Raw genomic sequence first — 57,671 nt, forward strand, 5'->3', positions numbered from 1 at the left:
AGAACCACCTACGCCGGTGCCCGGTGCAAACGCGCCCCATTTACGGGTGGGCAATGCGGTCTGGCTGCTGTTGTAGCGTACGGTGACCGCCACTTCGGCGGGCGTTGCAAACACTTTGTTGCGCACCGCATAGGCGTATTCATCCGCCGGTTTTGGATAGGCGAACTCGTCGTAATCACGATCGCCGCCACGCTCCAGCGCGCGCACGTCCAGACCGGCCAGCGCCAGCTCGATGCTCATCAGCGAGCCTGCCCAGCCGAGGCCGCAGACCACGACGTCGACTTCTTTTTTAGTAACCTGTGCCATGATAATCCTGTTTCAAATACCTGATGTGGAAGCGCGTTATGCGCGTTCACCTTTGATGCTGACCGGGCCCAGCGGATAAGGCACGTTGTGCTGTTTCACCCATTCGGTGAAGCTGGCACGCGCGCCCGGGAATCCGATGGCGATCCAGGCTTTCATGCCTTTATTACCGCCGTACATCGGGTCGGCCAGGTAGCCATGCTTGGTATCTGAAAGCAGCTGGCTGAAGAAATGGGAAGGTTTAAGATCGGCTTCGCCCAGCGCGGCAAAATCGATCTCGTTTTTGTTGACCTGGGTCAGCACCGCATCTTTCTCTTCCAGCGTCAGTGCATGAAACGCTTTCTGATGCGTGTTCTGCGACCACTGATTAATCAGCCGGATACCGGTCTGATACATCTGCTGTGGGCGGAACGGAATCTGATAACCCATGGTGGCCGGCGCCTGGGTATTAAAAGGCCCCTGCAGGTAGATTTCGCTGCCAAACGCCTCGCTGTGCAGTTGCTGATCGATAAAGATTGGCACGTTGGTTTCCAGCGCGCCCGGCGCTTTGCCTTTGCCGCCCGCCGGAATCAGGCGGTCGGTAGCGGCCAGAATGAACTGCCACTCATCGGCGCTGAAAAAGATCGGTTTGTAATCGGTTAACTCGGGTGCAGCCATCTCTGCAGCCTGTGCCGCAGTCATGCCTTTCAGGACCAGCTCACTTAATGGCAAAGCCAGCAGTGAACCGAGCAAAAATTTACGCCTGGTGGTGGGTTTTTCTAAAAGCATATCCGCACGACTCTCATCTGCTAAATACCCGTTTAATTTGTTATGTCGCTGAAAGGCTGAATAGAGTCAGGAAACTCCATGCAGAGATAAATGCAAACAGCACTGACGACGGCAAAACAGACAAGGGCGGGTAAAATTATGGTTCGGTGACTAACGGAACTTATCGGTTAATAACCTGGCAATATTAGGGATATAAATATTTCTGAATGTAAAAATTGAATTAAAAAGATGTCGAAGTGAAAGTTTATCATGGTGTTGCAGAAGGGTTATCGAGAGGTAAAAGATTTACATCGCTGAAATCGGGGATAAAACCGCATAAACATCGGGTATTTGGCTGATTCGACGCAGAATGGAGGGTGTTATTTTCACTCTGTCATCATCACGTCTGCTAACCGATAAAAAAAAATCATACTTCCATACAAGAAAAGCGTTTCTGATCGTTAACACTATAGTGGCTTTATCAGCCGCACAATCAGACAGTGCGCAATTTGTGATCGCATGAGTAAAAGCGTATTAATTTTGTGCATTTTAAAGTAACGACGAAATAATTACTGACAGACACTATCTTATTTTGTCTCTTTGCCCAAATCGCTGCGCAAATATTTGTGCAAAGCTCATAACAAACCGGCATTTTGAGATTATCAGGCGCCCGATAGAGTAGAGCAATCAACGGCTCAGGATAATGCTCAATGCGCAAAACACTCTTGTCACTGGTTACTGCTCTGGCACTGGTTCACCCGGCACATGCCGCCACGCCTGCTGACACTCTGGTGGTCGCTGTGCCACTCGATGGCATCATCAGTTTCGATCCGGCGGAAAGTTTTGAAACCGTCAGTAATAGCAGCCTGCGCAATATCTACCAGACGCTGCTGGAGCCGGATCACCAGAACCCGCAGAAGCTCTCGCCACTGGCTGCCACACGCTGGCAGGCCGGGAAAACGCCCCACAGCCTGGTGTTTGACCTCAACCCGCAGGCTCATTTCGCCAGCGGTCATCCGCTCACCGCGCAGGATGTTGTTTTCTCCTTAACCCGCGCCGTCAGACTCAATAAAGCGCCCTCTTTTATCCTGGGCGAGTTTGGCTGGACGCCGGAAAATATCGATCAGCAATTCACGGTGATCAATGACCACCAGTTTGAGCTGCGCTGGCCCGCGGAGATCGGCAGCGATCTGGCGCTGCGCCTGCTTACCGCGCCGGTCGCCTCCATCGTCGACAGTAAACTGGCGCAGGAACACGCCAGCAGCAACGATTACGGCAATGCCTGGCTGAAGAACCACTCCGCTGGCAGTGCGGCTTATGCCATAAAACAGTTCGTGCCGCTGCAGGCGCTGGTGCTGGAGGCCAACCCCCACAGCACGCAGAAGCCGCATCTGAAGCGCGTATTACTGAAAGGTGTGGCCGATCCCGGATCCCGGCGTCTGCTGCTCCAGCAGGGTGATGTGGATGTCGCCTGTCAGCTCGGCCCGGATCAAATTGCCGCACTGAGAAATACTGCCAATGTGCGGGTCGATGCTTTTCCGTCCAGCCTGATCTATTACCTTGGCTTTAACACCCAAAGTCCGCAGCAACCGGCGCTGGGGAATCCGGCTCTATGGCAGGCGGCTCGCTGGCTGGTTGACTATGACAGCCTGGCAAACCAGTTGCTGAAAGGTCAGTACCGCATCCATCAGAGCTTCCTGCCGGACGGCTTTGACGGTGCGCTGAACAGCACGCCGTTCCATTACGATCTGAAAAAGGCGCAGGCGATACTGCAAAAAGGCGGCATTAAACCCGGCACGCATATCGCGCTGACAGTAGTGAACCAGCCGCCTTATATTGATGTGGCGCAGGCGCTGCAGGCGAGTTTTGCCAAAGCGGATGTGAATCTCGATATCCAGCCGGTGGCGGAATCAGAGCTGTGGAGCAAAATGCGCAGTCGCGACTTTCAGGCAATCTTCACCTACTGGGGCGCGGACTACATCGACCCTAACAGTAATGCCAGCACCTTTGCCTCTAACGTGCCAGGCGGCGGTAAAACCCTGGCTTGGCGCGTCGGCTGGTCCATTCCGGAACTCAGTGCCCAGACCCGCGCCGCCGCCGGAGAGAGCGACGCCGTGAAACGCCGCAACCTCTATACCGGATTGCAAACCCGCATCCAACAGGATTCGCCGTTTGTTGTGCTGCTACAGGGTGCGGTCCAGGTGGCGGTACGCAGCAACCTTAATCACCTGCAGCAGGGCATCGGTGTCAGCCTGCTGAATTTTGAAGAGGTGCAGAAGTAAGTCCTGGTTTGAGGCCGTTGCTTCACGCAGCAACGGCTTTTTTGGTGAATAGTTCTCCTCCTGTGCCGCTCTGGCTTGCTATCCTTCAGGCATAACCTTCAGCCTGAGAGTGGAAAATCATGACTTCCCCGCTACTGATTGCCCGTACGCCAGACGTTGAACTTCATCTGTTACCGCAAATGGCCAACCGCCATGGCCTGATCACCGGCGCGACCGGTACCGGTAAAACCGTCACGCTGCAGAAGCTGGCCGAATCGTTCTCTGCCAGTGGCGTGCCGGTCTTTATGGCCGACGTCAAAGGCGACCTGACCGGCGTGGCAATGGCGGGCCAGTCCAGCGAAAAGCTGCAGGAGAGGCTGGCGAAAATCGGCGTCACCGACTGGCAGCCGCAAAGCAGTCCGGTGGTGCTATGGGATATCTTCGGCGAGAAAGGTCATCCGGTGCGTGCCACTGTCTCCGATCTCGGGCCACTGCTGCTGGCGCGTCTGCTGAACCTCAATGAAGTACAGAGCGGCGTGCTGCAGATTATTTTCCGCATCGCCGATGACCAGGGTTTGCTGCTGCTGGACTTCAAAGATCTGCGCGCCATGACTCAGTACATTGGTGACAACGCCAAAAGTTTCCAGACGCATTACGGCAACATCAACAGCGCCTCGGTCGGCGCGATCCAGCGTGGATTACTGACGCTGGAGCAACAGGGCGCGGAACACTTCTTTGGTGAACCGATGCTGGATATCGCCGACTGGATGCGCGTCGACAGCAATGGCAAAGGGGTGATCAACATCCTTTCCGCCGAGAAGCTTTATCAAATGCCAAAACTCTATGCCACCAGCCTGCTGTGGCTGCTGTCGGAGCTTTATGAGCATCTGCCGGAAGCGGGCGATCTCGATAAGCCAAAGCTGGTGTTCTTCTTTGATGAGGCGCATCTGCTGTTTACCGATGCACCCGCGGTGCTGCTGGAGAAAATCGAACAGGTGATGCGGCTCATCCGCTCCAAAGGCGTCGGCGTCTGGTTTGTCACTCAGAACCCAGGAGATATTCCCGATCGGGTGCTGGGGCAGCTCGGCAACCGCGTGCAGCATGCCCTGCGCGCTTTCACCCCCAAAGATCAGAAAGCAGTAAAAACCGCCGCCGATACCCTGCGTGCCAACCCGTCATTTAACAGTGTTGAGGCGATTCAGGCACTGGGTACCGGCGAAGCGCTGATCTCTTTCCTGGATGCCAAAGGCAGCCCGTCGGTAGTGGAACGCGCCATGGTGATTGCGCCCGGCTCGCGTATGGGTCCGGTTACCGGCGATGAACGCAACGGCTTAATCAACCATTCGCCGCTATATGGCAAATATGATACTGAAATCGATCGCGAATCGGCGTTTGAAAAGCTGCAAAAAGGCGTCCAGGCCGCCAGCGATGAAGCCGGTGCACCACCCGCCAAAGGCGACGAGGTTGCGGCAGACGATGGCATTATCGGTGGTCTGAAAGAGATCCTGTTTGGCCGAACCGGTCCGCGCGGCGGTAAGCACGACGGTGTGGTGCAAACCATGGCGAAAAGCGCCACCCGCCAGATCACCAGTCAGATCATTCGTGGGGTACTCGGCAGCCTGCTGGGTGGCCGTCGCCGATGAACCCGGCTCTCTGCTAAGATCAGGTTATGGATAAACAATACGAACTGAAACGGACGAAACGTCTGGCACTGTTGCTGTTACTGCTCGCCGCAGCCACTTTTATCGTCACCCTTTTTCTGCCCCCAGGCTTTTGGGTCAGCGGCGTCAAAGCGATTGCGGAGGCCGCAATGGTCGGCGCACTGGCGGACTGGTTTGCGGTGGTGGCGCTGTTCCGGCGCGTGCCGGTGCCCTTTATCTCACGCCATACCGCCATCATCCCGCGCAACAAAGATCGTATCGGCGAGAACCTCGGGCGCTTTGTGCAGGAGAAGTTTCTTGATACCGATTCACTGCTGAATCTCATTCGCCGTCACGATCCTTCAAACCTGCTGGCGCAGTGGCTGAATGCGCCGGGCAACGCGGACCGCATCGGCCGCCATCTGCTGCAGGTGATGCGTGGTTTCCTCGATCTGACCGATGACGCGCGGATCCAGACCTTTATGCGCCGCGCCGTGCATCGTGCGATTGACAAGGTCGACCTCAGCCAGACCAGCGCCATGGTGCTGGAGAGCCTGACCAAAAATAACCGTCATCAGGCGCTGCTGGACGCGGCTATCGAGCAGTTACTGAAGTTATTGCATAAGCCCAGTACCCGCGAGTTTATTGCCATGCAGCTGGTGCGCTGGCTCAAACGCGAGCATCCGATCAAAGCCAAAATGCTGCCGACCGAATGGCTGGGCGAACACAGCGCCGAGCTGGTGTCGAACGCGGTCGATTCACTGCTGGATGATGTAGCGCTGGATCAGGGCCATGAGCTGCGCCTCGGCTTCAACCGGGCAGTCGACAAGCTGATCGTAAAATTGCAGAACGACCCGGAGATGGCCGAGCGTGCCGAGGAGATCAAAGGCTGGCTGAAAGAGGATGCCTCATTCAACCGCTACATCGGCGAGCTGTGGAATGACATGCGCAACTGGCTCAAAGCCGATCTCAGCAGTGAGGATTCGCGGGTGCAGGAAAAAGTGCGTGGTGCAGCCTTGTGGCTGGGTGAAACCCTGGCAGCCGACCCGGCGCTGCGTGACTCGATGAATCAGCATCTGGAACAGGCGGCGCGCAGCGTGGCGCCGGAGTTTGCCAGCTTCCTGACGCGTCACATCAGCGACACCGTCAAGAGCTGGGATGCACGCGACATGTCGCAGCAGATCGAACTCAATATCGGCAAAGACCTGCAGTTCATCCGCATCAACGGCACGCTGGTGGGCGGCACCATCGGGTTGATTCTCTATCTGCTGTCGCAGCTACCCCAGTTAATCCCGCTGCTGAGCCGCTAACCGCCTGGTTTAGCCGGATGCAGGTGGATAGAGGCCAAACCCGGTGATAATGGCATTAACAAAGCTACGAATCTTCACCGTCTGACGGCGGCCCGCCGGGATCAGGACATGCATGGGGCGTGCTGGCCCGGCATAATCGGGCAGCACCTGGACCAGCCTGCCCAGCCTGATCTCTTCAGACAGAATGGTGGCCGGTCCCAGGGTAATGCCGTAGCCCTCCAGCGCTGCGTGCAGGAGCGCTTTCCAGTCATTCGATCGCATTCTTCCCTGCGGATGCACTTCTTCGACTTTCCCGGCCTGAGTAAACACCCAGCGGCAGGGTTTTGAAGGCGACCATATCCCATAAACGAGACAGGCGTGGTTCTCCAGATCTGCTGGCGTGGCAGGAAAACCGTGCCGCGCCAGATAGGCGGGTGACGCGCAGGCTATCAGCTCATAGGGCTTTAACGGATGGGCGATAATCGAACTATCGGGCAGCGCACCAATCCGGATCACCACCTCATATCCCTCTTCAAACGGATCAACCAGCCGATCGCTGAGTTCAAGATCAACCTGCGTATCAGGAAACCGATCAAGATAGCGGGTGACAAACGGTGCCAGGCTAAAAGAACCAAAGGTGACCGGCGCGCTGACCTTTAGCGTACCGGACGGACGCTGCTGCATATCCAGCGCAATTGCATCTGCTTCCTGCACTTCAGCCAGCACGATTTTGCAGCGTTCATAATAGTTGCGGCCCACATCCGTCAGGCTTTGTCGTCGCGTGGTGCGATGCAGAAGAAGTGTGCCAAGGTGCTTCTCCAGCGTGGCGATATGCTTCGCCACCATTTGCGGTGAGATGAGCAATTTCCCGGCAGCAGCGGCAAACGAACCTGATTCTGCGACGGTAACAAACACGTTCATGCTGGTGAGCCGATCCATGATTCCCTCCTGTTGGTTGTTTATATTGCGTCCGTTTGTCGATTTATTCACCTCCTGTTTTTAATTAAGGTCAGGACGTGAAACTCATCGAGGAACAACCCATGAAAATAGGCATTATTGGCGCAGGTTTTGTTGGCCGGGCGATTGCAAAACTGGCGATTAAAGCGGGACATGAGGTGATGCTCAGCAACTCGCGCGATCCACGAACGCTGTTCAGTCTGAAACCGATGATTGGCTGCGAAACCGGTACTGCCACCGAGGCTGCAAACTTCGGCGAAGTGGTCGTGATCGCTGTGCCGCTCACGGCAACTGAGCACCTCCCGGCAGCGGAGTTACGGGGAAAAATCGTGCTTGATGCGGTCAATTACTATCCCGACCGCGATGGCGACATCGAAGAGCTACTTAGTGGTGGCATCAGCACCAGTGAACGGCTTGCCCGCCAGTTTCCCGGCAGCCGGATCACCAAGGCATTTAATGCCATCCGCATGACCGATCTGGAAACCCAGGGCCTGCCCCCGGGCGATGCGAACCGTCAGGCGCTACCGCTGGCGGGAGATGACAGCGAAGGAAAGGCTATCGTCACGGCGCTTTATGATGCCTTTGGGTTTGATGCGGTGGATGCGGGCGCGTTAGCGGAAGGCTGGCGTTTCGAGCGTGCGACACCCGCCTATTGTGTCGCACTCAGCAGAGAACAACTTATCAGGACACTTTTGGAGACCACCCGGCGCTAAGCATAAACAGCCTGTGGGTATAGAGAAAAGCGGCTGAAACCGTCATTCGCAGACGGCTAATAAACGTATGCTCCCTGAGCTGGCACGGTTAGCCAACTAAAAAGGCCGCTTTCGCGTAATGCCGATCAGTTAAGACAGAAATGATCGGTTGAACGATCCAGTGGCTGAGTGAAAATCCTTAAAGAAGCATTATCCGCGGGCGGTAAAAAAGAAACCGCAGCGTTACCCGCTGCGGCGTTCTTAAAAGCTTAACTGACAAGCATTACGCCTCATCAGCAGGGTTTTTTGTGGTCTGCGCCAGGTGATAAACGGTGGTTAAGCCGGATCCAGCGCAGCCTGTGCGATCGCCATAAAGTGTTTTACCCTCTCGCGATCCACATCGTTCCACCAGACACCATCCACCTTAAGTGCACTGGCCACAATTACGGCCTGCGTGCGGCCCAGAATCTGGCAGACGTTAGCGGGTGTGACGCCCGACCCCACCAGCAGTGGTAAGGTGGTGGCGGCGCGGATCTCGTCGATTTCCTCCAGTGTGGCGCTGTCACCGGTGCGCTGTCCGGTGGCGATAACTGCATCTGCTTCAAAGAAATCAACATCGCGTGTCAGTTCCTGAATGGAGCGATCGGCCACTATCGCATGGCTGCCGTGTTTAACGTGACTGTCGGCAAACACCCGAATATGTTCGGCGCGCAGCTGGCTGCGGTAGCGCAGCGCTTTCGCGGCAGCCCCTTCAATAAAACCTTCGTTGGCGATATAAGCATTGGCCCACTGATTGACGCGGATAAAATCCGCCCCGCCCGCCAGCGCGGTGGCAAAAGCAGGTAATGCAGCGTTCGCCAGCACGTTAATACCCAGCGGCACGCCGAAACGTTCGCGTACTTTTTCCGTAATCACCGCCATCAGCGCCGGCGTTTCCGGGCCGATATCCTCAGGTTTGGAAAAAGGAATATCGCCATGATTTTCCACAATCAGGCCGTGAACGCCGCCCAGAATATAGTTTTCCGCATCACGTAATGCTCGATCAATTATCGCGCTGACGGGTTTACCGCGATATTTAGGCGAACCCGGAAAAGGGTCACAGTGAATAACACCAATAACAGCTTTAGGACGGGAAAATATCGCTTGTATTGCATCAATTTTTTCTGCTGATATAGCAACCATCGCTTCTTAATCCTGTTCAGGAAAACACTATGCGTGTTTATGTGGCTGGTAATATTACTGTCGATGAAACCTGGTCTGTTACCGATATTCCAGCTAAGGGCGCCTCTGTTCACGGTTATCAACGTTCGCAGGATATCGGCGGCAAAGGCGCGAACCAGGCGATCGTATTATCCCGCTGCGGCATCGAGACCTGTTTACTTGCCGCGATCGGTCATGACAGCAATGGAAAATGGATCCGTCAGCAGCTCATGAACGAGCCCGTGACGTTATTGCCCACGCAGTCCATTACCGCGTTGAGCGACACCTCACTTATTCTGCACAGCGCCGATGGCGATAACGCCATTATTACCAGTAAGACGGCGGCCGAGGCGCTGGATATTGATACGCTTCGCCACCATCTTGCCAGCGCGCGTCCGGGCGATCTGCTGGTGCAGCAGGGCAATTTCTCCCCTGAGAAAACCCATGCGCTGTTCAGTCTGGCTAAGTCCCAGGGACTGATTACCGTCTTTAACCCCTCGCCAGTGCACGCCGGTTTTGCCGCATGCTGGTCGCTGGTGGATATCGCCGTGGTCAATCAGCACGAAGCGCAACAGTTACAGCCCGATGCAGTAAACACAGTGGTGACTACGCTCGGAAGTGCAGGTGTCTGGCTCACTCAGGGCGACCAGCGAATATTCTGCCCGGCGCACCCCGCCGATGCAGTAGATACCACCGGCGCAGGCGATACTTTTCTGGCCGTGATGCTGGCTTCCGCGATCCTGCGCGAGGGTGACATTGATGCATTAGCACTCGCGCATGCCAGTCAGGCTGCTGCGCTGACCGTCAGCCGTTATGGCACACGTCAGGCCTTTCCCACTGCAGAAGAGCTCGCCGCACTGCTCCAGTCAGGCGGCGAGTCAGCGATTACTTAAACATCGCGCGGTAGCTGTCCACGTTAGCTTTGGTTACCACTGTGGCCGGCACCAGAATGGTTTTTGCCACCGTTTTGCCCGACGTAAGCGCGTTCAGCGCTTTTACTGCCTCTTCACCCATCTTTTTCGGATCCTGCTGCAGCACGGCCGTGACATAACCGCCATCAATGCCGCTGATGGCTTTTGAGGTCAGATCCCAGCCAAAGACTTTGATTTCCTTCTGGCGCCCCTGATTTTCAACGGCAGCAATCGCACCCAGCAGAGCGGGTTCACCGGTCGCGTAGATAGCCGTTAAATCCGGGTTACCGGTAATCAGGTTTTCTGCTGCTGTCATCGCAGTATCCTGCACGTTCTGACCATCAACCACATCCGCCACGGTGATACCCGGATTGCTCTTGATGGTTTCTTCAAACCCTTTCTGACGCTGGTTCTGTACGGCCGAATTCAGTGCGCCCACAATGCCCAGCCGCGCTTTGCCGCCCATATCTTTCGCCACGTAGTCGACAAAATATTTACCAATAATTTTGCCGCCTTCCAGGTTATCCACGCCCACCTGTGCTGCCTGCGGCCCCGCTGGTAATACCGCATCAATGGCAATCACCGGTATTTTAGCTGCCGCTGCTTCTTTTATGGCTGGCATAATGCCGTTGACGTCAATTGCATCCACCATAATGCCCTTCACGCCCTGCTGAATATAATTTTCTATCGCATCGTTCTGCGACACGGGATTATCGTTGGCATTGAAGATCACTAAATTTTTACCACTTGCTTTCGCTGCTTCCTGGGCGCCCTTGTTCATCTGATTAAAAAACAGGGCCTGCTGATTAATCTGAACCAGCGCATATGTGGAAGCGGCTTGCGCCAATGAAAATAACGAACCCGCAGACAGTAAGCCGGTTGCCAGTGCAACAGCGCGCAGTTTTCTGGTGTTAAATGCCATCATCTTAAAATTCCTCGTCGGGAATGAGAGATAACCAGTCGATCTCCGCATCGAAATGCAGAGGGATTATTGTTGGCGGGCAAATATCGTCTGAATGGCTGCTTCAGCCAGGACCTGAATAATCGACTTTCTGCACACCGTCCATTATGGTGCACGTATGAAAGAGAGTAATCGGGCTTGGGAGTGACTCCCGGGTAATGCGGTAAACTGCCTCTAACATTCGCTTCTGCTTAAATTTTGTCAAGCGATTATTTTATCGTCAGCGGTCAGGGAAAAAACTGTATTCGCTGCGCGCAACTGTGTTACTGATAGCCGATTCCGGGCAAGATGGCAGATGATATGAGTAAAAAACGGGTGCTGTTATCCGATGTTGCAGCGCTGGCCGGACTGTCAAAAGCGACCGTTTCCCGCTATATGAATCAAAGCATTATCCTGCCGCAGGAGACGATCGACCGCATTGAAGCGGCGATTCGCCAGCTGGATTATCGCGGTAATAGCCTGGCTCGTCGCCTGAGCAAGGGCGGCAGTGAAACCCTGGGGCTGGTGCTACCCGATATTACCAACCCCTTCTTTGCCGAACTGGCGGATGCCGCCGAAGAAGCCGCCTCTGCCCATGGCTACAGCCTGGTGCTCTGCATTACCCGAAACCACCCTGGCAAAGAGAGTCAGTTTATCCGCTGGCTGGATACCTGCCAGGTGGACGGCCTGCTGTTTACCACCAACCATCCTGATAACGGCCTGTTACGTAAAGAAATTAACCGCCACCAGCGCATCGTGCTGCTGGATGAAGATATTCCGGGTAGCGTGGTGCCTAAGGTCTTTGCCGACAACGTTCAGGGAGGCCGGATTGCTACCGAAAACCTGATCGCCGCAGGTCACCGGCACATTGCCTTTGTCGGCGGTCCGGATGAACTGATGAGTGTGCGTGAACGCTATCAGGGCTTTTGCACCGCCATGGAGCAGGCTGGCCTGCATGTCCTGCCTGAATGGGTGATGTATGGCGAATACCAGCGCGAGTTCGGTAAACAGGCGCTGGAACGGCTGTTTAGCTGCGCTGAGCGCCCTACCGCCGTCTTTGCTGCCAGTGATTTTCTCGTGCTGGGATTGATGGATGGCCTGCGCGCGCGCGGACTCAAAGCACCCGAAGCGCTGTCGCTGGTGGGCTTTGATGACGCGACCTATGCCGACTTCACCCAACCCCGTATTTCAACCATCCGCCAGCCGGCACGGGAGCTGGGCCGCATGGCGGTAGAGATTATGTTGCGTATTCTGAATGATGACCTGTCGATCCCCGCCGAAACCCGCCTGCCGGTAGAGTGGGTGGCGCGTGACTCGATCCAAATTTGTTAACAACGTCCCAGAATGGCGCAAAAGCGCACAGCTTTGGCGCAAATAATGAGCTTTTTAATTTCTCAGGTTTATAGTAAGTAAACCGGTTTACCTAAAATAAAATGTTAAATGCATTTTATTACAGTTAGTTAGACCGCGAGTGTAGCGCCTGTTCACAGGCTGGCACGGAAGCTGCAATGTCGTACCTGGCAAACAAATATCGTTGTAGCGTGTTGTTCTGTGTGTTGAGACAAAGGTTTTATCCTGCAGGTAAACCGGTTTACAAGGGTGTAAACCGTGCCGGATAACCCTTTTTACATGCAGATTGACAGTCCTGTTAGCGGTGATGGGAGTAATCACATGCAGCAAGCACAAACTGCCCAGACACGGGTAGAGATGGTGAATATTACCAAGACCTACGGCGCGATACGGTCGCTTCGCGGCGTAAACCTGCAACTGGCTAAAGGTGAAGTGCTGGGGCTGGTGGGCGACAACGGCGCGGGCAAATCGACCCTGACAAAGGTGCTGTCAGGGGCTGTCGTGCCAACCAGTGGTACGATTCGTATTGATGGTGAGGACCAGCATTTCAGTAACCCGGCGGATTCTCGCCGCTGCCATATCGAGATGGTTTATCAGGACCTGTCGCTGTGCGATACCGTCGATGTGGCAGGCAACCTGTTCATGGGACGTGAGCCGATGAAGTCCATTCTCGGCATTCCGTTTCTGGATGAAGAGAAAATGCACGCTGATGCACGGGAGATGCTGAAAGGGCTGGGGATTTCTATCCCGGATACCCGGCTGCTGGTGCGCAATTTATCCGGCGGGCAGCGCCAGGCGATTGCCATTGCGCGCGCGGCCGCTTTCGATCCCAAAGTGCTGATCATGGATGAACCTACCGCCGCGCTGGCCGTCGCCGAAGTGGAGGCGGTACTGGAGTTGATCCGCCGGGTGTCAGCACGTGGCGTGAGCGTCATCCTGATCACGCATCGCCTGCAGGATCTGTTCCTGGTCTGCGATCGCATCATGGTGATGTACGAGGGCACCAACGTGGCGGAGCGCCGGGTGGCCGATACGGACCTGACTGAGATCGTCAATTTGATCGTGGGTGAAAAATTTGTCGCCCGCTCGGCCGCAGCGCACTGAGCGAGGTAACAGGATGACTATTATGAATCTGAGCAGTTCCCGTATGGCACAGCACTCGCTGCCGCGTCGCCTTCTGCATAACCACTCTGGCGTAGTCAGCATCGCGCTGTTTTTCGTATTCTGCTGCGTGGTGTTTTCCCTGATCACCGGCAACTTTCTCAGTAGCGCTAACTGGCTGAATATCATCCGTCAGAGTGCGCCATTGCTGATCGTCGCCACGGCAATGACGCTGGTGATCACCACGGGTGGGATCGATCTTTCCGTGGGGTCAACACTGGCCCTTGTCGGCGCCTTGTCCGCTATCGCCCTGAATAACTGGGGCCTGCCCTGGCCGGTGGTCTTGCTGGGCGGCCTGCTGCTGGGTGCGCTGGTCGGTGCTATCAACGGCTTTTTTATCGCCTATGAAGGCATTCCTGCCTTTATCGTCACGCTGGCGACGCTGGCGGTGGTGCGCGGCGTGGCGCTGCTGATCACTCAGGGTTACTCCATTCCCATCCCCGCTGATAGCCTGTTCGCCTTTATGGGACGCGCATGGGTGCTGGGTGTGCCGATGCCTGCGCTGATTGGCATCGTGGTGCTGGTGGTCGGCCATATCGTGCTGAACCATATGCGTTTTGGTCGCTATGTCACGGCAATTGGCGCAAATGCAGAAGGTGCGCGCCGTAGCGGGATTAATACCAAAGCCGTCACCATGAAAGTTTACATCATCAGTGGTATGGCGGCGGCGCTGGCGGGCATGATCATCACTGCTCGCCTGGGCAGCGGCTCTTCTAACCAGGGCGAAGGCTTTGAGCTGCAGGTCATCGCTGCGGTGGTGCTGGGCAGTACCAGCCTGTTCGGCGGCTTCGGCACCGTTGTTGGCACGCTGTTAGGCGCGCTGTCGATTGCCATCATCCAGAACGGCCTGATTTTGTCGCATATCTCCCCGTTTTATACGCAGATCGCCACCGGTACGATTATTCTGCTGGCCATCTGGCTGAACACCCGCATTCTCAACCCGACGCGGTCGGCGGCGAAAGGATAGCGCATGAAACATTCTATTTTTCGCCATCCCGATCCGCTGCCACTGGGTATCAGTAGCGGCTATGTGATGACCGTGCTCGGCCCATTGCCGGTGAGTGAAATGGGCGTAACGCTGATGCACGAACATATCCTGCTGGATGCCTCAGGCAAATGGGTGCCGCCCTGCTGCTGCGGCGATCGTCATCTGGCGGAAATGCCGGTCAGCATTGAAAACCTGGGCGAACTGTCACTCAACCCGCTTATCAGCCGCGACAACTGTCAGCTGTTTGATGTGGATTTGGCGATTGAAGAGCTGATGAAGTTCCGGGCGCTGGGCGGCGATACGGTGGTGGATCCCACGAATATCGGCATTGGCCGCGATCCCAAAGCCCTGCAGCGGATCGCGCGCCTGACCGGGCTGAATATCATCATGAGCACCGGGCTGTATCTGGAACCGTCACATCCTGACTGGATGAAAACGATCAGCATTGAAGCACTGACCGACAAGCTGATTTACGACCTGGGCGGCAGAGAAGATAAACCCGACGTGCTGGCAGGTCTTATTGGTGAGATCGGCGTTTCCAGCCGCTTTACCCCCAATGAAGAGAAATCCCTGCGGGCTGCAGGCCGCGCCAGCGCTGCGACAAATGTGCCGATTGAGGTGCATCTGCCCGGCTGGGAGCGTCTGGGTCATCGTGTACTGGATATTCTTGAAGAAGAAGGGGCTGACCTGCGCCATGTCGTGCTGTGCCATATGAACCCCAGCTTTGCGGATAAGCGTTACCAGCGCGAGCTTGCACAGCGCGGAGCCTTCCTGGAGTACGACATGATCGGCATGAGTTATTACTACGCCGATGAATCTGCACAGTCGCCGTCCGATGAGGAGAATGCCCGCGCCATTCGCGAGCTGATTGATGACGGCTTTATTGAACAGGTGTTGTTGTCGCAGGACGTGTTCCTGAAAACCATGCTGACCCGCTACGGCGGTCATGGCTATGGCTACATCCTTAAACATTTTGTTCCGCGCCTGAAACGCCATGGCGTCAGCGGCGAACAACTTGAAACCTTACTGATTGCTAACCCACAGCGCGTTTTTGGTGGGTAAGGGAGAACCGTAATGCAGAAGAAAATTTTACTGGTCGGTGAGTCCTGGACCAGCACGTCCGTTCACGTCAAAGGCTTCGATCAGTTTGCCACTGCTACCTGGCATAATGGCGCAACCGACTTTATGGCAGCGCTGGCCGACAGTGATTATGCCATCACCTACATGCCCGCTCATGCTGCCGCCACCGAGTTTCCACTCACGCCTGATGGGCTTTCGCAGTGGGACGCGATCATTCTGTCCGACATCGGTGCGAATACGTTGCTGCTGCACCCGGATACCTGGCTAAAGAGCCAGCGCACAGCGAACCGCCTGACACTGATCCACGACTATGTGGCCGCAGGCGGCGCACTGATGATGATTGGCGGCTACTTTAGTTTTCAGGGTATCAATGGCGGTGCGCGCTATCGCAACACGGCCGTGGAGAAAGTCTTGCCGGTACGCTGCCTGGCCTGGGATGACCGCATTGAAACGCCTGAAGGGGCTTATCCCAGCGTCACGGAATCTCACCCGCTGTTTAGTGATATCCCCAACGAATGGCCATGGTTACTGGGTTATAACGAGGTGGAAATGCACCCTGAAGGCAAACTGCTGGCGACCATTGCCGGCACGGAACATCCGCTGCTGGCGGTGCGCGAATATCAGCAGGGCCGTTCACTGGTCTGGACCAGTGATATGTCGGCGCACTGGCTGCCGCAGGAATTTGCACAGTGGCCGGGTTATCGCCAGCTGTGGATCAACTGTCTGGACTGGTTAACGGTGCGTGGCGAATGAGCCAGAGCCTGATACTGGCGCAGCAACTGCTGCGTTTTGACACCATTAATCCCCCGGGCAATGAAGCAGCCTGCATGCAGTTCCTGGCAGACTGGCTGACGCAGCGTGGCTTCGACGTCACCCTGTCGACCTTCGGTGAAAACCGCCTGAACCTGATTGCCAGCCTGCCTGGCAGCCTGCCTGGACCGAAGTTAGCGTTTACCGGCCATCTGGATACGGTTCCTCTCGGCAACGCCGACTGGCAGTACGATCCGTTTGGGGAAGTTGTGGGCGACAGGCTATATGGGCGGGGATCGAGTGACATGAAGGCCGCCGTCGCGGCTTTTGCCGTCGCCTGCGTGACGCACCAGCAGGCAATTCAGCAAGGGTCGGGTGTTGTCCTGTTGATCACAGGCGGGGAAGAGACGGGGTGCGACGGCGCGCAAGCACTGATTGATACCACCGACCTGCCCGAGGTTGGCGCATTGATTGTCGGCGAGCCTACCAGCAACTATCCGGTTATCGGCCACAAAGGCGCACTCTGGCTACGCTGTGAAACCCGGGGCAAAACAGCGCACGGCGCGATGCCTGAGCTGGGTATTAATGCCATTTATCTGGCGGCGGAGGCACTGGGCAAGATTCAGCACTTCTCACCCGGCGCACCTCATCCGCTGATGAAGCAGCCAACCATTAACGTCGGACGCATTGCCGGCGGTCTGAACATTAATTCCGTGCCCGATCGTACGCAGTTTGACGTGGATATCCGTAGCGCGCCCAATCTGCATCACGCAGCAATTCGTCAGCAATTGACAACATTACTGGGAGAGAGCGTCACGGTGACGACACTGGTGGATCTGCCAGCGGTGTTGAGCGAAGAGAATCAGGCCTGGATTCAGTCGGTTTATCAGCACTGTCAGGCATTACATGACGCCCCGCTGACACCGCGCATTGTGCCCTACTTTACCGATGCATCATTACTGCTGCCCGCGCTGGGCACGCCGCCCTGTATTATCCTGGGTCCCGGCGAGCCCTCAATGGCACATCAGACCGATGAGTATTGCCTGCTGACTCGGTTAGCAGAAGCGGAAACGCTGTATGGTGCAGTGATAAACGACTGGATGCGTTGATGCATTAATGAAGGGATTTATGACACTGCGGGATGACTGAAATGGCACAGGGTGCGTGCCATGAAAAAGGCCGCCCTGAGAGGCGGCCTTTTTGCGGCTGACTGTTAGCGCCGCTTAATCAACATAAACATACTGATCGCGAAGAACGCAAAGCTCGGCAGAATCGCGCCCAGAATCGGCGGCAAGCCGTAAACCAGGCTTAGCGGGCCGAAAATCTGATCCAGCACGTAGAACAGGAAGCCAAAGCTGATACCGGTGACGACACGCACACCCATCGACACGCTGCGCAGCGGACCAAAGATAAATGACAGCGCCATCAGCATCATCACCGCGACGGACAGCGGCTGGAAGATTTTGCTCCACATATTCAGCTCATATCTTCCCGCTTCCTGACCACTCTGCTTCAGATATTTACTGTAGCTATGGAGACCGCGAATCGATAATGCGTCTGGATCCAGCGCGACGACACCCAGCTTATCTGGCGTCAGATTGGTTTTCCATTCGCCAGTCAGGCTCTGTGAACCGGTAATCTGCTTTGGATCGGTGAGGTTCGACTCATCGACCTGGGAGAGCAACCAGCGTTTTTTGTCTTTGTCCCATGTGGCCGTCGCCGCGTAACGTACACTCTGCAGACGACGCTGGTCATTGAAGTTGTAGATACTGACGCCATCAATTTCGTTGTCGCCTTTAATGCGTTCAATATAGATGAAGCTATTGCCATCTTTCGCCCACAGACCATTCTGCGTCGAGACCAGTGCGCCACCGTAAAGCTGCTGCGCCCGGTAGTTACGTGCCATCTGCTCGCCAGACGGCGCGACAAACTCGCCAATCGCCATGGTCAGCAGCACCAGCGGAATCGCTGTTTTCATGACTGACAGCGCCACCTGCATACGGGTAAAGCCCGCCGCCTGCATCACCACCAGCTCACTGCGCTGCGCCAGCGCGCCCAGTCCCAGCAGAGCACCCAGCAGCGCCGCCATCGGGAAGAAAATCTCAATATCTTTAGGCACGCTGAGAAGCGTGTAATAACCGGCGCTCAGCGCGCTGTAGCTGCCCTGGCCGGTTTTACGCAGCTGATCGACGAACTTGATGATGCCGGAAAGCGACACCAGCATGAACAGCGTCAGCATGATGGTATTGAAGATGGTTTTACCAATATAGCGGTCAAGTACGCGAAACATCAGACCGACCCTCCGCGGGTAAAGCGGGCGCGAATCCGACGCATCGGCACCGTATCCCACAGGTTAAGGAGCACCGCCAGCACCAGATAGCTGATATTCACCACCCACATCCAGAGCGCCGGATCGAGCCGCCCTTTCGCCCCGCTCGACTTCAGCGAGCTCTGCAGCAGGAAGAAAATCAGATAGAGCAGCATCGCAGGCAGCATTGACAGCACGCGCCCCTGACGTGGATTCACCACACTGAGCGGCACGACCATCAGCGCCATCACCAGCACCGCGAACACCAGCGTCAGACGCCAGTGCAGCTCAGCCTGGAAATCAGGTGTTTTATTCGCGACCAGGTCGCTCAGGCTCGCCTGCTCTGAATCGTTAGGGTCAAGCGTTGCCGCTTTATAGCCCACAATCGCCTGATAGTTGGTGAAGTCGGTAATACGGAAATCACGCAGCAGTGCGGTGCCCTCAAAGCGGGTGCCTTTATCCAGCGTCACCACCTGCGAGCCATCTTTACGCTGTTCCATGTGGCCGCTGTCAGCCAGCACCACCGAAGGGCGCGCGTTGCCTTTTGGCCGTAACTGCGCCAGGAAGACGTTACCAAAGTTGTTGCCCTTCACATTCTCGACAAACAGCACGGCACTGCCGTCGCCGGAGGTCTGGAACTGTCCGGCGGCCATGGCTGCCGCACCTGGATTGGCTTTGGCGTTCTGCGTCACCTCATCCTGATAACGGGATGACCATGGTCCCAGCCAGATGACATTAACCGCTGCCACCACGGAGGTGAACAGCATCAGTATCATCGCGGCTTTCACCAGGACGGCCTTACTGAGGCCGCAGGCGTGCATCACGGTAATTTCACTTTCCGTGTAGAGACGCCCCAGCGTCATCAGAATTGCCAGAAACAGACTTAAGGGCAGTATAAGTTGTGCCATTTGAGGCACACCGAGTCCTAACAATGTCAGAACGAGGTTTGTCGGCACTTCGCCATCCACCGCGGCACCCAGGATCCTGACTAACTTCTGACAAAAGAAGATGAGTAACAGGATAAACAGGATAGCCAGCTGGCTTTTGAGCGTTTCCCGAACCAGATATCTAATGATGATCACGCTTAGTACGCCTGTGAAAACTTGTCTTTTTGCAGGAAAATCGCTAGTTTCAACGCTTATCAGCCATTTTTCTTCATCAATGGCCGTCGCCGTAGCTAAATTTGTATGAAAAACGCGTCCGGGTGGTGAAAAAACAACATCTTGTCACCCTGATTCATTATGACCTCCAGCGGCAGAATGTCATGCTGCGACAATGAATAAATGGGTCATGAGCGCGCTACATTCTAGCGGCAGCAGCGGCCGTTGTCTTTAAGATTCAGGAGAGTGCATGGAGTTCAGTGTAAAAAGCGGAAGCCCGGAAAAACAACGCAGTGCCTGCATTGTCGTTGGCGTTTTCGAACCGCGTCGTCTGTCACCGATTGCCGAGCAGCTGGATAAAATCAGCGACGGCTATATCAGCGCCCTGCTGCGCCGCGGCGAGCTGGAAGGAAAAGTGGGCCAGACACTGCTGCTGCATCATGTGCCAAATATCCTGTCAGAGCGTATTCTGCTGATTGGCTGCGGTAAAGAGCGTGAGCTGGATGAACGCCAGTACAAGCAAGTCATTCAAAAAACCATTAATACGCTGAACGATACCGGCTCAATGGAAGCGGTCTGCTTCCTGACCGAGTTGCATGTCAAAGGCCGCAATACTTACTGGAAAGTGCGTCAGGCGGTGGAGACTTCTAAAGAGGCACTCTACAACTTTGACCAGCTGAAAAGTAACAAAGCAGAGCCGCGTCGTCCGCTGCGCAAACTGGTGTTTAACGTGCCGACCCGCCGTGAACTGACCAGCGGCGAACGCGCAATCCAGCATGGCTTAGCGGTTGCAGCCGGTATGAAAGCAGCGAAAGATCTCGGCAACATGCCACCCAATATCTGTAACGCCGCTTATCTGGCGTCACAGGCACGTCAGCTGGCGGACGCTTTCAGTAAAAATGTCACAACCCGCGTGATCGGCGAACAGCAGATGAAAGAGCTGGGCATGAACGCCTATCTTGCGGTCGGTGCCGGTTCACAAAACGAATCGCTGATGTCGGTGATTGAATACAAAGGCAATCCGGATGGGGAAGCGCGGCCGATTGTACTGGTAGGCAAAGGGCTGACCTTTGACTCCGGCGGCATCTCCATCAAGCCTGCCGACAGCATGGATGAAATGAAGTATGACATGTGCGGCGCAGCCGCCGTCTATGGCGTGATGCGTATGGTGGCAGAGCTGAATCTCCCACTGAACGTGGTCGGCGTGCTGGCGGGCTGTGAAAACATGCCGGACGGACGTTCAATGCGTCCGGGCGATGTGCTGACCACCATGTCTGGCCAGACCGTTGAAGTGCTGAATACCGACGCCGAAGGCCGACTGGTCCTGTGCGATGCGCTGACCTATGTCGAACGTTTCGACCCGGAAGTGGTGATTGACGTGGCGACGCTGACCGGCGCCTGCGTGATTGCGCTGGGCCATCACATCAGCGGCCTGCTGTCGAACCACAATCCGCTGGCGCATGAGCTGATTAGCGCATCAGAGCAGTCAGGCGATCGCGCCTGGCGTCTGCCGATGGCGGATGAGTTCCAGGAGCAGCTGGAGTCCAACTTTGCCGATATGGCGAACATTGGTGGCCGTCCTGGTGGCGCGATTACCGCCGCCTGCTTCCTGGCACGTTTCGCCCGCAAATATAACTGGGCGCACCTGGATATCGCCGGCACTGCCTGGCGCTCCGGTAAAGCCAAAGGCGCCACCGGACGTCCGGTGCCGATGCTGTCGCAGTTTCTGTTGAATCGGGCAGGATTGAACGGCGACGACTAAGCGCCCTCTTTTCTGACAGCAAGGGCGGATCTGATTCCGCCCTTGATCTTCTGATGAGCAAACCGATGAAAAACGCAACCTTCTACGTGCTGGAAACCGATGCAACGAGCGATGGCCTTAGCGCCGTTGAAGCGCTGGTGTGCAATCTGGCGGAAACACGCTGGCGGGCCGGAAAGCGGGTGTTGATCGCCTGCGAAGATGAGCAGCAAGCCATTCGTCTTGATGAAGCGCTGTGGCAACGGCCAGCAAATGCCTTTGTGCCGCACAACCTGGCAGGCGAAGGCCCGCGCTACGGTGCGCCGGTCGAACTGGCCTGGCCCCAGCGTCGCGGCAGTTCACAGCGCGACCTGCTGATTAGCCTGCTGCCCCACTTCGCAGATTTTGCTACTGCTTTCCATGAAGTGATAGACTTCGTTCCTTACGAAGACGCTCTCAAACAACTGGCGCGCGACCGCTATAAAGCGTATCGCAGCGTTGGATTCCAATTGAATACGGCAGCGCCACCACAGCCGCAAACGACATAGCAGAAATGGAAAAGACATATAACCCGCAAGATATCGAGCAGCCGCTTTACGAGCATTGGGAAAAGCAGGGCTACTTCAAACCGAATGGCGATACCAGCCAGGAAAGCTTTTGCATCATGATCCCGCCGCCGAACGTCACCGGTAGCTTGCACATGGGTCACGCCTTCCAGCAAACCATCATGGACACCATGATCCGTTACCAGCGCATGCAGGGGAAAAATACCCTGTGGCAGGCGGGTACTGACCACGCGGGCATCGCCACGCAGATGGTGGTTGAGCGCAAAATTGCGGCTGAAGAAGGCAAAACGCGCCAGGACTATGGCCGCGATGCATTCATCGACAAAATCTGGCAGTGGAAAGCAGAATCTGGCGGCACCATTACCCGTCAGATGCGCCGTCTGGGTAACTCCGTCGACTGGGAGCGCGAGCGCTTCACCATGGACGATGGCCTCTCCAATGCCGTTAAAGAAGTGTTTGTTCGCCTCTATAAAGAGAACCTGATCTACCGTGGCAAGCGCCTGGTAAACTGGGATCCTAAGCTGCGCACGGCGATCTCCGATCTGGAAGTGGAAAACCGCGAGAGCAAAGGCTCAATGTGGCATATCCGCTATCCGCTGGCTGACGGCGCAAAAACCGCTGACGGCAAAGATTACCTGGTGGTCGCCACTACCCGTCCGGAAACCCTGCTGGGTGATACCGGCGTGGCGGTTAACCCGGAAGATCCACGTTATAAAGATCTGATCGGCAAATTTGTAATGCTGCCGCTGGTGGGTCGTCTGATTCCGATCGTGGGCGATGAACATGCCGACATGGAAAAAGGCACCGGCTGCGTCAAGATCACCCCGGCGCATGACTTCAACGACTACGAAGTCGGTCGTCGTCACAAACTGCCAATGATCAACATTCTGACCTTCGACGGTGATATCCGCGACCGCGCTCAGGTGTATGACACCAACGGCGAAGCCAGCGATGCCTGTTCCGATGAGATCCCGGCTGCTTTCCAGCACATGGAGCGCTTTGCCGCGCGTAAAGCGATTGTCGCCGCCGTCGATGAACTGGGCCTGCTTGAAGAGATCAAACCGCACGACCTGACCGTACCTTACGGCGACCGTGGCGGTGTGGTTATCGAGCCGATGCTGACCGACCAGTGGTATGTGCGTACCGCGCCGCTGGCGAAAGTGGCGGTTGAAGCCGTTGAGAATGGCGACATCCAGTTCGTGCCGAAGCAGTATGAAAACATGTACTTCTCCTGGATGCGCGATATTCAGGACTGGTGTATTTCCCGTCAGCTCTGGTGGGGTCACCGCATCCCGGCGTGGTATGACGACAACGGTAACGTCTACGTTGGCCGTACTGAAGAGGAAGTCCGCGCTGAGAACAACCTGGCCGCCGATGTGGCGCTGCGTCAGGATGACGACGTGCTGGATACCTGGTTCTCATCCGGTCTGTGGACCTTCTCCACCCTGGGCTGGCCAGAAAACACCGAAGCGCTGCGTACCTTCCATCCGACCAGCGTGCTGGTCAGCGGCTTCGACATCATCTTCTTCTGGATTGCCCGCATGATCATGCTGACCATGCACTTCATCAAAGATGAAAACGGCAAACCGCAGGTGCCGTTTAAAACCGTCTACATGACCGGTCTGATCCGTGATGAAGAAGGTCAGAAGATGTCGAAATCCAAGGGCAACGTGATTGACCCACTGGATATGGTCGACGGCATTTCGCTGGAAGCGCTGCTGGAAAAACGCACCGGCAACATGATGCAGCCACAGCTGGCAGAGAAGATCCGCAAACGCACCGAGAAGCAGTTCCCGGACGGCATCGAGCCATCAGGCACCGATGCGCTGCGTTTCACGCTGGCAGCACTGGCCTCAACCGGTCGCGACATCAACTGGGACATGAAGCGCCTGGAAGGGTATCGCAACTTCTGTAACAAGCTGTGGAACGCCAGCCGCTTTGTGCTGATGAACACCGAGGACCAGGATTGCGGACAGAACGGTGGCGATATGACGCTGTCGCTGGCGGATCGCTGGATTCTGACCGAGTTCAACAATACAGTGAAAGCCTACCGTGAAGCGCTGGATAGCTACCGTTTCGATATCGCGGCTAACCTGCTGTATGACTTCACCTGGAACCAGTTCTGTGACTGGTATCTGGAGCTGACCAAGCCGGTGATGAACAGCGGCAATGAATCTGAATTGCGTGGCACCCGCCATACGCTGGTTCACGTGCTGGAAGCGCTGCTGCGCCTGGCGCATCCGATCATTCCGTTTATCACTGAAACCATCTGGCAGCGCGTGAAGGGACTGAAAAATATCAGCGACGACACCATTATGCTGCAGCCTTTCCCGCACTACGATGCGTCGAAAGAAGATGCCGAAGCGAAAGCGGACATTGAGTGGATGAAGCAGGCGATCGTCGCGGTGCGTAATATCCGTGCCGAGATGAACATCGCGCTGAGCAAGCCACTGGATGTGCTGCTGCGTGACTGCTCGCCTGCAGCGCTGCGTCGCGTTGAAGCTAACCGCAACTTCCTGTCGCGCCTGGCGCGTCTGGAAAGCCTGACCATTCTGCCTGCGGGCGAGAAAGGCCCGGTGTCGGTGACCAAACTGGTTGAAGGCGCAGAGCTGCTGATCCCGATGGCGGATCTGGTGGACAAAACCGCTGAGCTGGAGCGTCTGGCGAAAGAGCTGGTTAAGCTGGATGTGGAGATCGAGAAGATCGAGACCAAGCTGGCGAACGAAGGCTTTGTTTCACGCGCGCCGGAAGCGGTCGTTGCGAAAGAGCGCGAACGCGTGGCAGACCTGCAACAATCAAAAGCAAAACTGATTGAACAGCAGGCGGTCATTGCGGCATTGTAAGCGTCTTAGCTGACAGCTTATCCATAAAGCCGGGCTTGCCCGGCTTTTTTATTGACCTCGTACTAATCCGGAAGAGATGATGACGACCAACGCCACTTTGCGTTTTAACCTCCAGGTGCGGCCGATTACTGCCGCTGATAATCCGCATATTGCCCAGGTGATTCGCGACGTTTCTGCGGAGTTCGGCCTGACGGCTGACAAGGGCTACACCGTCTCCGATCCCCAGCTGGATCACCTGTTTGAGCTCTACAGTGCCGACCAGAGCGCCTACTGGATTATTGAATATCAGGGCAAGGTGGTCGGTGGCGGCGGTGTTGCGCCTCTCGCCTGCAGCGCGCCCGATATCTGCGAGTTGCAAAAGATGTACTTTCTGCCGGAGGTGCGCGGGCAGGGTCTGGCGCGCGAACTGGCGCTGAGGGCGATGGAGCATGCACGCGGCCACGGCTTCCGTCGTTGCTATCTGGAAACCACCGCCAGCCTGACGCGGGCGATTAAACTCTATGAGTCGCTGGGCTTTGAGCATATCGATAGCGCGATGGGCTGTACCGGCCATGTCGACTGCGAAGTGCGGATGCTGAAACAGCTATGACAATCGGGGCTGCCAGCCCCGTGACTATAATTGGTTCAGAACGCCGGAACGCCGCTGTGAAAGCGTAATTCGGTGTCAGGTTCGCTGATTAACCGCCCTTCTGTTATCCCAATCGCCTGCACGCGTGGCGTAATGTCTTTAGTGGCAATCTGCGCCGCCAGCGTTAAATAATCCTGATAGTGCCGCGCCTCTGAGCGCAGCAGCGACAGATAGAACTTTGCCAGTTCGTCATCAAGATAGGGTGCCAGACTGGCGAAGCGCTCGCAGGAGCGCGCCTCAATGTAAGCGCCACAAATCAGCTTATCCACCAGGGTTTCCGGCTCATGCGTCGTCACTTCACGCAGCAGCGATTTGGCGTAGCGGCTGGAGGTGATCTTCTGATAGACCAGCCCGCGCGACTGCATAATTTCCCACACCTGATAGAAGTGATGCAGCTCCTCTTTAATCAGCAACACCATCTTCTCCACCAGCTCATCCGCCCAGGGCAGCGCATTGCGCACGATGATGCGTTTCGTCAGGTTTTTATGGGCGTTGATAAAGTCGCTGTCGCCATCTTCGCGGAAGATAAAATCTTCATAGGGCTTCAGCCACGCCAGAATAGCGTCGCCGCTGGGTTTGTCGGCGACATATTTGCGGATCAACCACACCGCAGTCTGCGCGGCTTTCAGTTCGCACACCAGATGGTCGGTTAACAGCAGAGTCAGATTTTCTGGTTTGCGCGCCTCATCAATCCAGGCCTGTGGCGTGCGACAGTGCAGAAACTGATAGATCGGTTCAAGTAACGGTGCGTAGTTCATGATGTCAAAACAGGTGTGGCAGAGGTGACAGGCGGAGAACTCTCCGCCCCGGCTACTTAGTGGCGAATACCATTATCATCTTCATCTTCGATGGCGTCGTCATCTTCGTCTTCATCTTCGGCATCGGGATCTTCGAAATAGGTGCCCCAGCCGTCATAATCGACGTTGTACTTGCCAATCAGGTTCACCAGCTGTTCAACCTGCGCATCAATCAGCTCCGGCTTCAGTGCAGATTCGCTGATAATATCGACACACATCACCGTGGTGCCATCTTCCAGCTCCAGCTCTTCCGGCTCGGTCACTTCATAACCCAGCTTGAAGGCGTCAACCGCGGCTTTTTCCAGTGAATCAAAATTATTGCATGAGAGATGATGCTCGATGGTATAGAGCGCATCAGGATCGCTGCCATCCTCCAGCAGCTCTTCAATAACCTGCCGCGTCTCTTCCTGCTGCTCTTCCAGTAATGCTTCATATGCCATGACAATGTCCTCTCTGAGTTCGGCAATAATCAATTATTTTCCCACACTGCCTGTCGCGCCACTACACAAAACGAAAAGTTTATTCAGCTCACACTTGAAAATGAATATTCATACGGTTAAATTGAATTTTAATTCACTTTAATGCTTACCGGAGTGTTGTATGAGTCAGCTGTATCAGCGCCATTTCCTCAGACTTCTGGATTTTACCCCCGCCGAAATTGATCATCTGCTGTCCCTTTCCGCTGAATTAAAACAGGCGAAAAAAAGCGCCAGCGAAGTGCAGTATCTGAAAGGTAAAAACATCGCGCTCATCTTCGAAAAAGACTCGACCCGTACACGATGCTCTTTCGAAGTTGCCGCTTACGATCAGGGTGCAAACGTCACTTATCTGGGCCCGAGCGGCAGTCAGATCGGCCATAAAGAGTCGATGCGCGACACTGCAAGGGTGCTGGGACGCATGTACGATGGTATTCAGTATCGCGGCTACGGTCAGGCGCTGGTGGAGACGCTGGCGGAACATGCGGGCGTGCCGGTGTGGAACGGTCTGACTACCGAGTTTCACCCGACCCAGTTGCTGGCTGACCTGCTGACCATGCAGGAGCACCTGCCGGGCAAAAAGCTCAGTGAGATGACGCTGGTTTATGTGGGCGATGCGCGCAACAACATGGGTAACACTATGCTGGAAGCGGCGGCACAGGTGGGTCTGGATCTGCGTCTGGTGGCACCGAAAAGCTGCTGGCCAGAGGACGAACTGGTGGCGCAGTGCCGTCACGCCGCGCAGCAGACCGGGGGTAAAATCACCCTTACCGAACATATTGCCGACGGTGTGAAAGGCGCTGACTTTATCTACACCGACGTCTGGGTGTCGATGGGCGAAGCCAAAGAAGTCTGGGCCGAGCGTATCGCCCTGCTGCGTGACTACCAGGTTAACCGTGCGATGCTCGATCTGACCGGCAATCCGCAGGTTAAATTCCTGCACTGCCTGCCCGCTTTCCACGATGATCAGACCACGCTGGGTCAGCAGATGGCCGAGCAGTACGATCTGCCCAACGGCATGGAAGTGAGCAACGAGGTGTTTGAGTCGCCGCACAGCATTGTGTTCGACCAGGCTGAGAATCGGATGCACACCATTAAAGCCGTGATGGTGGCCACGCTGGGCCAGCGCTGACCGATGGCGCTCTGCAACCTGCGGATGCTGAACAGCGTCCACAGGTTGCAGAGCGCCCCGCTCGCCTTACCGTTAAGTAGCGTTAGTCAGATAAAGAAGCGCAAACGTTTTCCTCTTGCTGCTCTACCGCGAACGGGTATAATGCGGCCCAATTTGCCGGAGGAAATATGCTACAGCACAGCGGACAATTTGACGCTCCATCACGCCTGACCGCAGGCGGTGCTGCTGTTTCTTTCGGTCATCGACCCGATCATAAAAAAGCCCCTTAATCAGGGGCTTTTTTTTGTCCGCAATCCGGCCGCGCAGAGGAGAGAGCTATGCCTAACCCGCTATATCGCAAGCACATCATTTCAATCAACGACCTCAGTCGTGAAGAGCTGGAACTGGCACTGGACACCGCCGCCAGGCTGAAAGCCCATCCGCAGCCGGAACTGCTGAAGCACAAGGTTATTGCCAGTTGCTTCTTTGAAGCCTCGACCCGTACCCGCCTGTCGTTTGAGACCGCGATTCATCGCCTTGGCGCATCAGTGGTAGGCTTTGCTGACGGCAGTAATACCTCGCTGGGCAAGAAAGGCGAAACCCTGGCCGATACCATTTCCGTGATCAGCACCTACGTTGATGCGATTGTGATGCGTCATCCGCAGGAAGGCGCGGCGCGGCTGGCAACGGAGTTCTCTGGCGGCATTCCGATTCTCAACGCCGGTGACGGCGCGAACCAGCATCCGACCCAGACCCTGCTCGATCTCTTCACCATTCAGGAGACCCAGGGCCGTCTTGGTCAGCTGAATGTGGCGATGGTCGGTGACCTGAAGTATGGCCGCACGGTGCACTCTCTGACGCAGGCGCTGGCGAAGTTTGATGGTAACCGCTTCTTCTTTATCGCGCCCGATGCGCTGGCAATGCCGGCTTATATCACTGACATGCTGGATGAGAAGAATATCGCCTGGTCACGTCACGACAGCTTTGAAGAAGTGATGCCGCAGCTTGATATTCTTTACATGACGCGGGTGCAGAAAGAGCGGCTCGATCCGTCAGAATATGCCAACGTAAAAGCGCAGTTTATTCTGCGCGCCACCGATCTCACTACGGCACGTGACAACATGAAAGTGCTGCATCCGCTGCCGCGCATCGATGAGATCACCACCGATGTCGACAAAACCCCTTACGCCTGGTATTTCCAGCAGGCGGGTAACGGCATCTATGCGCGCCAGGCTCTGCTGGCTCTGGTTTTAAACAGCGAACTCGCCCTGTAAGGAGATTTCCCATGACGCAAGACAACAAATTGCAGGTCGAAGCAATCAAACGCGGCACGGTCATCGACCACATTCCGGCGCAGATTGGCTTTAAACTGCTCTCCCTGTTCCGGCTGACCGAAACCGATCAGCGCATTACCATCGGTCTGAATCTGCCGTCGGGTGAGATGGGCCGCAAAGACCTGATTAAGATTGAAAATACGTTTCTCACTGACGATCAGGTCAATCAGCTGGCGGTCTATGCACCCCATGCCACGGTTAACCGCATCGACGATTATGAAGTGGTGGCGAAGATCGCCCCGACGCTGCCGGATCATGTTGAACGGGTGCTGACCTGCCCCAACAGCAACTGTATCAGCCGCAGCGAGCCGGTCTTCTCCAGCTTTACCGTGAAGCAGCGCGCCGACGATGTGCATCTGAAGTGCAAATATTGCGAGAAAGAGTTCGCCCGCCATGTGGTGCTCGGTCACTGGTAATCGCCCTGCCCGACCTTATAATGGGCAACACTGGCGGCATCGCCGCCTGACGACGTAATCAAAGGAGCCATGATGTCACGTGAAATCAGTACTGAAAAAGCCCCTGCCGCTATCGGTCCCTATGTTCAGGGTGTCGATCTGGGCAGCATGATCATGACCTCCGGTCAGATTCCGGTTGATCCGGCGACCGGCCAGGTGGCAGATGACATTGCCGCACAGGCGCGTCAGTCACTGGAAAATGTGAAGGCGATTGTTGAAGCTGCGGGTCTGAAGGTTGGCGACATCGTGAAGACCACGGTGTTCGTAAAGGACCTGAATGATTTCGCCACGGTCAACGCGACTTATGAAGCGTTTTTCACCGAGCATGAAGCTCACTTCCCGGCGCGTTCCTGTGTCGAAGTGGCGCGTCTGCCAAAAGATGTGAAAATCGAAATCGAAGCGATTGCGATCCGTCGCTAAAGCGTAAGCCGCCGCTCTCCGGGGATACAGGAGAGCGGCGGTGAGTCACTTAACGCTTAGCAGGTCGCCACAGCCACAACACGGCGATCGCCAGCGCAAACAGCACGCCAAAGCCGACGCCCGTCGCCACCGCAGGCGCGCCCGCCTTAATCGCCAGCGTATAGAGCCCCAGCATAATCAGCATGGCGCTGTTCTCACCCAGGTTCTGTACCGCAATGGCATTGCCTGAACCGACACTCTCTTTGCCCCGCGCCTGTAACAGCGCATTCAGCGGCACCACAAAGAAACCGCCCAGTGCACCAATCAGCATCAGCACTAAATAAGCATTCAGCAGAGAGTGCTGCAGCGCAAAGACCACCACCATGACACCAATCAGCACACCAGCCGGCATACAGCGACGCACGGTCTCCAGCGTCACCAGCTTCGCCGCCGCCGCTGCGCCAATCACAATGCCGATTGCCACCATGGCATTCAGCGTGGTTGGCGTGGTGTTGTCATTGATCCCCAGCGCCACCGGCACCCAGAGCACCAGCAGGAAACGCAGCGTTACGCCTGCGCCCCAGAACAGACTGGTGCCGAGCAGCGAGAAGCGGGTTTCTGCGTCACGCCAGAGCAGCGCGGCAGCACTGAAAAAGCTGCGTACCATCACGCCAAACTGCCAGCTCTGACCAGGCCGTGCCGCCTGCAGTTTCGGGATAAACAGGTTCGCGACCACAGCGATGCCGTAGGTCAGCGCACAGATGCCCAGCGCCGCCAGAATATGCCAGTCAGCCAGCATCCCGCCCGCCACCGAACCCAGCAGAATGGCGGCGATGGTCGAAGCCTCCATCAGCCCGTTGGCTTTCACCAGCTTCTCGCCGTGGGTGATCTCACCGAGGATGCCATATTTGGCCGGCGAGTAAGCCGCTGCGCCCGCGCCCACCAGGGTATAGCCAATGAAAGGATTGAAGCCGAAGCAGATCACCAGCGCGCCCAGCAGCTTCAGGCTGTTAGCGAGCATCATCACCCGCCCTTTCGCCATGCTGTCCGCCACCTGACCGACAAACGGCGCCAGCAGAATATAGGCCGCGACAAACAGCATCTGTAAGACCGGCTGGCTCCAGTCGGGATAGAACTGACTTTTCAGTACCGCCAGCGTGGCAAACAGTAGCGCGTTATCGCCAAACGCCGAAAAGAACTGGGCGATAATCACGGCAATCATGCCGCGCGACATCAGCGGCGCATTACGATCAAGGCTCATGCCTGCTCCTCTTCCGCCATTTTTTTCAGCGTGACGTAATCGGGTTTACCACTGCCCAGCTGCGGCAACTGCTTCATGACGCGGATATCACGCGGCAGTGCCAGCTCTGGCGCACCCAGCTCGCGGGCTGCTTTCTGCAGCCTGTCGCGCACCAGTTCAGCGTCCGTGGTGAACAGCACCAGTGCCTCGCCGCGCTGTCCATCCGGACGCAGCGACGCCGCATGTTGTTTCTCCGGCGACGCTTTCAGCGCCATCTGCTCGACGATCTCCAGCGACACCATCTCACCCGCAATCTTCGCAAAGCGTTTGGCACGTCCCTGAATCTGGCAGAAACCGCCTTCATCGAAGCTGACGATATCACCGGTGTCATACCAGCCCGCTTCCAGATTACCTTCGCCGTCGTCGGCGGCCGGGGCTTCCAGCACGCCAGGATTTTCGACCCGCAGATAGCCCTTCATCACGTTTGGTCCGCGCAGTTGCAGGCGTCCGCCGTGCTCAATGCCCGGCACCGACATCAGTCGTGAATCCATGCCCGGCAGAATGCGCCCCACGGTGTGCGTCTTCGCCGCCATCGGCACGTTAATCGCCACAACCGGTGCGCACTCGGTTACGCCGTAGCCTTCGAGAATGCGAATGCCATACTTCTCGATGTAGAGCTGACGGGTGTTCTCCTGCAGCTTCTCCGCACCCGCGACCACATAGCGCAGACGGGCAAAATCATAGGGCGCGGCAAAGCGCGCGTAGTTACCCAGGAAGGTTGAGGTGCCAAACAGCACGGTGCAGTTACGGTCATAAACCAGCTCCGGCACGATGCGATAGTGCAATGGGCTGGGATAGAGGAAGACCTGTGCGCCGGTCATCAGCGGCGTAAACAGCCCGACGGTCAGACCAAACGCATGGAACAGCGGCAGCGCCGACATAAAGCGGTCGCGCGGGGTGAAGTCCGCGATGGTGCGGATCTGCTCAACGTTTGCCAGCAGGCTTTTATGCGAGTGCACCACCCCTTTAGGGTTGCCTTCCGAGCCGGAGGTAAACAGCACCATCGCGGCGTCTTCCGGCTGCTGAGGCAGCTGGGCGCGATGCGGCATCAGCAGATGCGCGAGGATCCACAGTTTGTCCTTGCCGGTGACAGTATCTTTCAGATCTTCCAGGTAGATCCACTGCACATCGTCCAGCCCCTGCGGCAGATGCCACAGGTTGCCTTTGTCCAGGAACTGCCGTGATGTGAAGACGGTTTTGATCTGCGCGGCGGTCAGTGCAGCCCGCATGCCGTTAACGCCTGCGCTGTAGTTGAGCATTGCCGGAACACGCCCGCGCAGGGTGGCCCCGAAAATCGCTGCTGCTGTCACAGTGGTATTGGGCAGCAGCAGCCCCACCACTTCACGCGGCTGGCTGTAGCGCTCCAGAATACGGCCCACGCCCAGCGACTTCTTCAGCAGTCCGGTGTAGCTGTCGGGTTTGAAATTCACATCTTCGATGCAGCGCTTAAACGCGCCATAGCGTGTCCGCGCCGCCAGAAACGCCTCAAACAGGGTTTCACGCGGACGCACCGCCATGCGCGCTTCCATCATCACGTGATGCAGATGCTCCCCGGCCAGCACGCGCCGGTCGCGCGCCCGTTTCGCCTCCGGCATCGGAATGCGGGTCGCGGGCAGAATGGTCAGGGTGATGCGCGGGAACAGGCGACGTTTGAACACGCCCGCCAGACGACCGAACGGCGTGTATTCAGCGCCTTCGATGCGCATCGGCACCACATTCGCGCCTGAACGCGCGGCGACAAAGCCGGCCCCGCTGTAGATCTTCATCAGCGATCCGGTAACAGTAATTCGTCCTTCCGGGAAGATGACCACCGGACGGCCCGTATCAATCAGCCGAACCAGCTGCTTCAGCGCCATGGGCCGGGTGGGATCCAGCGGCACAAAGTCGATAAAGGGTTTAACCAGACGCATAAACCAGCTTTCGCTGATGGTCGAGTAGACGGCAAACACCGGTTTAACAGGCAAAAATAGCGCCAGCAACATGCCGTCCAGAAACGACATATGGTTCGGTGTGATCAATACCTTCTGCTTATGCAGTTCGGCGACGTCGCCCCGCAGTTCGACCCGCCATAACAGGCGAAATATCAGGCGTAAAAGTGTGAAAGCCATGCCAGCTCCTTAGCATCGTGAAAAATAGCCCTCACGATGCAGGATTTGACGCGGTTCGACAACCGAATTATCGGCAATCTGATGCGGCTTCAGGGAGCCTGCCAGCCACCGCCCAGCGCGGCAATCAGCGCGACGCTGCTCACCCACTGCGTGGTCGCAAGCGTCAGCAAACTCTGCTGTGCGCTCAGGCTGCTGTTCTCAGTGGTCGCCACATCCAGGTAGTCAATCATGCCCGCCTCATACTGCAGGCGCGTCACCCGCGCCGAAGTCTGGGCCGCGTCGGTGGCGCGCTGCTGCGCGGCGATTTCGCCCTGCAGCGTGTTCAACTCCACCAGCTTATCTTCCACCTCCTGCATCGCGGTCAGCACCGTCTGACGATAGGTGGCCACGCTGGCATCCCAGCTTGCCCGCGCCTGATCGACCTTCGCCGAGGTCGCACCCGCGTCGAGCAATGTACCGCTTAGCGCCGGTCCCAGTGACCAGACGCGGTCCGGCAGCGAGAAGAGCGAATGCAGCACGGAGGCGCTGACACCACCACTCGCGCTCAGAGTCAGGTCAGGATAGTAACCGGCTACCGCCACACCGATGGCGGCATTGGCGGCGGCCATATTACGTTCGGCATACGCGATATCGGGACGGCGCTGTAACAGCTCGCCCGGCAGGGCTGCCGGAATCGCGGGTAATGTGGCCGTCAGTGGCGCAGCGGGCAGACTGAAGTCGGCCGGAGCTTTGCCAATCAGCAGCGCAATGGCGTGCTCCATCTGCGCACGCTGCCACTGATAATCCTGCGCCGAGGCGCTGGCGCTCTCCCGTTGCAGCTGCGCCTGGGCCAGCGTGGCACGCGACGCGGTGCCCGCCTGATACTGGCTGGTAATCACGTTCAGATAGTGCTGATAAGCATCAACGCTCTGCTGATAGAGCGCGATTTTCTGATCCATGATGCGCAGCTGGAAATAGTCCTGCGCCAGCTCAGACTGGGCGCTCAGGGTGATGTTGGCCAGTTCTGCCGCGCTGGCCGAAGCACTGGCGCGGTTCTCCTCCAGCGTGCGCCGCAGTTTACCCCACAGATCCAGCTCCCAGCTGGCACTCAATTCCGCCTGATGGCTGCTGCTGGTGGTGCGAACGCTGCTGTTGGTGGCATGGCTGCCGCTGCGCGTTACGCTGCCATCATAGTCCAGCGAGGGAAACAGCGCTGCACGTGACTCAGCCGCCAGAGCCTGCGCCTGCCGGTACTGCGCGGCATAGGTTGCTACGTTCTGATTCGACACGCTGACCTGGCTCAACAGCCCGCTCAGCGTAGCGTCATGGTAAACCGTCCACCACTCGCCTTTGCTTTGCGCATCCAGCGGTGTCGCCGGCTGCCAGCCTCGGGCCTCTTTATAGTGAACCGGCATCGCTACAGACGGGCGCTGATAGTCAGGACCCACGCTACAGCCGCACAGCAGCATCACAACAAACGGGATGAGAGGTTTCATGGATCAGGATTCCGCAGGGCGCAAACGACGCCATTGACGTTGAGTGGCACGGCCCAGACGATCGAGCCAAAGATAAACAACCGGCGTGGTGAACAGTGTCAGCAGCTGGCTAAGCGCCAGCCCACCTGCAATCGCTATCCCCAGCGGACTGCGCAGGTCGGCATCACCGCCGCTGCCCAGCGCCAGCGGCAAGGCGCCAAAAAAGGCGGCCAGTGTGGTCATCATGATTGGCCGGAAGCGCATCAGGCACGCCTGGGTGATCGCCTGCTGCGGCGACATGCCCAACCGCCGCTCCGCATCAATGGCGAAATCAATCATCATGATGGCGTTCTTTTTCACGATGCCGATCAACAGGATGATGCCAATCAGCGCGATCACCGTGAGCTGCGTGTTGGTCAGCAGCAGCAGCAGCATCGCTCCGACGCCCGCTGACGGCAGCGTCGAGAGAATGGTCAGCGGATGGATATAGCTCTCATAGAGCACGCCGAGCACGATGTAGACCGCCGCCAGCGCCGCCAGAATCAGCCACGGCATGGTGGCGGTCAGCTGTGAAAAGGCCGCGGCGGTACCGGCAAAACCGGCATGAATGGTCGAGGGCAGGCCCAGCTTCGCCATCGCCTGTTTAATCAGTAACTGCGCCTGCTCCAGCGAAACGCCATCATTGAGGTTAAATGCCACCGTGCTGGTGGCAGACTGGCCCTGATGCGCTACCGACAGCGGCGCGTTGCCACCGCTGAAACGGACAAAGGCGGAGAGCGGCACGCGATCACCGCTGTCGTTAATCACATAGAGTTGCTGTAGCGTCGCCGGATTCGCGGTGTCGCTGTCCTGCAGCGACATCACCACGTGATACTGATTCAGAGTGTGATAGAGCGTGGCGATCTGCCGCTGGCTGAAGGCATTATTCAGCAGTGTATCCAGCATTTTCACGTTGACGCCCAGTCGGGTGGCGCGGTCGCGGTCAATCGTCAGCTCCACCTCCTGACCGCCGGTCTGCGAGTCGGAATCTACGCTGTTAAGCTGGGGAATGGCTGCCAGCGCCGCCTGCACTTTCGGCGTCCAGACCCGCAGCAGCGCAAGATCGTCCGCCTGCAGGCTGTATTGATACGTCGCGTTAGCGCTACGTCCGCCAATGTGCAGATCCTGCGCCGCCATCAGGAACATCTGCGCCCCGGCGATATGGCTGGTTTTGCGCGTCAGTCGGTTAGCCACTTCAGTAGCCGTGGCATCGCGCTGGCTAAAATCCTTAAGCCGCACAAAGAAGTTGGCGCTGTTGCGGGAGCCAAACATCCCGCTGCCCATAGACGACATCACACTCTCGACCGCCGGATCTTTCTGAATGATCTTTGTAAACATCAGCATTTTCGGCTTCATCGCCTGGAATGAGATGTTCTGATCGGCACGCAGCGCGCCCATCAGCAGCCCGGTGTCCTGATTGGGGAAAAAGCCCTTTTGCACCACGGTAAAGAGAAAAACGTTCAGCAGCACGGTCAGCAGCAGGCTGAGCAGCGTCAGCTTCTGATGGCGCATCACCCAGGCCAGCCCGCGTCCGTAGGCAGCCAGCAGGCGGTTCAGCTGATTTTCAATAAACTGATAAAGCGGATGTGGTCGCTGGCTGACGGGCGGTTTGGGCTTTAGCAGGCGTGCGCAGAGCATCGGTGTCAGGCTGAGTGAGACGAACAGCGAGATCAGCAGCGACACGGTGAGCGTTACGGCGAATTCGCGGAACAGCCGTCCAACAATGCTGCCCATCAGCAGGATCGGGATAAACACCGCAATCAGCGACACGGTCATCGACAGCACGGTGAAGCTCACCTCCTGCGCCCCGCGCAGCGCCGCCCGCAGCGGACTCAGCCCACGCTCAATATGGCGAGTGATATTCTCCAGCACCACAATCGCATCATCCACCACGAAGCCAGTGGAGACGATCAGCGCCATCAGCGACAGGTTATCCAGGCTGTAACCCAGCAGGTACATCACCGCGCAGGTGCCGATCAGCGACACCGGCAGCGCCAGCGCCGGAATGATCACCGCCTGCAGATTGCGCAGGAAAATAAACACCACCGCAATCACCAGCAGCACCGCGATCAGCAGCGTCTCTTCGGTGTCATACAGTGAGGCGCGCACGCCGGGCGAACGGTCAACCACCACTTTCAGCTGGCTGTCAGCGGGCAGACTTTTTTCCAGCAGCGGCAATTGCGCTTTGATCGCGTCGATGGTTTCGAGCATGTTCGCGCCCGCCTGACGTTTAATGCCGATCATCACCGCAGGCGTGGCATTGAGGAATCCCGCCTGATAACGATCTTCCACCGAGTCATAGACCGTGGCGACGTCGCGCAGCCGCACCGCTTTGCCCTGCTGCCAGGTGATGATCAGATCGCGGTAGCTGGCGGCCTTTTCCAGCTGTCCGTTGCTGTCCACCAGCCACGACTGGTCACTGCTCTGCAAAATTCCTTTGGGCAGATTGGTGGTGCTGTTGGCGACAGCGGCGCGCACCGTCTCCAGCGAGATGCCGTAATGCGTCAGCTTCAGCGGCTGCAGATCGATGCGCACCGCGGGTAAAGCGCTGCCCATCAGCGAGACTTCGCCGACGCCCTGCACCTGCCCCATCACCTGTTCGATTTTGCTCTCTGCCAGGTCATAAAGCTCGCCGGGCGAGCGGGTGGCGGAGGTCAGCGCCAGCATGACAATTGGCGCATCTGACGGGTTGGCTTTGCGATAAGTGGGCAGCGAGGCCATCGCGCTCGGCAGCAGGCTGCGCGCCGCGTTGATCGCCGCCTGTACGTCGCGTGCCGCGCCATTGATATCGCGGTCCAGATCAAACTGCAGGATGACCGTGCTGGAGCCCTGCGAACTGCTGGAGGTCATCTCACTAATACCGGCAATCTGCCCCAGCGAACGCTCCAGCGGCGTCGCGACGGTGGCGGCCATCGTTTCCGGGCTGGCCCCCGCCAGGCTGGCGCTGACCATGATGGTCGGGAAATCGACCTGCGGCAGCGGTGCCACCGGCAGCAGCCGGTAGCCCAGCGCGCCGAGCAACAGTATCGCCAGCGTCAGCAACAGCGTCGCCACCGGACGAAAGATAAACAGCCGGGTCAGATTCATTGTCCACTCCGCGCCTGCTGCTGACGGCGTTTCACCCAGGCGTTGCCGCGCTGCGCCAGCCCATCAAACAGCAGGTAGATCACCGGCGTGGAAAAGAGCGTCAGCACCTGACTGACAATCAGCCCGCCGACAATCACCAGCCCCAGCGGCTGCCGCAGCTCTGCGCCCGAGCCGGAAGCCAGCATCAGCGGTAACGCGCCGAGCAACGCCGCCATGGTCGTCATCAGGATCGGGCGGAAGCGCAGCAGACAGGCCTGATGAATCGCGTCACGCGGGCTGAGATGCTGCTTATGTTCTGCCTCCAGCGCGAAGTCGATCATCATGATGGCGTTCTTTTTCACGATGCCGATGAGCAGGATGACCCCAATCAGCGCAATCAGGCTGAACTCCGTGCCTGCCAGCAACAGCGTCAGCAGCGCGCCCACCGCCGCCGACGGCAGCGTTGAGAGAATGGTGACCGGATGGATAAAGCTCTCGTAGAGGATGCCGAGTACCACATACATAGTGATCAGCGCCGCCAGAATCAGCCACAGCGTGTTGCCGGTGGCACTCTGGAACGCCGAGGTTTCGCCCTGGTAACGCAGCGTGGTGCTCTCTGGCAGGTGCAACTGCTGCCGCACGTCGGCGATCGCCCGCTGCCCATCCTCCAGCGAGTAGCCCGGATTAAGGTTGAAGGAGATCATCACCGCCGGAAACTGATTCAGCCGCATGTGCATCAGCGAGCCGGTGCGCTGATGAATAGTGGCGATAGCGGTAAGTTTCACCATGCCGCTGCTGGCCGTGTCGCTATCAGAAGCTGAGCTGGACGTCGACGTTGATGAAGACGTTGATGTTGATGACGAAGCCGTGGATGAAGCCGTGCTGGTGGTTGATGACGAGCTGCTGCCGGAAGAGGGCTGCAGATAAACATCATCAAACGACGCCGGACCCTGCTGGTAAGCCGGAGCCACTTCCAGCACCACCCGATACTGATTCGACTGGGTGAAAATAGTCGAGACCAGACGCTGACCAAAAGCGTTATAGAGCGCGGTGTCCACGTCCGACGCAGTAATGCCAAAGCGCGCCGCTTTATCGCGGTTCAGCTCAACGTATGAGACGCGCCCCTGATCCTGCAGGTTACTTACCACGCCATTAAATTCGGGCCGCTGCTGCAACGCCGCCACCATTTTTGACGACCCGCTGACCAGATTTTCACTGTCGGCGTCGTCCAGGGTGAACTGATACTGACTCGGCGAGACCTGGTCGTTGACGGTGAGATCCTGCGCCGGTTGCAGATAGAGCCGGATACCTGGCACATCGGCGGTCGCCTGTTGCAGTTGTTTAATCACCTCATCCGCTTTCACATCACGCGAGCCAAATGGCTTAAGGTTGATCTGTAACCGTCCGCTGTTGAGGCTGGTGTTGGTGCCGTCGATGCCAATCGTCGATGAGACGCTTTCCACCGCCGGGTTTTTCAGAATCAGAGCCGACAATGCCTGCTGCCGCGTGGCCATCGCTTTAAATGAGACATCCTGTGAGGCGACAGTAATGCCCTGAATCAGCCCGGTATCCTGGGTCGGAAAGAAGCCCTTCGGCACCATCATATAGAGCAGCGCGGTCAGCCCGAAGGTCGCCAGCGCCACCAGCAGCGTCAGTTTCTGATGGTTAAGTACCACGGTCAGCAGCCGGTCATAGCCGCGCACCAGCGCATCGAAAAGTTCGCCGCCCTTGCGGGAAAAAGTTGACTGCTGTTCGGGCGGAATGTGGCGCAGCAGATACGCACACAGCATTGGCGTCAGAGTCAGCGACACCAGCATCGACACCAGAATCGCCACCGCCAGCGTGATCGCGAACTCCCGAAACAGTCGCCCGACCACATCACCCATAAACAGCAGCGGGATCAGTACGGCAATCAGTGAAAAGGTGAGCGAGATGATGGTGAAGCCAATCTGCTGTGAGCCCTTCAGCGCAGCCTCCATCGGCGACTCGCCCTGCTCCAGCCGCCGGGAAATGTTCTCGACCACCACGATGGCGTCATCAATAACAAAACCGGTGGCGATAGTCAGCGCCATCAGCGACAGGTTATTCAGGCTGAAGCCTGCCAGATACATCACACCAAAGGTGCCGATCAGCGACAGCGGCACCGCCACGCTGGGGATCAGCGTAGCGGCCACGTTGCGCAGGAACAGGAAGGTCACCATCACCACCAGCGCAATCGACAGCATCAGCTCAAACTGCACATCACTGATCGAGGCGCGGATGGTCTGAGTGCGGTCGGAGAGAATCGTCATCTTCACCCCGTCCGGCAGCGCCGCCTGCAGCGCGGGGAGCTGCGCCTTGATGTTGTCCACCACCTGAATTACGTTTGCGCCCGGCTGGCGCTGCACGCTAATCACAATCGCCGGCTGGTTGTTGGCCCACGCTGACTGGAAGCTGTTCTCCGGGCCCTGTTCAATATGGGCGATATCTTTCAGGCGCAGCGCCGCGCCATTTTCATAGGTGAGAATCAGGTTGCCGTACGCGTCGGCGGTGCGCAGCTGGTCGTTGGCATCGATGGTGACCGAATGATATTTCCCGTCAAAGCCGCCTTTGGAGCCATTAACGTTGCTGTTGCCAATCAGCGTATTCACCGCCTCCAGCGTCAGATGATGCGCCGCCAGCGCCTGAGGATTCATCTGCGCCCGAATCGCGGGCTGATGTCCGCCTGCCAGCGTCACCATCCCGACACCGGAGATCTGCGACAGCTTCAGTGCTACCCGGGTATTGACCAGATCCTGCACCTCGGTCAGCGGCAGCGTGCTGGAGCTCGCCGCCAGCGTCACCACCGCACTGTCCGCCGGGTTAACCTTTTTATAGGTCGGCGGATTGGGCAGATTGTCGGGCAGCAGGTTATTCGCCGCATTGATCGCCGCCTGCACCTCCTGCTCGGCGACATCCAGCGACAGATCGAGGCTGAACTTCAGGGTAATGATCGACGCGCCGCTGGCGCTGGTGGAGCTCATCTGGCTCAGCCCGGCCATCTGCCCTAACTGGCGCTCCAGCGGCGACGTGACCGACGACGCCATGACATCCGGGCTGGCGCCCGGATAGAGCGTGGTGACCTGAATGGTCGGATAGTCGACCTGAGGCAGCGCCGAGGTCGACAGAAATTTATAGGCAAAAATGCCAGAGATCAGCACGCCGACCATCAGCAGAATGGTGGCGACCGGACGCAGGATAAACAGGCGAGACGGGTTCATTTCGACACGGCACCGGCAGCAGGTGTCTCATCGGCCAGCGTGACTTTGCTTCCGCCGGTGAGGCGATCGATCCCTTCTGTCACCAGCCGATCGCCTGGCGAAACGCCGCTGAGGATCGCCTGCTGATCGTCGCCGAACGTGGGGCCGGTGGTGACCGCTTTGCGCGTGACGGTGTGATCCTGATTGATCACAAAGACAAAGCTGCCGTCGCTGCTCAACTGCAGCGCCTGCGCCGGGATCACCGTCGCGCCTTTCAGCACCCGGAGCTGCAGCCGCAGATTGACAAACTGGTTAGCAAACAGCGACTCATCCTGGTTGGCGAACACCGCCTTCAGCGCCACGGTGCCGGTGGCGGTGTCGATCTGGTTGCTGATGAACTTTACTTCGCCGCTGGCGAGCTGATGCTGGTTGTCCTGATCAAACAGCGTGGCGGGCAGGCTCTGGCCCTGATGCAGGACGCTGACCAGCGCCGGGATATCGCTTTGCGGCACGCTAAAGGTCACGGCGGCGGGCTGCATCTGGGTGATCGTCACCAGGCCCGTGCTGCTGGCGCTCTGAACCATGTTGCCGGGGTCGATCTGACGCAAACCGACGCGCCCGCTGATCGGGGCGGTGATGCGGGCATATTCAATGCTCAGCTTCGCACTGGCGATCTGCGCCTGATCGGCGGCGACCGCACCGCGATACTGCCCGACGGTGGCAATCTGGCTGTCCAGATCCTGACGCGCCAGCGCGTCCTGTGCCGCCAGTTTGCGGTAGCGCGCCAGCGTCAGTTCGGCGCTGTTCAGCAGCGCCTGATTTTCGCTGAGTTCGCCCTGATACTGGTTCAGCGTCGCCTGATAGCTGCGCGGATCGATCTGCGCCAGCAACTGCCCGGCACTGACCTTCTGCCCTTCGGTAAAGAAAACCTGCTCCAGCTGGCCGTCAACGCGGCTGGTCACCGTCACGCTGGCGTTGGGGATCACCGTGCCGAGCGCATTGAGCCACACCGGCACATCCGCCGTGCTGGCCATACCGCTGTGAACCAGCGTCGCCCCGCCGCCCATCATGCCATGTGCGCCATGCCTGCCCGGCGGCATCCCCTCACCCGGCCCATGACCCGCCGTCAGCAGACGCCAGATAACGCCCGCGACAATCGCAACCACCAGCAACAGGAGCAGCCATTTGAGCCCAAAAGTACGCCCGGGGCGAGAAAGGTGAGTCATCGTCAAACTCTTCAGGTAAGCAGAAAAAGAAATCCCGGAACATGCGGAATGCGGCAGTGTGAACCGGCTGAGACGAGCAAAAAAACGCCAGGGTTCACGGCGGCCATTATCGGTGAAAGCCGACGCGCCTTTCTATTGGCAAACTGTCAGGGTTTCGTTAAGAACGATGATGATTTAACGGCGGTTATACAGCGGGGAAGAGAGCGTCCGGCGAGCAGGCAAAAAAAACCCACGCATCTGCGTGGGTTGGTGTAATAACAGGAATCTCACTGCCGAAGCGGTGTTGTTTTCACACCCATCAATACCTCTGGGACTGCTATCCTCGCACTGATTGACCGCGCGGGGACAGCGAGAAAACGCAACCGAATTCGGGGAAGTGCAACGAGGTGTGAATATCTTTCACGTCTCGCTTACACTCTGATTACACTAAGATTTATCCGAAGTATTGGTCGCCGGTTTCGTGTAAATGGCATCTGGCGCAATGTTCATGTGTTTCAGCACCGGCCCCATAATATTACCGAACACCGGTGCGGCAACCGAGCCACCGAAGTGATCGCCTGCCGTTGGATGGTTGATCATCACCACCAGCGCCACTTCAGGATGGCTGGCTGGCGCAATACCGGCGGTGTAGTTGACGTAGCCGCCATCATACTTGCCGCTGGTGCCCATTTTTTCCGCCGTACCGGTTTTGGTCGCCAGACGATAACCCGGCACCGCGGCTTTCAGCCCGGTTCCGCCCGGCAGGACGTCACTCTCCAGCATATGCACCACCTCTTTTACCGTTTCCGGGTTGGCAACCTGCCGCCCCATGACCGGTGGCGTAACGCGGGTGATCGACAGCGGACGGTAAACGCCATAAGAGCCGAGCGTGGCGTATTCACGGGCAATCTGCAGCGGCGTGACACGCAGGCCGTAGCCAAAGGAGAAAGTGGCTCGCTCGATATCGGCCCAGCGGGCGCGGTGCAGCGGGAAGTAGCCGACGCTTTCTCCGGTCAGCCCTAATCCGGTGGGTTTACCCAGGCCAAACGCCTGATAGGTATTCACCAGCGCTTCCGCAGGCATCGCCAGCGCGAGGTGTGATACGCCAATGTCACTCGATTTCTGCAGAATGCCCGTCATGGTCAGGCGCGGCCAGTGACCGACGTCGCGGATCAGGTGGCCGTTCACGCTATAAGGCGTGGTATCGATTACGGAATCCGGGCGCACCAGGTGGCGCTCCAGCGCCTCCATGACCACTAACGGCTTAACAGTCGATCCCGGCTCATAGCTGTCATTGATGGCCGAGTTACGCATCTGCGCCGGGGTCGCCCCTTCGTAGTTATTAGGGTTGAACGACGGATAGGAGGCCATCGCCAGAATCTCGCCGGTGTCAATTTTCACCAGCACGGCGGCGCCTGAATCCGCCTTGTTGATCAGCACGCCGTCACGCAGTTTGCTGTAAAGCGTGTACTGGTCATATTTGTCGATGCTGAGCTGCACCGTTGGCGGCTGAGTCGGCGGCTGATAGTTGATCATGGCGATGATATTGCCCGCCGCATCCTGACGATAGACCTCTTTGCCAGGCTCGCCCTGCAACACTTTATCAAAGCCTTTTTCCAGGCCATTAAGACCCACGTTATCCGCACCTACAATGCCGAGCAGCGGCGCAGAGGCCTCGCTCATCGGATAGAAACGGCTGTCGTCGTAGACTTCACTGATGCCTTTCAGCTTCAGTTCTTTAATATCTTTCGCAATGCCCAGTTCAACTTTACGGCCCAGATAGAGGAAGCGACGTTTCGGGTTAGCAGTGATCTGCGCCGCCAGCTCTTCAGGACGGGTGTTAAGCGCCGCCGCAAGATAGGCCCATTTAGCGCTGGTGAAATCGGGGTTACTCTCAAGCACACGCTGCGGATCGGCAATGACATCGCGCGATGGCACGCTAAGCGCCAGCGCTTCACCGTTACGATCCAGCAGGGTACCGCGGCTGGTCGGCAGCGTGACGGTACGTAGCGATCGCTGATCGGCTTCGTGCTCCAGCATCGGCTGATTCAGGAACTGCAGGTCCGCGACGCGCGCCAGCAGCACCACCAGACAGGTCGTGACACCCAGGCAGATCAGCCGAAAACGAAAAGGGTTAAATGGCGCTTTTATCTGGTCTTTTCCCAGTAGTTTTTTAATCCGGGGCATGGCATTCCGCTGCGCAAAATAAGAGAAAGAGGCTGGTGCCAGCAGTTATAAAGAAAGCGCTGGCTGTATAACAGGAAAACTGTGTATCAGTTCGTTATCGGCCGCAGATTTTGGGCAAAAAAAACCTGCGCATCTGCGCAGGTTGGTGTAATCAAGAAAATCTATTGATGTTCACCCATCAATACCTCTGGGACCCTGAATGTAGCAAGAGGGATTAATCGGCTGCTATCTCTCAAACGCAACAGTTACCCGCAAAATGTAACCAGCCATGAGATCCTTACGCTATTGTGCAATCCTGATGTTTTTTGATTTCCACCAGGCAACTCATGGCGTTTGGTCCCTGCGTCAGCGACGAGGTTCCGATATCGAGCGTCAGCACATTGGGGTTACCCGCGCGATCGTGCGGCTGCCACGCCTTGCCAAAACCAGGATCAAACCAGGCACCGGTAGAGATAATGACCACGCCCTGCGTCACGCCCTCGGTGATCCGCACGCCCGCCAGCATCACGCCGCGTGCGTTGCTCACCTCAATCTCGTCGCCCTCCACCAGACCGCGCGCTGCTGCATCCTGTGGATGCATGTAGAGCGTTTCGTGTCCGGCAGTTTTATTGCCCTGCACCGTTTCGGTGGCATCCAGCTGGCTGTGTAACCGGTCCGAAGGCTGAATTGAGATCATGTGCAGCGGATAGTCGTGGCTGACCGGCGAGCCGAGCCACTCCTGCGGTTCACGCCACTCCGGATGACCGGCAAAATCGTCAAGCTGGTAGTCCGCAATGGTCTGGCTGAAAAGCTCGATTTTGCCGCTGGCGGTTTTAATCGGGTTCGCCTGCGCATCGGCGCGGAACGCCTCCATAAACTGATAGGGCTTGCCGCCTTCCGGAATTTCCACAAAGCCGCGCTGCCAGAACGCATCAAATTCGGGGAAATCGATGCCTTTGCGCTGATGCGCGGTCGCACACTGCTGATAAAGATGGGCGATCCACTGCATCTCATTGCGCCCTTCGGTGAAGGTGTCGCGATAGCCGAGGCGCTCGGCCAGGTCCGCAAAAATATCGAAGTCGTTGCGCGCCTGGTGCTGCGGTTTGATCGCCTGATGCATCGCCAGCACAAAGCGATCGCGTGAGGAGCCACCGATATCATTGCGCTCGAGCGTGGTGGTGGCAGGCAGCACGATATCCGCCATCTGCGCAGCAGGCGTCCAGACGATATCCTGCACGACCACCGTATCGGGCCGTTGCCAGCCCTCCACCAGCCGGTTCAGCTGCTGGTGATGATGGAACGGATTGCCGCCCGCCCAGTGCACCATGTGAATGTCAGGATAGTGCAGCGTTTCGCCCTGGAAGCGGTACGGCTGGCCGGGATTGAGCAGCATGTCGCTGATGCGCGCCACCGGAATCGACAGCCCGGACGGATTGGGGCCGGTGCTCATCATCGGGGCTGGCCCCTCCTGACGCGGGTTGCCAACGCTGTTCATTGAACCGTGACCAAAGGAGAAACCTGCGCCCGGCAGGCCTGGCTGGCCGAGCATCGACGACAGCGCAATCATCATCCAGTAAGGCTGTTCGCCGCGATGGGCGCGCTGAACGGAATAGGAGCAGGTCATAAAGCTGCGCTTGCCGGTCAGCTGCTGCGCCAGCTGCACAATTCTATCCGCTGGAATGCCGGTGATACGACTGGCCCAGCCAGCGGTTTTCGCCACGCCGTCGGTTTCACCCAGCAGATAGGCTCGCAGCTGCGGCCAGCCGGTGCAGTGGCTGGCGAGAAACGCTTCGTCAACCGCGCCGCGCTGGGTGATTTCATAGCCCAGCGCCAGCATCAGCGCCACGTCGGTATTGGGGCGAATCGGGATCCACTCGGCGTTAACGAATTCCGGGCAGTCATCGCGCATCGGGCTGATGTTGATTACCGGCGTCCCTTTGGCCGCCAGCTGCATCAGCGCCGGTTTCAGGCTGTGCTGCCCTGCGCCACCCGAGGCAACCTGGGCGTTTTTCAGCGCCAGCCCACCAAAAGCGACAAAAATTTCGGCGTGTTCCACCACCTGCGGCCATTCGGTGACGCGCCCGGTCAGCGGCATATACGTGCCGATTACATAGGGCAGGAAGAACTGCGCGGCACCCCAGCTGTAGTTGCCCTGCTGATCGACGCCACCGCCACCCTGAAAGTAGAAACGACGAACCAGGGTGCGGGCGTGATTAACGCGTCCAGCCGATGACCAGCCGTAGGAGCCGTTGAAAATGCCCGATGCACCGTAACGCTCGCGCACGCGGCGATTCTCCTCCGCCACCAGGTCCAGCGCGGTTTCCCAGTCGACGGCGACAAAATCTTCCCGGCCACGCAGCGTGCGATCGCTCTTTTCGCGTGACTTTAGCCACGACCGACGCACCATCGGCTGGCGAATGCGTTTGTCGGAGTAGACCAGTTCAGGAATGGTGTGGATCATCGGTGACGGATCGGCATCGGCGAAGAAGGGTTCGCAGCCAATCAGGCGATCGTTTTCAGTGACGGCGGTAAAGGCGCCCCAGTGAGCCAGATGTGGCACTTTGGTTTTCATCGTTGTTTTTCACGGTAGCCAGGTGGGAGATTGAGCATAACACGGGGCGGCGGCTGAGCAGAAGATGTGCCTGAGTGCCCGATTTCGCCCCTTTTTGCGACGACGCTGACATTCTGTCGGGTTGATGTGTCCGCCCTTTTCCGTAACACTGATGTGATGTGTAAACGTTTTCCCCAAAGCAGGTCAACGCATGGCTACCATAAAGGATGTTGCGCGACTGGCGGGCGTTTCTGTCGCCACAGTCTCACGTGTAATCAATAATTCTCCCAAAGCCAGCGACAGCTCCCGACAGGCCGTAGGCCAGGCGATGGAGCAGCTTCAGTATCACCCGAATGCCAACGCACGCGCGCTGGCGCAACAATCGACCGAAACGCTCGGCCTGATTGTCGGTGACGTCTCCGATCCCTTTTTTGGCGCGATGGTTAAAGCCGTGGATGAGGTGGCAGGCGATACCGGTAACTTTTTGCTGATTGGTAACGGTTACCATAATGAGCAAAAAGAACGGCAGGCGATTGAACAGCTGATGCGTCATCGCTGCGCGGCGCTGGTGGTTCACGCCAAGAAAATTCCCGACGCAGAGCTGGAAGTGCTGATGAAGCAGGTGCCCGGTATGGTGCTGCTGAACCGGCTGATAAAAGGCTTTGAAAAGCGCTGTATTGCGCTTGACGATCGCTACGGTGCCTGGCTTGCCACCCGTCATCTGATCCAGCTCGGCCATCAGAATATCGCCTTTATCTGTTCGACCCACACCATCTCTGATGCCGAAGATCGCCTGCAGGGTTACTACGATGCGCTGAAAGAGCACGGCCTGCCGTGCAGCGACCGGCTGGTCACCTGGGGCGAACCGGATGAAGTCGGCGGTGAGCAGGCGATGACGGAACTGCTGGGGCGCGGCAGGAACTTTACCGCTGTCGCCTGTTACAACGACTCGATGGCGGCAGGTGCACTGGCAGTGCTGAGCGATAACGGTGTTCGCGTGCCGGAAGAGATGTCACTGATCGGCTTTGATGATGTGCTGGTGTCGCGCTATGTGCGACCGCGCCTCACCACCGTCCGCTATCCGATTGTCACCATGGCGCAGCAGGCAGCCCAGCTTGCGCTGGCACTGGCTAACGATCTGCCGCTGCCAGAAGTCACCCACATGTTCAGCCCGACGCTGGTGCGTCGCCATTCAGTCAGCGGCCCGGCCTGATGCCACGGTGGCCGGTTCCGCACCGGCCACCGCATTTACTGAAAGGCGCGCAACAGCGTCTCCAGCGGCCTGACCAGCGCAATCACCGTTTCATCCTGCACCTGCGCAGCGGCATCGAGTGTCGCATGCATCTCCGCCACTTCGCTGGCACCAAACGCCTGATTGCGGACGTAAGCATTCACCAGCGCGAGGCCCATGGTGCTCAGCACCTCAATCTGCTGCACGCTGTGTGCCAGCGGCTTCAGCGTCGCGCTACCGTTGATGATCGGCATTACCGCAGTCGTGTTGGCCTGCCAGCGCTGCAGCGGCGCACGAACTGCGGAGGCAGCGGCCGGGTTATTACGGTTGGCGATTAACACGGCGACATGCTGCGCCAGCTGGCGCACCGCCTCACTCTCGGCAGGCAGCACATCCGCCAGCCGGTTTAACGGCTCGTGATAGTCGTAATGGCCCGCCTGAAACTTCAGATGCTGGCGGGTGTAGTACTGCGCCGGTTCCAGCACCTCAGCCAGTATTTGCAGTGGGGCAATATCGTGCCCGTTGGCCAGCCGCATCATCTGCTGCTCCGTCTGGGCTTGCTGCAGCGTTCCCACCGATACAGTGCTCCAGCGATCCATCGCTGACAGCCGCGAATACATTGAATCCATGTTCGTGACATCCTCTGCCGACCATAACCGCTCAGCCACCACAAAGGCGCGCGGCCACAATTTGGTATCAATAATCTGGCTGTTGATGTTTTCCGCCCACAGCGCTGCCTCACCACCCAGCAGATTGTGCTGCACCTGTTCTGGCGTGGGCAGCACGGGCGCGATGCCCGCCGGCGGCTGCATCAGGCGCTGACCGCTGGTGGGATAACGGACGTTGCCTACCAGCACATAGCCTTTGAGGGACGGCTGCTGCAGCGTGAACACCGGCTGGAACGGTCCCATCCAGCTATCCACGCTGAACTGCACCTGCTGCGTCGAGAGCCAGTTGATCTCACGGATCATCCGCCGGGACTTGCCGTCGAAGTCGATAAAACCGCGCCAGCCCGACTCGCCCTGAATGAGCGTAAAGCTGCCCTTCACCGGGCTGCCTTTGAGGCGCGGCATCGTGAATGACCAGCTCTGCGCCTGATCGCCGGGCCGCAGACGATCCAGGCCGTTGAGCCCGCGCGGCGTGACCTCATTGCGGTAGTGGTAGCTGGCAGGCTGGGGCTGATCGAGGTAGAACCCGGTGGAGAGAATGCCGCGCGTGTTCTCTTTTGCCAGCGCACTCAGCGTATCCTGGCCCTGCCACGACTGGATCAGAATGCTGCGCGGCAGATCGGGATGGGCGATCTCATCCCAGCCCACCATCTGACGGTGATGGGCTTCCAGGATCTTTTCCACCCGCTGATTGAAGTACGCCTGAAGCGCATGCGCATCTTTCAGATTGTGATCGCGCATGAACTGCTGAATCGCGGGTGAGTCGTTCCACTGGGTGGGATCGACTTCATCGCCGCCGATGTGTAGCCAGGGGTCGGGGAAGATCGCCGCCATCTCACCCACCAGCGTGTCGATCACCTCATAAACCTGTTCGTTACTGGGATCGAGCAGCGGTTTAAAGACGCCCCAGCCGCGCTCCATCTGATAATTTCCCGGTCTGCTTATCAGCTCCGGCATCGCCACCGCCAGCGCAGAGGCGTGTCCCGGCATATCCAGCTCAGGCACCACACGCACCCCACGCTCGGTGGCATATTTCACAATCTCCCGCATCTGCTGCTGACTGTAGTAGTTGCCATCGCTGGCTTTCTGCTGCAGCTGGGGATAGTGGCTGGAGGCAAAGCGCCAGCCCTGATCGTCAGTGAGATGCCAGTGAAAGACGTTCATTCGCGCGGCGGCCAGGCCGTCGATCTGACGTTTAAGTGTCTCTACCGGCATAAAGTGGCGCGCTGTGTCGATCAGCACACCACGCCACGGAAAGCGGGGATGATCGTGGATGGTCACGTAAGGAATCGTCGTGCCCTGTGCACCGTTCTGGATAAGTTGCAGCAGGGTTTCCATACCGCGCATCGCGCCAAAACGGCTGGGTGAAGTTAACAGGACGCCGTCGCCATCGACCTGCAACTGATAGCTCTCATCGCTGTCGGGCAGTGGCAGCGGGTCCACCGCCTTTGCAATGACGATACGTATAGTCGGCGCGGCCACCGGCTGGGATGCAGGCAACAGCGGCCAGCCCGTCTGGTTACTGATTCGCGCCAGCCAGCGTGCTTCAGCACCTGCCAGATGATCACCTGAGATTTGCAGCGTCAATTGCGGCGTCAGGGTAAGTGCACCGCCACTGGCGGGCTGCTCCACCTGCTGCGGCCAGGGCATCAGTGGCAGCGGACTGGCCAGGACGAGTGGACAAAAGGCTGAAAGCAGGAGCAGAGAACGGGGTAACCACATTGGCGGGCATCCTTGTGACGTCAACGTTTTAACAGGGCATAACGTTGATTAAAGTTGCTGCACGCCAATACGCCAGTTAATCACCCGGAAACCTGATCTCAAAACCTGATTCTTACCTCAGTCGGCATTCCCTGCCGTGTTGAATCTTCCTTGTTTCAGGTCAAAACAGAACGCAATAATTCGCAGCAATCACTACATGTAGGGGATAGAATCCATCACACACCTATATGTAGTTTACGGAGAGAGAAATGGCGACGGTGGTCATCAAGCGTGATGGATGTCGGACGGGTTTTGATGCGCAGCGTATTGAGCAGGCCGTCGCGGCGGCGGCACAGGCAGCAGAGGTCGATGACCTGGCCTGGTGCACGCAGGTCGCTGAGCAGGTTGCCCTGCGGCTGGCCGATCGTCCGGAAGTGGATATCCGGGAGATTCAGTGTGCAGTGGAAGAAACGCTGATGGCGGGCCCATACCCGCAGCTGGCGCGCGCTTACATTGAATACCGGCACGATCGCGATGTCGCTCGCGATCGTCAGAGCCAGTTACATCACGCCATTCGCGGCCTGGTCGATCAGACCAACGCGGCGCTGCTGAATGAAAACGCCAACAAAGACAGCAAAGTGATCCCAACGCAGCGCGATCTGCTGGCCGGGATCGTGGCAAAGCACTACGCGCAGCAGCAGATCCTGCCGCGCGATGTGGTGCTGGCGCACGAGCGCGGCGAGATCCACTATCACGATCTCGACTACTCGCCCTTCTTCCCGATGTTCAACTGCATGCTGATCGATCTGAAAGGTATGCTGACCAACGGCTTCAAAATGGGCAATGCTGAGATCGAGCCGCCTAAATCGATCGCCACCGCCACCGCCGTCACGGCGCAGATCATCGCCCAGGTCGCCAGCCACATTTACGGTGGCACCACCATAAACCGCATTGATGAAGTGCTCGCTCCGTTTGTTGAGCAGAGCTATACCCGGCATCTGGCGATTGCTGAGCAGTGGCAGATTCCACAGGCAGAAGAGTATGCACGCCAGCGTACGGAGAAAGAGTGCTACGACGCTTTTCAGTCGCTGGAGTATGAGGTGAATACCCTGCACACCGCCAATGGCCAGACGCCGTTTGTCACCTTTGGTTTTGGTCTGGGGACTGACTGGGCAGCGCGGCTGATTCAGCAGTCAATTCTGCGCAACCGACTGGCGGGGCTGGGTAAAAATCGCAAAACAGCGGTGTTTCCAAAACTGGTGTTCAGCATTCGCGAGGGCGTTAACCGCCGGGCGGGCGACGTTAACTACGACATCAAGCAACTGGCGCTGGAGTGTGCCAGCAAGCGGATGTATCCCGACATCCTCAATTACGATCAGGTGGTGAAAGTGACCGGCTCATTTAAAACCCCAATGGGCTGCCGCAGCTTCCTGGGCGTTTATGAAGAGAATGGCGAGCAGATTCATGAAGGGCGCAATAATATCGGCGTGATCAGCCTGAATCTGCCGCGCATTGCGCTGGAAGCAGGCGGCGATGAGGCGCGTTTCTGGAGGCTGCTCGATGCGCGCCTGCTGCTGGCTAAGCGGGCGCTCATGACGCGGGTGGCGCGGCTGGAGAAAACCAAAGCACGCGTCGCGCCCATCCTCTACATGGAAGGCGCCTGTGGCGTCCGGCTGAATGCGGATGATGAAGTCGGTCCTATTTTCCGAAACGGCCGTGCATCGCTGTCGCTGGGCTATATCGGCCTGCACGAAACCCTGAATGCACTCAGCGGCGGTCATAAACACCCTTACGATGACGCGGCGCTGCGTGCTAAAGGTGTGGAGATTATCGCCTGTATGCGTGATGCCACCGAGCGCTGGAAAGAGGAAACCAGCTACGGTTTTAGCCTTTACAGCACGCCGAGCGAGAATCTGTGCGACCGCTTTTGCCGTCTTGATGCCGCGCAGTTTGGCCTGGTGCCGGGCGTCACCGACAAGGGCTACTACACCAACAGCTTCCATCTCGACGTTGAGAAGAAGGTCAATCCTTACGACAAAATCGACTTTGAAGCACCCTATCCGCCGCTGTCGAATGGCGGATTCATCTGTTACGGCGAATACCCGAATGTGCAGCACAATCTCAAAGCGCTGGAGGATGTCTGGGATTACAGCTATGACCGCGTGCCCTATTACGGCACTAACACACCGATTGATGAATGCTACGAGTGCGGCTTCAACGGCGAGTTCACCTGTACCAGCCGCGGCTTTACCTGCCCGAACTGCGGCAACCACGATCCGGCGCGCGTCTCTGTCACCCGACGGGTCTGTGGCTATCTGGGCAGTCCGGATGCACGGCCGTTTAACGCCGGTAAGCAGCAGGAAGTGCAGCGTCGGGTAAAACATCTTGAAGAGGGACCGCTGGGATGATGCATATCCATCGCTACTATGATGTCGATATTATTAATGGTCCCGGCACCCGCTGCACACTGTTTGTCGCCGGTTGCGAACATCAGTGTCGCGGCTGCTACAACCAGAGCACCTGGCGGCTCGACTCCGGCGTGCCCTTTACACTTGAGATGGAGGAGCAACTGCTGGCGGATTTGCAGGATACGCGCATTCCGCGCCAGGGATTGTCGCTGAGCGGCGGCGATCCGCTGCATCCGCAAAACGTGCCGCACATCCGCCGTCTGGTAAAACGGGTGCGGCAGGCGTGCCCCGATAAAGATATCTGGCTCTGGACCGGTTACCGGATGCAGGAGCTGAACAGCGCGCAGCGCGCTGTGCTGGACTATCTCGACGTACTGATCGATGGTCGCTTTGTCGAAGAAGAGAAAGATGCCACGCTGCAATGGCGCGGCAGTCGTAATCAGATTATCTGGCCGTTACGCTGAGTGACGCGGGATATCGCCTGACTCAATGACAGTGACACTCTCACCTCCCTGGGTGAAAGCCTGCTGGTGCAGACAGCGCGCGACGTCGCGCGCATGCACGGCGCGCCAGTTACCCGGCAGCAGCGCGAAAACCGGCCCCGCCAGGCTTTCACCGCCGCGCTTCTGCTTGCGCTCTCCCAGCAGCAGTGAAGGCCGCACCAGCGTCAGGCGCGGCCAGCCCTGATGACGCAGCGCATTCTCCATTTCACCTTTAACACGATTATATAAAAACGGTGAGTGACGACTGGCGCCGTGCGCGCTGACCACCATCATCTGCTTCGCCCCTAAGCGTAATCCGCACAATGCACTGTCCACGACCAGAGTGTAATCGACGTGGATGAATGCCTGTTTGCTGCCCGCCTGCTTACGCGTGGTGCCAAGACAGCAGAACACCGTATCCAGTGAACAGTCCAGCGGCCCCAGCACATCGGTGAGATCGGCTTCAACCGGGTTCACGACTTTCTGCATCACAGGCAGTGGCCGTCGGGTTGGCGCGATGATTTCATCGACGCGCGGATCCTGAATCAGTAAGCGCAGCAGATGCGACCCGACTAAGCCGGTTGCACCGGTCAGTAATACGCGATTCATCTCAGATTTGTCCTTATTTCACTGCGTATAGGTTAAAAGATAGCTGATCTTCACGGGCTGGCTTGCGTTCTGACTCTCAGCGACCAGACTTACAGCGTTATCCGGAAAGCGCGCCTCGCGCTCCACAAATTTCAGGAGGAAAAAGATGAGCAAGAAAGTTGCGGTTTTAATTACCGATGAATTTGAAGACTCAGAATTTACTTCACCTGCGGAAGTGTATAAACGCGCTGGTTTTGAGGTGGTTACCATTGAGAAACAAGCCGGTAATGTTGTTAAAGGCAAGCAAGGCGAAGCGGAAGTGACCATCGATCTCAGCATCGATGACGTCAGCCCGGCTGAATTTGACGCCCTGCTTCTGCCAGGCGGTCACTCGCCTGACGCCCTGCGCGGCGACGATCGTTTCGTGGCCTTTACCAAAGAGTTTGTTGCCAGCGGCAAGCCCATTTTTGCCATTTGCCACGGGCCACAGTTGCTGATCAGCGCGAATGGCGTTCGCGGTCGCAAGATGACCACGGTTAAAGCCGTTGCCATTGACCTGATCAATGCCGGTGCTGACTTCCATGATAAAGAAGTGGTGGTAGACGGCGATAAGCTGGTCACCAGCCGCACGCCGCACGATTTACCGGCCTTTAATCGTGAATCCCTGCGGATCCTCGAAGCGCTGTAAACCCGATACGCCCTTTTCAGCTGAAAGGGGCGTTTCTATTTTTCCCGCACCCAGGCAATTTTCTTGCCGAATCCCAGCGCATTATCCGTCATTTTCACCTCATCCAGCTCAATCTCCCACAGCGGTGCCGACACTTTGCGTGAGACCGGAAAACGTTTCTGGTAAGCGGCTCTGGCAATCTGCTCTGTGGCCTCCTCCAGCCTTTTAATCCGGCCACGATACTGCACCCCTTTTATCAGCAACACACTTCTGGGCTGACCATTGACGGTGCCCGCCACCTGCGGATTCTGCACCATCAACTCGCCATGGCGGGTATCGGGTTCGGTCATGATCCAGAAGACCATGCGCGTCTCATCAAAGACGTAATAGCAGTTAGCGCACCACAGCTGATCGTCGGCGGTACAGCAGAGTGAAAGCACATGCTGCTTTCTGAGGTAGCGAACCAGATGGGCGTGATCGGACAAGATAAACTCCTGGCGGTGCACCAGAGCGTGAAGCGCGCTACACTGCCCGGCACCTTTTTTTGGGAAATGATTGCGATGAGTCAGCAGTGGCAACTCTACATCGTCCGCACGGCGAAAGGGATTCTGTACACCGGCATCACCACGGATGTGGTGCGCCGGGTCGCTCAGCACCAGAGCGGGCGTGGCGCACGTGCGCTACGCGGCAAAGGTCCGCTGGACCTGGTGTTTCACTGTGCAGCGGGCGATCGTGCCAGCGCCTCCAGACTGGAGTATCAGGTTAAGCAACTGCCCCGCCAACAGAAATTACTGCTGGTGGCGGCTCAGCCGATCAGTCTGGAGAGCTGGCTGAGTATTACGGCTGGCGATTAAAGGGTTCGGCGTAGTCGATCTGCCCTTCCGCGCCGTCATAAGCATTCTCCGCCAGACGGTAGACCTGGAATGCGGCCTCTGTTCCCGGCCAGCGACTGCGCAGACCGTAACGTGCCGCCGGTTCAAAACCAAAACGGTTGAACAGCGCCGGATCGCCCAGCACGACGACCGCGCTGTAGCCAAATTCATTGAGCGTATCCAGCCCCTCATAAATCAGCTTGCTGGCCAGACCCTGGCCGCGTAGCGTCTCATCGACGGCCAGCGGTGCCAGAGCCACCCAGCCGCGATCTTCACCCTGAACGCTGACCGGACTGAATGCGGCATAACCCAGCACCTGTCCTTCCTCATCAGTGGCGACCACGCCGAGCGTCAGCAGACCATCTTCACGCAGCGCCTGAGTCAGTTCCGCTTCTGCCGGGGTGCTGAAGCAGCGTTTGAGCAATGCGTCGATGCCCGCGGCATCAACACCAATTTCGCTACGGATCAACATGCGGCACCCGCGCGCGCCCGTGCGGCCTTCGCGTCCTGTTTCATACCGGCATCGATAAATTTCGCCATCTGTTCAATTGCCGTGCGTAACGCGGTGGGCATAGCCTCAGGTTCAATAGCATCCATTACGTTCTTCACCTCAAGTCCCAGTTCAGTGTCACCTTCAATCACCAGCCGGCGTTGAAAGAACAGCATATCGGGATCTGCTTTACGTGCTGCCACCAGCAACAGATCATTGGCATTGCCCCGAAACCAGACATCCGCTTCGGACTGTTGCAATACCGCCAGTCGGCCGTCCTGCAGCGTGGTGATCCAGTGCAGATTGAGATCGGCAATCTCGATACCCAGCAGGCGACCGTTCAGAAAGTCTAACTCACCTTCAGCCAAAGCATGGCGAAATTGCCAGTTTAAGAGTTGTTGCAGAATCAACTGTTTGACCGGAAATGGGGTGAGTGCTGCGGGTAACCCTAAGATTTTAGGGCCGTTTTTTACAAAATGGGCATGTATCCGCTCTAACACTTTCGTCACTCCCTTTAGAAAATTTTACGTATATTGCCATATCCTTTTCTGCGCGCCTCCTCTGAGATCAATAAAAACGGCTGCGGTGGCAAGGAAAAAAGTGCCGCAAGGGCCGATGAACTGGAATTTCACTGCCCCAAATCAAAACACTGCCCGGATCAGATGCCTAGACTCGACGCCCATCGCATGTTGAGAGGAACATCTATGGAACTGCTCTGTCCGGCAGGAAATTTACCCGCCGTCCGCACCGCCACAGAGAATGGGGCTGATGCAGTCTATGTGGGACTGAAAGATGACACCAATGCCCGTCACTTTGCGGGCCTGAATTTCACCGATAAAAAGCTGGCTGAAGCGGCGCGCTATCTGCATCAGCATCGGCGCAAACTGCATGTGGCAATTAACACGTTTGCCCATCCGGATGGTATGGGGCGCTGGCAGCGGGCAATCGATGTAGCGGCGCAAAACGGCGCCGATGCGCTGATCCTGGCCGATATCGCCACGCTGGAATATGCCGCGAAGCACTATCCGCAGGTTGAACGTCATCTCTCTGTCCAGGCTTCCGCGACCAATCTGGAGGCAATTCGCTTTTACCATCGCCACTTCAATCTGCAACGTGTCGTGCTGCCGCGCGTGCTGTCGATTCATCAGGTTAAACAGCTGGCGCGCAGCACGCCGGTGCCGCTGGAGGTGTTCGCCTTTGGCAGCCTGTGCATTATGGCCGAAGGCCGCTGCTACCTCTCCTCCTGGCTGACTGGCGAATCACCTAACAGCGCGGGCGCCTGTTCCCCGGCGAAATTTGTGCGCTGGCAGCAGACGCCAAAGGGCATGGAGTCACGTCTCAATGAAGTGCTGATTGATCGCTACGCGCCGGACGAAAGTGCAGGTTACCCGACGCTATGTAAAGGGCGTTATGAGGTTAACAATCAGCGTTAT

Annotated in this window: 47 protein-coding genes (2 of these 47 only partly in view); 25 read left to right on the plus strand and 22 right to left on the minus strand. The window is 57.5% G+C overall.

What is annotated here, in order from left to right; all coding sequences use genetic code 11:
- Together NP77_RS02360 and NP77_RS02365 are read right to left on the minus strand one after the other, a co-directional pair.
- A protein-coding gene (locus NP77_RS02360; protein ID WP_033762281.1) for a GMC family oxidoreductase crosses the window boundary here: on the minus strand, window positions 1-306 show its beginning. It extends 1,464 nt beyond the left edge of the window; only the first 306 of its 1,770 coding nucleotides appear in the window; its start codon is at window positions 304-306; its stop codon lies off the left edge, out of view.
- Window positions 307-342: 36 nt separating this feature from the next.
- On the minus strand, window positions 343-1,071 hold the full coding sequence (locus NP77_RS02365) for a gluconate 2-dehydrogenase subunit 3 family protein (RefSeq protein ID WP_008925470.1): 729 nt from the start codon (window positions 1,069-1,071) through the stop codon (window positions 343-345).
- A gap of 689 nt (window positions 1,072-1,760) precedes the next feature.
- Between NP77_RS02365 and NP77_RS02370 the strand changes: the two genes are divergently transcribed.
- From NP77_RS02370 to NP77_RS02380, 3 genes are all read left to right on the plus strand, one after another.
- On the plus strand, window positions 1,761-3,332 hold the full coding sequence (locus NP77_RS02370; RefSeq protein WP_039658897.1) for an ABC transporter substrate-binding protein: 1,572 nt from the start codon (window positions 1,761-1,763) through the stop codon (window positions 3,330-3,332).
- Between the two features lie 119 nt (window positions 3,333-3,451).
- Window positions 3,452-4,954, plus strand: a complete 1,503-nt coding sequence (locus NP77_RS02375) for a helicase HerA-like C-terminal domain-containing protein (RefSeq protein WP_003850968.1) — start codon at window positions 3,452-3,454, stop codon at window positions 4,952-4,954.
- A gap of 26 nt (window positions 4,955-4,980) precedes the next feature.
- Window positions 4,981-6,261, plus strand: coding sequence for a DUF445 domain-containing protein (locus NP77_RS02380; RefSeq protein WP_039658899.1), 1,281 nt, complete (start codon window positions 4,981-4,983; stop codon window positions 6,259-6,261).
- Window positions 6,262-6,270: 9 nt separating this feature from the next.
- On the opposite strand, the gene NP77_RS02385 is transcribed toward NP77_RS02380, so the two are convergent.
- A complete protein-coding gene (locus NP77_RS02385) occupies window positions 6,271-7,179 on the minus strand; it encodes a LysR family transcriptional regulator (protein ID WP_039658901.1) in 909 nt (302 codons plus the stop codon).
- 101 nt (window positions 7,180-7,280) lie between these two features.
- Here NP77_RS02385 and NP77_RS02390 point away from each other — a divergent pair, with 101 nt between their 5' ends.
- The gene (locus NP77_RS02390; RefSeq protein WP_039658902.1) at window positions 7,281-7,910 is read left to right on the plus strand and encodes an NADPH-dependent F420 reductase; all 630 of its coding nucleotides are present in this window, start codon (window positions 7,281-7,283) and stop codon (window positions 7,908-7,910) included.
- Window positions 7,911-8,225: 315 nt separating this feature from the next.
- Here the strand turns inward: NP77_RS02390 and NP77_RS02395 are convergent, their stop codons facing one another.
- Window positions 8,226-9,071 carry a BtpA/SgcQ family protein gene (locus NP77_RS02395; RefSeq protein WP_003850977.1) on the minus strand — a complete coding sequence of 282 codons (846 nt, stop codon included), beginning with the start codon at window positions 9,069-9,071 and terminating at the stop codon, window positions 8,226-8,228.
- Between the two features lie 29 nt (window positions 9,072-9,100).
- On the opposite strand from NP77_RS02395, the gene NP77_RS02400 reads away from it, so the two are divergent.
- Entirely contained in the window at window positions 9,101-9,982 is an 882-nt protein-coding gene (locus tag NP77_RS02400) for a PfkB family carbohydrate kinase (RefSeq protein WP_039658904.1), read from the plus strand.
- On the opposite strand, the gene NP77_RS02405 is transcribed toward NP77_RS02400, so the two are convergent.
- On the minus strand, window positions 9,975-10,925 hold the full coding sequence (locus NP77_RS02405; RefSeq protein WP_003850981.1) for a substrate-binding domain-containing protein: 951 nt from the start codon (window positions 10,923-10,925) through the stop codon (window positions 9,975-9,977). The genes NP77_RS02400 and NP77_RS02405 overlap by 8 nt on opposite strands.
- A gap of 324 nt (window positions 10,926-11,249) precedes the next feature.
- Here NP77_RS02405 and NP77_RS02410 point away from each other — a divergent pair, with 324 nt between their 5' ends.
- From NP77_RS02410 to NP77_RS02435, 6 genes are all read left to right on the plus strand, one after another.
- The gene (locus NP77_RS02410) at window positions 11,250-12,272 is read left to right on the plus strand and encodes a LacI family DNA-binding transcriptional regulator (protein WP_003850983.1); all 1,023 of its coding nucleotides are present in this window, start codon (window positions 11,250-11,252) and stop codon (window positions 12,270-12,272) included.
- 375 nt (window positions 12,273-12,647) lie between these two features.
- Complete coding sequence (locus NP77_RS02415; protein WP_003850984.1) at window positions 12,648-13,394, plus strand: ATP-binding cassette domain-containing protein; 747 nt, start codon at window positions 12,648-12,650, stop codon at window positions 13,392-13,394.
- Window positions 13,395-13,416: 22 nt separating this feature from the next.
- A complete protein-coding gene (locus NP77_RS02420; RefSeq protein WP_164913091.1) occupies window positions 13,417-14,418 on the plus strand; it encodes an ABC transporter permease in 1,002 nt (333 codons plus the stop codon).
- A 3-nt stretch (window positions 14,419-14,421) separates the two neighbouring features.
- A complete protein-coding gene (locus NP77_RS02425) occupies window positions 14,422-15,501 on the plus strand; it encodes a phosphotriesterase (RefSeq protein WP_003850988.1) in 1,080 nt (359 codons plus the stop codon).
- A gap of 12 nt (window positions 15,502-15,513) precedes the next feature.
- Entirely contained in the window at window positions 15,514-16,272 is a 759-nt protein-coding gene (locus NP77_RS02430; protein WP_008925457.1) for a glutamine amidotransferase, read from the plus strand.
- A complete protein-coding gene (locus NP77_RS02435; RefSeq protein WP_039658906.1) occupies window positions 16,269-17,378 on the plus strand; it encodes a M20 family metallopeptidase in 1,110 nt (369 codons plus the stop codon). The genes NP77_RS02430 and NP77_RS02435 overlap by 4 nt, the downstream gene beginning before the upstream one ends.
- Window positions 17,379-17,482: 104 nt before the next feature.
- On the opposite strand, the gene lptG is transcribed toward NP77_RS02435, so the two are convergent.
- Both lptG and lptF read right to left on the minus strand, forming a co-directional pair.
- A complete protein-coding gene (gene lptG / locus NP77_RS02440) occupies window positions 17,483-18,559 on the minus strand; it encodes an LPS export ABC transporter permease LptG (protein ID WP_033762287.1) in 1,077 nt (358 codons plus the stop codon).
- Window positions 18,559-19,659, minus strand: a complete 1,101-nt coding sequence (gene lptF / locus NP77_RS02445; RefSeq protein ID WP_033762289.1) for an LPS export ABC transporter permease LptF — start codon at window positions 19,657-19,659, stop codon at window positions 18,559-18,561. The genes lptG and lptF overlap by 1 nt, the downstream gene beginning before the upstream one ends.
- Window positions 19,660-19,927: 268 nt before the next feature.
- Between lptF and pepA the strand changes: the two genes are divergently transcribed.
- The 4 genes from pepA (at window position 19,928) to NP77_RS02465 (ending at window position 25,413) form a co-directional block, all read left to right on the plus strand.
- Window positions 19,928-21,439 carry a leucyl aminopeptidase gene (gene pepA, locus NP77_RS02450; RefSeq protein ID WP_039658908.1) on the plus strand — a complete coding sequence of 504 codons (1,512 nt, stop codon included), beginning with the start codon at window positions 19,928-19,930 and terminating at the stop codon, window positions 21,437-21,439.
- 65 nt (window positions 21,440-21,504) lie between these two features.
- A complete protein-coding gene (locus tag NP77_RS02455; RefSeq protein WP_008925453.1) occupies window positions 21,505-21,963 on the plus strand; it encodes a DNA polymerase III subunit chi in 459 nt (152 codons plus the stop codon).
- Between the two features lie 5 nt (window positions 21,964-21,968).
- On the plus strand, window positions 21,969-24,824 hold the full coding sequence (locus NP77_RS02460; protein ID WP_039658909.1) for a valine--tRNA ligase: 2,856 nt from the start codon (window positions 21,969-21,971) through the stop codon (window positions 24,822-24,824).
- Window positions 24,825-24,903: 79 nt separating this feature from the next.
- Window positions 24,904-25,413: a GNAT family N-acetyltransferase gene (locus NP77_RS02465; protein WP_033762293.1), complete on the plus strand. Its 510-nt coding sequence runs from the start codon at window positions 24,904-24,906 to the stop codon at window positions 25,411-25,413.
- A gap of 35 nt (window positions 25,414-25,448) precedes the next feature.
- Here the strand turns inward: NP77_RS02465 and NP77_RS02470 are convergent, their stop codons facing one another.
- Window positions 25,449-26,210 (minus strand): tRNA-(ms[2]io[6]A)-hydroxylase, encoded by a 762-nt coding sequence (locus NP77_RS02470; protein ID WP_039658912.1) that lies wholly within the window; start codon window positions 26,208-26,210, stop codon window positions 25,449-25,451.
- A gap of 56 nt (window positions 26,211-26,266) precedes the next feature.
- Window positions 26,267-26,689 carry a ribonuclease E inhibitor RraB gene (rraB, locus tag NP77_RS02475; RefSeq protein ID WP_003851004.1) on the minus strand — a complete coding sequence of 141 codons (423 nt, stop codon included), beginning with the start codon at window positions 26,687-26,689 and terminating at the stop codon, window positions 26,267-26,269.
- Between the two features lie 160 nt (window positions 26,690-26,849).
- On the opposite strand from rraB, the gene argF reads away from it, so the two are divergent.
- The 4 genes from argF (at window position 26,850) to ridA (ending at window position 30,045) form a co-directional block, all read left to right on the plus strand.
- Window positions 26,850-27,857, plus strand: coding sequence for an ornithine carbamoyltransferase (argF, locus tag NP77_RS02480; protein WP_039658913.1), 1,008 nt, complete (start codon window positions 26,850-26,852; stop codon window positions 27,855-27,857).
- Window positions 27,858-28,174: 317 nt separating this feature from the next.
- A complete protein-coding gene (pyrB, locus tag NP77_RS02485; protein ID WP_039658915.1) occupies window positions 28,175-29,110 on the plus strand; it encodes an aspartate carbamoyltransferase in 936 nt (311 codons plus the stop codon).
- Between the two features lie 11 nt (window positions 29,111-29,121).
- A complete protein-coding gene (gene pyrI, locus NP77_RS02490; RefSeq protein WP_008925442.1) occupies window positions 29,122-29,586 on the plus strand; it encodes an aspartate carbamoyltransferase regulatory subunit in 465 nt (154 codons plus the stop codon).
- Between the two features lie 72 nt (window positions 29,587-29,658).
- Window positions 29,659-30,045, plus strand: coding sequence for a 2-iminobutanoate/2-iminopropanoate deaminase (ridA, locus tag NP77_RS02495; RefSeq protein ID WP_003851016.1), 387 nt, complete (start codon window positions 29,659-29,661; stop codon window positions 30,043-30,045).
- Window positions 30,046-30,094: 49 nt separating this feature from the next.
- Here the strand turns inward: ridA and lplT are convergent, their stop codons facing one another.
- From lplT to NP77_RS02540, 8 genes are all read right to left on the minus strand, one after another.
- Window positions 30,095-31,285 carry a lysophospholipid transporter LplT gene (gene lplT, locus NP77_RS02500; RefSeq protein ID WP_003851018.1) on the minus strand — a complete coding sequence of 397 codons (1,191 nt, stop codon included), beginning with the start codon at window positions 31,283-31,285 and terminating at the stop codon, window positions 30,095-30,097.
- Window positions 31,282-33,432: a bifunctional acyl-ACP--phospholipid O-acyltransferase/long-chain-fatty-acid--ACP ligase gene (aas, locus tag NP77_RS02505; protein ID WP_039658916.1), complete on the minus strand. Its 2,151-nt coding sequence runs from the start codon at window positions 33,430-33,432 to the stop codon at window positions 31,282-31,284. The genes lplT and aas overlap by 4 nt, the downstream gene beginning before the upstream one ends.
- Before the next feature lie 89 nt (window positions 33,433-33,521).
- A complete protein-coding gene (locus NP77_RS02510) occupies window positions 33,522-34,907 on the minus strand; it encodes an efflux transporter outer membrane subunit (protein WP_003851021.1) in 1,386 nt (461 codons plus the stop codon).
- A gap of 3 nt (window positions 34,908-34,910) precedes the next feature.
- A complete protein-coding gene (locus NP77_RS02515; protein ID WP_008925438.1) occupies window positions 34,911-38,012 on the minus strand; it encodes an efflux RND transporter permease subunit in 3,102 nt (1,033 codons plus the stop codon).
- The gene (locus NP77_RS02520; protein ID WP_039658919.1) at window positions 38,009-41,230 is read right to left on the minus strand and encodes an efflux RND transporter permease subunit; all 3,222 of its coding nucleotides are present in this window, start codon (window positions 41,228-41,230) and stop codon (window positions 38,009-38,011) included. The genes NP77_RS02515 and NP77_RS02520 overlap by 4 nt, the downstream gene beginning before the upstream one ends.
- Window positions 41,227-42,435: an MdtA/MuxA family multidrug efflux RND transporter periplasmic adaptor subunit gene (locus NP77_RS02525; RefSeq protein WP_039658920.1), complete on the minus strand. Its 1,209-nt coding sequence runs from the start codon at window positions 42,433-42,435 to the stop codon at window positions 41,227-41,229. The genes NP77_RS02520 and NP77_RS02525 overlap by 4 nt, the downstream gene beginning before the upstream one ends.
- Window positions 42,436-42,861: 426 nt before the next feature.
- Window positions 42,862-44,601 carry a penicillin-binding transpeptidase domain-containing protein gene (locus tag NP77_RS02535; RefSeq protein WP_039658924.1) on the minus strand — a complete coding sequence of 580 codons (1,740 nt, stop codon included), beginning with the start codon at window positions 44,599-44,601 and terminating at the stop codon, window positions 42,862-42,864.
- 277 nt (window positions 44,602-44,878) lie between these two features.
- Entirely contained in the window at window positions 44,879-47,152 is a 2,274-nt protein-coding gene (locus NP77_RS02540) for a molybdopterin guanine dinucleotide-containing S/N-oxide reductase (RefSeq protein ID WP_039658925.1), read from the minus strand.
- A gap of 190 nt (window positions 47,153-47,342) precedes the next feature.
- Between NP77_RS02540 and galR the strand changes: the two genes are divergently transcribed.
- Complete coding sequence (gene galR / locus NP77_RS02545) at window positions 47,343-48,344, plus strand: HTH-type transcriptional regulator GalR (protein ID WP_003851033.1); 1,002 nt, start codon at window positions 47,343-47,345, stop codon at window positions 48,342-48,344.
- Window positions 48,345-48,379: 35 nt separating this feature from the next.
- Here galR and NP77_RS02550 read toward each other — a convergent pair whose 3' ends face one another.
- On the minus strand, window positions 48,380-50,752 hold the full coding sequence (locus NP77_RS02550) for a beta-N-acetylhexosaminidase (RefSeq protein WP_039658927.1): 2,373 nt from the start codon (window positions 50,750-50,752) through the stop codon (window positions 48,380-48,382).
- Window positions 50,753-51,000: 248 nt separating this feature from the next.
- Here NP77_RS02550 and nrdD point away from each other — a divergent pair, with 248 nt between their 5' ends.
- Both nrdD and nrdG read left to right on the plus strand, forming a co-directional pair.
- Window positions 51,001-53,139, plus strand: coding sequence for an anaerobic ribonucleoside-triphosphate reductase (gene nrdD, locus NP77_RS02555; protein WP_008925433.1), 2,139 nt, complete (start codon window positions 51,001-51,003; stop codon window positions 53,137-53,139).
- On the plus strand, window positions 53,139-53,603 hold the full coding sequence (gene nrdG, locus NP77_RS02560) for an anaerobic ribonucleoside-triphosphate reductase-activating protein (protein ID WP_181162224.1): 465 nt from the start codon (window positions 53,139-53,141) through the stop codon (window positions 53,601-53,603). Before nrdD ends, nrdG begins: the two co-directional genes overlap by 1 nt.
- Here the strand turns inward: nrdG and NP77_RS02565 are convergent.
- Window positions 53,595-54,230, minus strand: a complete 636-nt coding sequence (locus NP77_RS02565; RefSeq protein WP_039658929.1) for an NAD-dependent epimerase/dehydratase family protein — start codon at window positions 54,228-54,230, stop codon at window positions 53,595-53,597. The genes nrdG and NP77_RS02565 overlap by 9 nt on opposite strands.
- Window positions 54,231-54,375: 145 nt before the next feature.
- On the opposite strand from NP77_RS02565, the gene NP77_RS02570 reads away from it, so the two are divergent.
- Entirely contained in the window at window positions 54,376-54,897 is a 522-nt protein-coding gene (locus tag NP77_RS02570; protein WP_039658930.1) for a type 1 glutamine amidotransferase domain-containing protein, read from the plus strand.
- 35 nt (window positions 54,898-54,932) lie between these two features.
- Here the strand turns inward: NP77_RS02570 and NP77_RS02575 are convergent, their stop codons facing one another.
- On the minus strand, window positions 54,933-55,361 hold the full coding sequence (locus NP77_RS02575; protein ID WP_039658932.1) for a YhbP family protein: 429 nt from the start codon (window positions 55,359-55,361) through the stop codon (window positions 54,933-54,935).
- Between the two features lie 75 nt (window positions 55,362-55,436).
- Here NP77_RS02575 and NP77_RS02580 point away from each other — a divergent pair, with 75 nt between their 5' ends.
- Window positions 55,437-55,730 (plus strand): GIY-YIG nuclease family protein, encoded by a 294-nt coding sequence (locus NP77_RS02580; RefSeq protein WP_033743118.1) that lies wholly within the window; start codon window positions 55,437-55,439, stop codon window positions 55,728-55,730.
- Here NP77_RS02580 and NP77_RS02585 read toward each other — a convergent pair.
- The gene (locus tag NP77_RS02585; protein ID WP_008925429.1) at window positions 55,714-56,220 is read right to left on the minus strand and encodes a GNAT family N-acetyltransferase; all 507 of its coding nucleotides are present in this window, start codon (window positions 56,218-56,220) and stop codon (window positions 55,714-55,716) included. The genes NP77_RS02580 and NP77_RS02585 overlap by 17 nt on opposite strands.
- Complete coding sequence (locus NP77_RS02590; RefSeq protein WP_003851052.1) at window positions 56,214-56,738, minus strand: SCP2 domain-containing protein; 525 nt, start codon at window positions 56,736-56,738, stop codon at window positions 56,214-56,216. The genes NP77_RS02585 and NP77_RS02590 overlap by 7 nt, the downstream gene beginning before the upstream one ends.
- A gap of 204 nt (window positions 56,739-56,942) precedes the next feature.
- Here NP77_RS02590 and NP77_RS02595 point away from each other — a divergent pair, with 204 nt between their 5' ends.
- Window positions 56,943-57,671, plus strand: partial view of a peptidase U32 family protein gene (locus NP77_RS02595; RefSeq protein ID WP_008925428.1) — the 5' portion only. It continues 267 nt past the right edge of the window; the window shows 729 of its 996 coding nt (coding positions 1-729); the start codon lies at window positions 56,943-56,945; the stop codon falls past the right edge of the window.

This window comes from Pantoea sp. MBLJ3, from assembly GCF_000816655.1.
Lineage (GTDB): Bacteria > Pseudomonadota > Gammaproteobacteria > Enterobacterales > Enterobacteriaceae > Pantoea > Pantoea eucalypti.

What these genes read in the sequence shown, in the direction of transcription:
- NP77_RS02420 (WP_164913091.1), top strand. Translation starts at nt 13,417, where the DNA reads ATGAATCTGAGCAGTTCCCGTATGGCACAGCACTCGCTGCCGCGTCGC.
- galR (WP_003851033.1), top strand. Translation starts at nt 47,343, where the DNA reads ATGGCTACCATAAAGGATGTTGCGCGACTGGCGGGCGTTTCTGTCGCC.
- pyrB (WP_039658915.1), top strand. Translation starts at nt 28,175, where the DNA reads ATGCCTAACCCGCTATATCGCAAGCACATCATTTCAATCAACGACCTC.
- lptG (WP_033762287.1), bottom strand. Translation starts at nt 18,559, where the DNA reads ATGTTTCGCGTACTTGACCGCTATATTGGTAAAACCATCTTCAATACC.
- NP77_RS02395 (WP_003850977.1), bottom strand. Translation starts at nt 9,071, where the DNA reads ATGGTTGCTATATCAGCAGAAAAAATTGATGCAATACAAGCGATATTT.
- NP77_RS02570 (WP_039658930.1), top strand. Translation starts at nt 54,376, where the DNA reads ATGAGCAAGAAAGTTGCGGTTTTAATTACCGATGAATTTGAAGACTCA.
- NP77_RS02460 (WP_039658909.1), top strand. Translation starts at nt 21,969, where the DNA reads ATGGAAAAGACATATAACCCGCAAGATATCGAGCAGCCGCTTTACGAG.
- NP77_RS02470 (WP_039658912.1), bottom strand. Translation starts at nt 26,210, where the DNA reads ATGAACTACGCACCGTTACTTGAACCGATCTATCAGTTTCTGCACTGT.
- lplT (WP_003851018.1), bottom strand. Translation starts at nt 31,285, where the DNA reads ATGAGCCTTGATCGTAATGCGCCGCTGATGTCGCGCGGCATGATTGCC.
- NP77_RS02370 (WP_039658897.1), top strand. Translation starts at nt 1,761, where the DNA reads ATGCGCAAAACACTCTTGTCACTGGTTACTGCTCTGGCACTGGTTCAC.
- NP77_RS02580 (WP_033743118.1), top strand. Translation starts at nt 55,437, where the DNA reads ATGAGTCAGCAGTGGCAACTCTACATCGTCCGCACGGCGAAAGGGATT.
- NP77_RS02550 (WP_039658927.1), bottom strand. Translation starts at nt 50,752, where the DNA reads ATGTGGTTACCCCGTTCTCTGCTCCTGCTTTCAGCCTTTTGTCCACTC.
- NP77_RS02415 (WP_003850984.1), top strand. Translation starts at nt 12,648, where the DNA reads ATGGTGAATATTACCAAGACCTACGGCGCGATACGGTCGCTTCGCGGC.
- pepA (WP_039658908.1), top strand. Translation starts at nt 19,928, where the DNA reads ATGGAGTTCAGTGTAAAAAGCGGAAGCCCGGAAAAACAACGCAGTGCC.
- NP77_RS02510 (WP_003851021.1), bottom strand. Translation starts at nt 34,907, where the DNA reads ATGAAACCTCTCATCCCGTTTGTTGTGATGCTGCTGTGCGGCTGTAGC.
- NP77_RS02525 (WP_039658920.1), bottom strand. Translation starts at nt 42,435, where the DNA reads ATGACTCACCTTTCTCGCCCCGGGCGTACTTTTGGGCTCAAATGGCTG.
- NP77_RS02410 (WP_003850983.1), top strand. Translation starts at nt 11,250, where the DNA reads ATGGCAGATGATATGAGTAAAAAACGGGTGCTGTTATCCGATGTTGCA.
- NP77_RS02405 (WP_003850981.1), bottom strand. Translation starts at nt 10,925, where the DNA reads ATGATGGCATTTAACACCAGAAAACTGCGCGCTGTTGCACTGGCAACC.
- NP77_RS02515 (WP_008925438.1), bottom strand. Translation starts at nt 38,012, where the DNA reads ATGAATCTGACCCGGCTGTTTATCTTTCGTCCGGTGGCGACGCTGTTG.
- NP77_RS02585 (WP_008925429.1), bottom strand. Translation starts at nt 56,220, where the DNA reads ATGTTGATCCGTAGCGAAATTGGTGTTGATGCCGCGGGCATCGACGCA.
- NP77_RS02385 (WP_039658901.1), bottom strand. Translation starts at nt 7,179, where the DNA reads ATGGATCGGCTCACCAGCATGAACGTGTTTGTTACCGTCGCAGAATCA.
- NP77_RS02390 (WP_039658902.1), top strand. Translation starts at nt 7,281, where the DNA reads ATGAAAATAGGCATTATTGGCGCAGGTTTTGTTGGCCGGGCGATTGCA.
- nrdG (WP_181162224.1), top strand. Translation starts at nt 53,139, where the DNA reads ATGCATATCCATCGCTACTATGATGTCGATATTATTAATGGTCCCGGC.
- NP77_RS02430 (WP_008925457.1), top strand. Translation starts at nt 15,514, where the DNA reads ATGCAGAAGAAAATTTTACTGGTCGGTGAGTCCTGGACCAGCACGTCC.
- NP77_RS02565 (WP_039658929.1), bottom strand. Translation starts at nt 54,230, where the DNA reads ATGAATCGCGTATTACTGACCGGTGCAACCGGCTTAGTCGGGTCGCAT.
- argF (WP_039658913.1), top strand. Translation starts at nt 26,850, where the DNA reads ATGAGTCAGCTGTATCAGCGCCATTTCCTCAGACTTCTGGATTTTACC.
- NP77_RS02535 (WP_039658924.1), bottom strand. Translation starts at nt 44,601, where the DNA reads ATGCCCCGGATTAAAAAACTACTGGGAAAAGACCAGATAAAAGCGCCA.
- NP77_RS02465 (WP_033762293.1), top strand. Translation starts at nt 24,904, where the DNA reads ATGACGACCAACGCCACTTTGCGTTTTAACCTCCAGGTGCGGCCGATT.
- aas (WP_039658916.1), bottom strand. Translation starts at nt 33,432, where the DNA reads ATGGCTTTCACACTTTTACGCCTGATATTTCGCCTGTTATGGCGGGTC.
- NP77_RS02375 (WP_003850968.1), top strand. Translation starts at nt 3,452, where the DNA reads ATGACTTCCCCGCTACTGATTGCCCGTACGCCAGACGTTGAACTTCAT.
- NP77_RS02455 (WP_008925453.1), top strand. Translation starts at nt 21,505, where the DNA reads ATGAAAAACGCAACCTTCTACGTGCTGGAAACCGATGCAACGAGCGAT.
- NP77_RS02520 (WP_039658919.1), bottom strand. Translation starts at nt 41,230, where the DNA reads ATGAACCCGTCTCGCCTGTTTATCCTGCGTCCGGTCGCCACCATTCTG.
- ridA (WP_003851016.1), top strand. Translation starts at nt 29,659, where the DNA reads ATGTCACGTGAAATCAGTACTGAAAAAGCCCCTGCCGCTATCGGTCCC.
- NP77_RS02435 (WP_039658906.1), top strand. Translation starts at nt 16,269, where the DNA reads ATGAGCCAGAGCCTGATACTGGCGCAGCAACTGCTGCGTTTTGACACC.
- NP77_RS02400 (WP_039658904.1), top strand. Translation starts at nt 9,101, where the DNA reads ATGCGTGTTTATGTGGCTGGTAATATTACTGTCGATGAAACCTGGTCT.
- pyrI (WP_008925442.1), top strand. Translation starts at nt 29,122, where the DNA reads ATGACGCAAGACAACAAATTGCAGGTCGAAGCAATCAAACGCGGCACG.
- rraB (WP_003851004.1), bottom strand. Translation starts at nt 26,689, where the DNA reads ATGGCATATGAAGCATTACTGGAAGAGCAGCAGGAAGAGACGCGGCAG.
- NP77_RS02380 (WP_039658899.1), top strand. Translation starts at nt 4,981, where the DNA reads ATGGATAAACAATACGAACTGAAACGGACGAAACGTCTGGCACTGTTG.
- NP77_RS02540 (WP_039658925.1), bottom strand. Translation starts at nt 47,152, where the DNA reads ATGAAAACCAAAGTGCCACATCTGGCTCACTGGGGCGCCTTTACCGCC.
- NP77_RS02365 (WP_008925470.1), bottom strand. Translation starts at nt 1,071, where the DNA reads ATGCTTTTAGAAAAACCCACCACCAGGCGTAAATTTTTGCTCGGTTCA.
- NP77_RS02425 (WP_003850988.1), top strand. Translation starts at nt 14,422, where the DNA reads ATGAAACATTCTATTTTTCGCCATCCCGATCCGCTGCCACTGGGTATC.
- nrdD (WP_008925433.1), top strand. Translation starts at nt 51,001, where the DNA reads ATGGCGACGGTGGTCATCAAGCGTGATGGATGTCGGACGGGTTTTGAT.